Source organism: Belliella kenyensis (assembly GCF_022549675.1).
GTDB classification, from domain to species: domain Bacteria; phylum Bacteroidota; class Bacteroidia; order Cytophagales; family Cyclobacteriaceae; genus Belliella; species Belliella kenyensis.
The window spans coordinates 1-43,047 of record NZ_JAKZGR010000023.1 but is presented as its reverse complement, the minus strand read 5'-3'; the positions used below and the strand labels follow the sequence as shown (position 1 = coordinate 43,047).

General features: G+C 37.2%; 28 protein-coding genes. 1 reads left to right on the top strand and 27 read right to left on the bottom strand.

What is annotated here, in order from left to right:
- Positions 1–164 precede the first annotated feature (164 nt).
- The gene (locus tag MM214_RS17915) at positions 165–710 is read right to left on the bottom strand and encodes an REP-associated tyrosine transposase (RefSeq protein ID WP_241297550.1); all 546 of its coding nucleotides are present in this window, start codon (positions 708–710) and stop codon (positions 165–167) included.
- A gap of 447 nt (positions 711–1,157) precedes the next feature.
- Positions 1,158–1,844 (bottom strand): hypothetical protein, encoded by a 687-nt coding sequence (locus tag MM214_RS17910; RefSeq protein WP_241297549.1) that lies wholly within the window; start codon positions 1,842–1,844, stop codon positions 1,158–1,160.
- Between the two features lie 335 nt (positions 1,845–2,179).
- On the opposite strand from MM214_RS17910, the gene MM214_RS17905 reads away from it, so the two are divergent.
- A complete protein-coding gene (locus tag MM214_RS17905) occupies positions 2,180–2,743 on the top strand; it encodes a DUF502 domain-containing protein (RefSeq protein ID WP_241297548.1) in 564 nt (187 codons plus the stop codon).
- A gap of 269 nt (positions 2,744–3,012) precedes the next feature.
- On the opposite strand, the gene trxA is transcribed toward MM214_RS17905, so the two are convergent.
- The 25 genes from trxA to MM214_RS17780 form a co-directional block, all read right to left on the bottom strand.
- On the bottom strand, positions 3,013–3,333 hold the full coding sequence (gene trxA / locus MM214_RS17900) for a thioredoxin (protein ID WP_241297547.1): 321 nt from the start codon (positions 3,331–3,333) through the stop codon (positions 3,013–3,015).
- A 164-nt stretch (positions 3,334–3,497) separates the two neighbouring features.
- A complete protein-coding gene (locus MM214_RS17895; protein ID WP_241297546.1) occupies positions 3,498–4,160 on the bottom strand; it encodes a porin family protein in 663 nt (220 codons plus the stop codon).
- Between the two features lie 199 nt (positions 4,161–4,359).
- The gene (gene dnaE, locus MM214_RS17890; protein WP_241297545.1) at positions 4,360–8,646 is read right to left on the bottom strand and encodes a DNA polymerase III subunit alpha; all 4,287 of its coding nucleotides are present in this window, start codon (positions 8,644–8,646) and stop codon (positions 4,360–4,362) included.
- Between the two features lie 189 nt (positions 8,647–8,835).
- On the bottom strand, positions 8,836–9,468 hold the full coding sequence (gene rsmG, locus MM214_RS17885; protein WP_241297544.1) for a 16S rRNA (guanine(527)-N(7))-methyltransferase RsmG: 633 nt from the start codon (positions 9,466–9,468) through the stop codon (positions 8,836–8,838).
- A 448-nt stretch (positions 9,469–9,916) separates the two neighbouring features.
- On the bottom strand, positions 9,917–11,023 hold the full coding sequence (locus MM214_RS17880) for a Fic family protein (protein WP_241297543.1): 1,107 nt from the start codon (positions 11,021–11,023) through the stop codon (positions 9,917–9,919).
- Between the two features lie 278 nt (positions 11,024–11,301).
- Positions 11,302–11,526, bottom strand: a complete 225-nt coding sequence (locus tag MM214_RS17875; protein ID WP_241297542.1) for a cyclase family protein — start codon at positions 11,524–11,526, stop codon at positions 11,302–11,304.
- A 58-nt stretch (positions 11,527–11,584) separates the two neighbouring features.
- Positions 11,585–12,925: a vanadium-dependent haloperoxidase gene (locus MM214_RS17870; protein ID WP_241297541.1), complete on the bottom strand. Its 1,341-nt coding sequence runs from the start codon at positions 12,923–12,925 to the stop codon at positions 11,585–11,587.
- Positions 12,926–12,964: 39 nt separating this feature from the next.
- The gene (locus tag MM214_RS17865) at positions 12,965–16,273 is read right to left on the bottom strand and encodes a VCBS repeat-containing protein (protein WP_241297540.1); all 3,309 of its coding nucleotides are present in this window, start codon (positions 16,271–16,273) and stop codon (positions 12,965–12,967) included.
- Positions 16,273–19,593: a VCBS repeat-containing protein gene (locus MM214_RS17860; RefSeq protein WP_241297539.1), complete on the bottom strand. Its 3,321-nt coding sequence runs from the start codon at positions 19,591–19,593 to the stop codon at positions 16,273–16,275. The genes MM214_RS17865 and MM214_RS17860 overlap by 1 nt, the downstream gene beginning before the upstream one ends.
- On the bottom strand, positions 19,590–20,171 hold the full coding sequence (locus MM214_RS17855) for a hypothetical protein (protein WP_241297538.1): 582 nt from the start codon (positions 20,169–20,171) through the stop codon (positions 19,590–19,592). Before MM214_RS17855 ends, MM214_RS17860 begins: the two co-directional genes overlap by 4 nt.
- On the bottom strand, positions 20,168–23,392 hold the full coding sequence (locus MM214_RS17850; RefSeq protein WP_241297537.1) for a VCBS repeat-containing protein: 3,225 nt from the start codon (positions 23,390–23,392) through the stop codon (positions 20,168–20,170). The genes MM214_RS17855 and MM214_RS17850 overlap by 4 nt, the downstream gene beginning before the upstream one ends.
- Positions 23,393–23,586: 194 nt before the next feature.
- The gene (locus tag MM214_RS17845) at positions 23,587–25,086 is read right to left on the bottom strand and encodes a RagB/SusD family nutrient uptake outer membrane protein (RefSeq protein ID WP_241297536.1); all 1,500 of its coding nucleotides are present in this window, start codon (positions 25,084–25,086) and stop codon (positions 23,587–23,589) included.
- Between the two features lie 18 nt (positions 25,087–25,104).
- A complete protein-coding gene (locus tag MM214_RS17840) occupies positions 25,105–28,110 on the bottom strand; it encodes a SusC/RagA family TonB-linked outer membrane protein (RefSeq protein ID WP_241297535.1) in 3,006 nt (1,001 codons plus the stop codon).
- A gap of 821 nt (positions 28,111–28,931) precedes the next feature.
- On the bottom strand, positions 28,932–30,365 hold the full coding sequence (locus MM214_RS17835) for a helix-turn-helix transcriptional regulator (RefSeq protein WP_241297534.1): 1,434 nt from the start codon (positions 30,363–30,365) through the stop codon (positions 28,932–28,934).
- A gap of 40 nt (positions 30,366–30,405) precedes the next feature.
- Positions 30,406–30,729, bottom strand: coding sequence for a hypothetical protein (locus MM214_RS17830; RefSeq protein WP_241297533.1), 324 nt, complete (start codon positions 30,727–30,729; stop codon positions 30,406–30,408).
- 114 nt (positions 30,730–30,843) lie between these two features.
- Positions 30,844–31,260, bottom strand: a complete 417-nt coding sequence (locus MM214_RS17825) for a helix-turn-helix transcriptional regulator (RefSeq protein ID WP_241297532.1) — start codon at positions 31,258–31,260, stop codon at positions 30,844–30,846.
- Between the two features lie 401 nt (positions 31,261–31,661).
- The gene (locus MM214_RS17820; RefSeq protein WP_241297531.1) at positions 31,662–33,104 is read right to left on the bottom strand and encodes a tetratricopeptide repeat protein; all 1,443 of its coding nucleotides are present in this window, start codon (positions 33,102–33,104) and stop codon (positions 31,662–31,664) included.
- Between the two features lie 329 nt (positions 33,105–33,433).
- The gene (locus tag MM214_RS17815; protein WP_241297530.1) at positions 33,434–34,303 is read right to left on the bottom strand and encodes a hypothetical protein; all 870 of its coding nucleotides are present in this window, start codon (positions 34,301–34,303) and stop codon (positions 33,434–33,436) included.
- A gap of 9 nt (positions 34,304–34,312) precedes the next feature.
- Complete coding sequence (locus MM214_RS17810) at positions 34,313–35,161, bottom strand: hypothetical protein (protein WP_241297529.1); 849 nt, start codon at positions 35,159–35,161, stop codon at positions 34,313–34,315.
- A 36-nt stretch (positions 35,162–35,197) separates the two neighbouring features.
- Complete coding sequence (locus tag MM214_RS17805; RefSeq protein ID WP_241297528.1) at positions 35,198–36,040, bottom strand: hypothetical protein; 843 nt, start codon at positions 36,038–36,040, stop codon at positions 35,198–35,200.
- The gene (locus MM214_RS17800) at positions 36,033–37,817 is read right to left on the bottom strand and encodes a hypothetical protein (protein ID WP_241297527.1); all 1,785 of its coding nucleotides are present in this window, start codon (positions 37,815–37,817) and stop codon (positions 36,033–36,035) included. The genes MM214_RS17805 and MM214_RS17800 overlap by 8 nt, the downstream gene beginning before the upstream one ends.
- A 347-nt stretch (positions 37,818–38,164) precedes the next feature.
- Positions 38,165–39,052, bottom strand: a complete 888-nt coding sequence (locus MM214_RS17795; RefSeq protein ID WP_241297526.1) for a hypothetical protein — start codon at positions 39,050–39,052, stop codon at positions 38,165–38,167.
- A complete protein-coding gene (locus tag MM214_RS17790; protein WP_241297525.1) occupies positions 39,049–39,927 on the bottom strand; it encodes a hypothetical protein in 879 nt (292 codons plus the stop codon). Before MM214_RS17790 ends, MM214_RS17795 begins: the two co-directional genes overlap by 4 nt.
- A gap of 43 nt (positions 39,928–39,970) precedes the next feature.
- Entirely contained in the window at positions 39,971–40,651 is a 681-nt protein-coding gene (locus tag MM214_RS17785; protein ID WP_241297524.1) for a hypothetical protein, read from the bottom strand.
- Positions 40,652–40,999: 348 nt separating this feature from the next.
- The coding region (locus MM214_RS17780; RefSeq protein ID WP_241297523.1) for a collagen-like domain-containing protein at positions 41,000–43,047 on the bottom strand (2,048 nt) is incomplete at its 5' end.

The window sequence follows — 43,047 nt, the reverse complement described above, 5'->3', positions numbered from 1 at the left end:
GTCTGATTCAGTCAAAATCAATTTCTCCGACTTCGTGAACATGGAGCAAAAACAACGAAGTGCTAAAAATTACCCAGTTCATACTCTATCAAGCCTATTCTATAATAGAAATTAGCCAAACTTAAGGAAGCGTAGATGCAATCTACGCTTAGGGGCATTCTAAATCACCAATAATCCAATTCAATCAAACCCTTTAATCCTGAATAATCCCTTGCACTCGAATACAAATAATCCTCGGGGTTTTCAACTATGGCAGCTCTAACAGGATTTTCATGAATGTACTTCATTCTACTTTCTATCATGCCAACATTATACATTTCAACAGCATGGTTTTCATGAGTCCAGAACTGAATATCATTATTTCTCTTATTATATTTCCCGTGATATTCAAAAATCATACGAAGCCACTCCTTCCTCCTTTCATCAGGGTTCTCTGAAATCATTTTTAACAATTTCTTACTTGTGAACTTTTTGAAATCCCTAACCCAATCTGACAACCTCCCATCTTTTTGCTGAACCAATAAATGAATATGATTGCTCATAATTACATAGCCAAACAGGTACAATCCTTTTGATTTTCTACAATACGCTAAATTTTCTAAAATAAAATCCCTATACCGCTTTCTGGTAAAAACATCTGCCCATCCTACGACTTGGAATGTCAAAAAATAAGGCATTTCCTGATCTCTAATTTGAAAAGCATTACCCATGATTAAATATAATTCTCTTGGATTGGAATTGCAAATTCCATTGATAAGAAAGCGTAGATGCAATCTACGCTTAGGCACTCAATCTTTGCTTAGGAGGCACCCCGTTTTTGTAAACAACTTAAAACAATCACTAACCGACTAAGTGTAGTTTGCAACTATACCTTTAATATCTTGATTTTATGAATTTTCGTACATCATTGCGGAATTGTAAATTCCAAGGATAGGGAAGCGTAGATGCAATCTACGCTTAGGGAACACCCCATTGTTGAGAAAACCTGAAATACAACCACTAGCCGGCTGGGTGTAGTTTGTAACTACAACTCAAATATCTTGACTAGGTGGACTCTCGTTGTTGAATGTGGGATTACAAATCCCTTGGAAATGAAAACGTAGATGCAAGCTGCGCTTAGGGAACATCTAAAAACAACTTCTAAACTCAAAAATTCATCAGTGTCCTAATTTCTCCCAAAACTTTCTTCTCTTGATGTACTTTTTCTTTGGACAGCTACAATCTGCAATGGTGAATTTTGTAGCTTTTTTAGTTCCTGACCGCAGAGTTTTCATAACTGTACTAAAATTATAATCATCTCCGTCCTCAGTAATAAATCCAGAATCTGAATTCATGAAATTTACTTTGTAAACAATATCCCCAGAAGAAATCTCTATGAGCTCATACTGTAGTATTGATTGATTTTCTCCCGGTTTATTAGGGATTGGATGGATTTCTCTTGGAAAGGGATATTTCATTGCATTAGGATCAATAGCGTCATACATAAAACCTTCCGAATCCCTCGCACTGATTACAGAAGGCTTAAGAATATACTTGATTCCCAACTTGAGTACTAATTGCTCTCTGTCTTCTTGACTTTCTATACCTTTGATATTATACTTGATAAATTCATAATCTAACTCATACCTATCAAATACATTAGAAAAACCTTCATTCTCAAAAACCGATTTCACTATACCCCATAGCTCATCATTTTGCATGGATGAAAGCAAAGGACTTGATACGTCATCAATAATAATACCATCATCATTCCCCAAACAGACTTTACAATATTGACTTACTGTAGTCTTTGTAGATTGGCAGGAGGTGAGATAAATCAACACAAACACTAGAGAAATAGTCATTCTATTCATAAGTTTCGGACATAACCTAAAGGATAACTTGATGTAACAATCTATTTAATACTATCTATTTTTAAGGTTTCATGAATCCCAAGATTTAGGCAAAAATAAAAAGGTTATACCCAATGTATGCATCAAAGTAAAAAAGAAAGCCAAACAATTAAGAAATCATTAGCAAACAACATTACTGATTTTCAATAATACTAAATTATGAAAACATAGCAAACACCACTGACTCTATAGATCGTTTTTAGGCAAAGATTCATTCACGATTTCCAAAAAGCCATAATGAATCAAGTTTATTGCCTAAATTTGAGGACATTTAAACAATACCCCACATGGCTTTTACCTATAAAAGAGTGATTACTTTCTTTTTGAGAGGCTTACTGTTTGTCGTACCTATTGGCTTGACGATTTATTTGATCATCTTGACATTGAACTTTCTAGATGGAATCATTCCAATTCCAGTCCCAGGATTGGGAATTGTTATTATGCTTACTTTTATCACTTTTGTAGGCTACTTGGCTAGTCTTTTCATTACCAAACCGCTGTTTGAAATGTGCGAGCGGTGGATATTCAAAATCCCTTTGGTAAATATCGTCTACACGAGTATCAAGGATTTGATGTCTGCTTTTGTTGGGGATAAGAAAAAGTTCAATACCCCTGTGGTCGTAAAGTTGTCAGAAGGCATGTCTAGGATGGGCTTCATTACACAGGATGATTTGAGTGTTTTGGGTGAAGATGAGCTTGTTGCAATCTATTTTCCACATAGTTATAATTTCTCAGGAAACTTATACTTAGTACCTAGACAGAATGTGCGGATTCTCCAAAATGTAAGTAGCTCTGACATCATGAAATTTATCGTTTCTGGTGGTGTTTCAAATTTGAACAAGACGCTTTAAGATGCGGATAAAAATCTCCTTTGACAGCCAAGCAAACTGCTTAAAAAAGTTGATTTTGAGAATAAGATATTAATTGATATTTGATATTAGTGGATACTGACTTTAAAGAAATTTTTTATTTTACAATAAGCTCCTTTTGATGTTAAACCAATTCATTACAAAAATCATTAATGAAGTCGGCTTCGAAGTAGGTATACAAAAAAATAAGCCCTAAGAGGGCTTATTTTTTTTTATGATGCATTCGTCATGCAAGCTTCAAAATCATTATTTTACAATTGAGCATCAAGCTTTTGAGCCAATACTGATTTTGCAGTAGTTCCAACTTGCTTGTCTACGATTTGACCATCTTTGAAGAACAATAGTGTAGGGATACTTCTGATACCGAATTGAGCTGCAACAGCTGGATTCGCATCTACATCTACCTTACCAACTACCGCTTTGCCTTCATAATCTCCCGCTAGCTCTTCGACTACTGGGCCGATCATTTTACAAGGTCCACACCATTCAGCCCAAAAATCCACTAGGATAGGCTGCTCTGATTTCATGATTTCTTCAAAATTTGAATCAGTAATTTCAATTGCTTTTGCCATTTTATATATCTGTTTATAAGTTTTCGATTTTCGAATATAATACTAAATTCAATTCAGCTCCAATAAGTTCAATTGAGAGATGTTTTTGATTTTAGCTTAATGATTGTAGATAATATATTGAGAAAATTTAATTTCAAAGACATATTTCCAACGATAGTTGTTTTTCAGAGAGCAAATTTTAGTCCTGTTATGAAATTTATCCCTATATGTCTAATATTATTATTTGCAAAATAAGAAGAATTCGTGATTGACGTGAAACTATGTTGATATGAAAGAGAAGTGAATAGTGAAGTTCGCATACTAATTTTATACCCCCCGCCCATCTCCGCCAATCCTGCAAAATCAAACTTTGAGACAGTATCAGTCACATCCAATGTTTTATTTTCGACAAACTCACCTTCCTCAAAGTATATTGGTACCGTGTGCTTAGCATCTAAAAGCAAAGATGGAACTATACCAATATTCGCAAAACCATAAAGAACAGTTCCTATATTAAATCCAACCTTTATGGGCACTGATACATAATCATACTCAAATATTGAGGTATAACTATCCCCTGTAAGATTCGCTTGGCTGTCGGTAAAAGGAGTTTCGATTGTAAAACCTCGTTGATTGTAAATCAAATCTGCCCCAAATGATAAATATTTATTTGATAAATATTCATATGTCAACCCAGCTGTCAGGCCTAATCTAGCATTAGAGTCACTAAAAATATTGGTTGACGCTATATTAGTTGAGCTAACACCTCCCTTTACCCCAATGTAGTGATTTTGCCCAGAAACCTTAAACGCCACTATGACAAAGATGAATAAGAATATGTTTTTCATAGTTTAGACGATCTATTGTGCTCAAGGTACATGCGCTATTTTAAGATAAGACTCAATCTACTTTTAGCGGATGTCAATCACACTACTCTTACATCTCACTTCAATCCAAAATCGATAAACTGATAGTCAATTCTCAAAATCTATACTTTTACTCATTTCATTTTTTCTCCCGTACCCTTTTTACTTTATCATCTTTTTATCAGATGATCTGATAGACTACTTCTGGCAGGGTTCCTAGTTCTTGGATCATTTCATTGGAAGGGTCTACTTTGAATCTTTTTGACATCAGGTCAAGGGTGATGTTCTCTTTGGTGTCAATTACATTGATATAGAGCTTTGCGTCGCCTTTATACTTATCGGTAATTTTCTCCAATTTCTCCATCAAATCCAAGGTCAAATCATCTAAGTCTATGTTAATCCTCAATCCTTTGACCATCCTTCCTCTGACCTCATTGAGTAAAGACATGCTATTGATCTTAAATTCAAACTCCCCCTCTTTCCATTTGTTTGGATGAACTGATCCATTGATATAAAGAAACCACCCTGTCATAAAGTACTCTTTGAACTTGATATAGTCTTCTCCAAAGATGAAGAATGTATGCCCTCCATGGTAATCTTCTATCGTAAGCGTCCCAAAAGGCTTACCAGTCTTTGTCGTCCTATGAGCAAAAGAAGTCACCATACCAGCGGCTTTGATATCACCTTTTGTTCTTAACAAATCCATGTTATTGAAATCAGTCATGGGGGTATTGGTAAATGATTCTATCTCTACCCTAAATTGATCCAACGGATGACCAGAGATATAGAGTCCCACCACTTCTTTTTCAATGTTCAATGCTTGAAGCTGACTAAATGGCTCTATATCAGCAACTGTAGGCAACGGCACTTCCATCCCTCCACTTCCACCAAACAAGCTTACTTGAGAGCTATCAGCTTCTTGTTGCACTTTTTGTGCATATTTCACAGCTTTTTCAAGCAAATTTATATCTCCATCTGCTGCTTCCAGATATTGCCTCCTGTGGTGTTGAGGGAAGCAATCAAAGCCTCCGGCCATGGCTAAAGATTCTAGCGTTTTCTTATTGAGTGCTTTTGCTCCTACTCGCTTACAAAATTCAAAGATATTTGGAAACTTGCCTTTTTTCTCTCGCTCTTCCACTATGGCATCTACTGCTGCCCCTCCCACTCCTTTGATAGCAACCATCCCAAAGCGAATCTGCCCCTCTTTGTTTACTGTAAAGCTGTTTTTAGATTCATTGACATCTGGTCCAAGTACTGGTATCCCCATACGCTTACACTCTTCCATGAAAAAGGTCACCTGAGTGATATCGTTCATGTTATTGCTCAATACAGAAGCCATGTACTCAGCTGGATAATGAGCCTTCAAGTAGGCAGTCTGGTAGGCAATCCAAGCATAACATGTAGAGTGGGATTTGTTGAAAGCATAAGAGGCAAATGCTTCCCAGTCTTTCCAAATCTTTTCTAATTTTTTTGCATCATGACCTTTGGATACCGCTTGCTCGACAAACTTCGGCTTCATTTTATCCAGGACATCCCGTTGCTTCTTACCCATGGCTTTTCTCAATACATCAGCCTCACCTTTGGTGAATCCTGCCAACTTTTGAGACAAGAGCATCACCTGCTCCTGATATACTGTAATCCCATAAGTTTCCTCCAGATACTCTTGCATGTCATCTAGATCGTAGGTGATCGGTTCAAGACCATGCTTTCTTTTGATAAAAGAAGGTATATATTCCAATGGACCTGGTCTATACAAGGCGTTCATAGCTATCAAATCCGCAAAAACCGTAGGTTTCAATTCCCGCATATACTTTTGCATACCGGGGGATTCGTACTGAAATATGCCGACTGTCTCCCCTCGCTGAAAAAGCTCATAAGTCTTCACATCATCGATTGGGAAATTATCGGGATCTAGCGTTATATCATGTCGCTCTTTTACAATTTTGACAGCATCTTTGATCAAAGTAAGTGTCTTCAATCCCAAAAAGTCCATCTTCAATAGTCCGGCACTTTCTACCACAGAGTTGTCAAACTGTGTGCAGACCATGTCTGAATCTTTGGCTAGCGCTACTGGAACAAAATTGGTAATATCATCAGGAGTAATGATCACACCACAGGCGTGAATCCCAGTATTCCGTACAGATCCTTCAAGTACTTTGGCTTGGTTGATTGTCTTGGAGGATTCATCATTTCCTCTAGAAATCCTAATCAATTCATCTGCTTTACCCAAGTCTTCCCCATTTCCTTTCAGCTTAGCAGAAAGTTTAGCCCTATCTTTTGAGAGTTCGAACAGTGCCTTCAATTTTATATCAGGTACCAACTTTGCCAACCTATCTGCATCCGAAAGTGGTAGATTGAGAACCCTAGCGGTATCCCTAATAGCTGACTTTGCAGCCATAGTACCGTAGGTAATGATTTGTGCTACTTGATTGGATCCATACTTGTTGATCACATAGTCTATCACACGCTGCCTCCCCTCATCATCAAAGTCAATATCAATATCGGGTAAGGAAACCCTATCAGGGTTCAAAAACCTCTCAAAAAGTAGGTCATATGCTATAGGATCCACATTGGTAATACCCGTACAATAAGCTACCGCTGAGCCAGCTGCCGATCCTCGCCCAGGCCCAACTGATACGCCCAAGTCTCTAGCTGCTGCAATAAAATCCTGTACGATCAGGAAGTATCCTGGGTATCCTGTCATTTCGATTGTCTTCAATTCAAAATCCAATCGATCCTTGATCTCATCTGTAATTACTGGGTATCTTTTCTTAGCTCCTTCATAAGTCAAATGCTTAAGGAAAGCGTTTTCACCTCTTTTTCCTCCATCTTGATCATCTTGAGGATCTCGAAATTCTTCCGGAATATCAAATTTGGGTAGCAAGACTTCCCTAGCCAGCTTATAACTTTCTATTTTCTCAACTATCTCATGCGTACAAGAAATCGCCTCAGGAAGATCTGCAAAAAGCTTCTTCATCTCCTCTGGAGACTTGATGTAAAACTCTTCATTTGGAAAACCATACCTATACTCTCTACCACGCTTTCCAATATACTTTTTAGGCTTCTCAACCAGCTCACCATCTTTTACACATAGCAAAATATCATGGGCTTTGGCATCATTTTTTGTATTATAATAAGTATTGTTTGCAGCGAAATACTTCACCCCATACTTTCTTGCAAATTGAAGCAAGACTTCATTCACTTTTTCTTCTTCGGGGATCCCATGCCTATTGAGCTCGACGTAGAAATCCTCTCCAAACTGTTCCTTCCACCACACGAAAGCCTCCTCTGCCTGTGTTTCCCCCACATTCAGAATCAAAAATGGGATCTCCCCCCAAAGCCCACCAGTAGTTGCTATGATGTCTGATTTATACTGTACGAGGATCTCTTTATCAATCCTTGGCACGTAATAAAACCCTTCAATATTGGCATAGGAAGCCAACTTTGCGAGGTTATGATATCCCGCTTTGTTTTTTGCGAGTAAAACCGTCTGATATCCATCATCTTTTTGAGATTTGTTTTTCCTATCTCTTGTCAGATAGAACTCACATCCTACGATAGGCTTTATTTCTTTGGCTAATGCTTCTCTTACAAAATGAAATGCTGCCATCATGTTGCCATGATCTGTCATGGCGATTGCAGGCATATTGAGCTCTTTGGCTCGAGCTACTAGCGCAGGTATTTCTGATGTCGCTTGTAGAATGGAGTATTGAGTATGCACATGGAGGTGAGCAAATGGTACATCAACCAAATCGGAAATATCTGCTCGACCAGCTGCCCTAAGTACATCTTTTGCTGCTTGCTTAGTTTCATCTTTTGCTGCAGCAAAGTTTGCTTCCTCAAGCTTGGGGGCTTCATATATCACATCCTGAATGCTAAGTCCTTCGGCAGGAGGTTGTACCCCAGCAGTGATCAGCCCAAAGAAACATTTGGCTGTAGCATCCACATCATAGGCCGCGTCGTGGGCATCATCAAATCCAAGACCAAAAAGCTTTTTGTGCAACTCAGTGAGTGTGGGCCATTTAAATTTACCACCTCTCCCACCGGGGATCGCACAAAAATCTGTCGAAATATCCTTGGTATCGAGTGGTTTCTTCTCTGGCAAGTGCATGGGAACTTCCTTTCGTAGAAATTCAGAACCCATCACATTGATATCAAATCCGATATTGTGACCAACCACGTAATCTGCTTTGGCTACATCCTTGTCAAAAATCGCTAAAATTTCTGCCAAATCATGTCCTTCTTTCAAAGCACGATCTGTAGAAATCCCGTGAACCTTCTCCGCATTGTAAGGGATAGTAAAGCCTTCAGGTTTGATGATATAGTTTTTATTAGAAATCAGCTTCCCCTTGGCATCATGAAGCTGCCAGGCAACCTGAACTAATCTTGGCCAGTTATCATCTGCTGCCATTGGCGCATCATAACTCCTTGGTAATCCAGTGGTCTCGGTATCAAAAATGATATACATACAAACGCTTTAATTTTGGGAAATCTAAGTTAACAAACATCTGCTCAAGTGGGCAAAGTATTGGAGAAATTTGTATGAGAAAGAAATAGGAAAAAATTAGAAAGTTTTAAGATTACAAGATTGAAAGATTAGAAATCTTTCAATCTTGTAATTTGAATAATAGAACTTGAAATCCTGAAAATAAGTGTATCATCTCTTTCCTTCCCAAGGAACGTAAACCACTTTTTTGGTATCAAAAAATTCGCCTTTAAAGTAATCCTCTAAATGGTAAGTGACATATCCAACATTTCTCTCTTCCATCTCTTCATCGACATCTCCACCTTTGAGCAAAAGAATTCCGTTTGGAAACTCATTAAAATCCTCCTTTTTGAATTTCCCTTTGACCCAAGGGAAAAAGTTGGTAAACCTTGTCACCGCACGACTAACTACAAAATCATACTTCCTGACCAAGCTTTCAGCCCTGGCTTGCTGGGCTTCCACATTTGAAAGTTTGAGTTGCTTTGCCACGTCTTTGACTACGGTGATTTTTTTACCTATTGAATCCACCAAATGAAAATGCGTATCGGGAAAAAGAATAGCAAGCGGGATACCAGGAAAACCTCCTCCTGTACCGATATCCAATACTTTGGTGCCTGGCTGAAACTGCATCACTTTGGCAATACCCAATGAATGAAGGACATGCCTTTCATAAAATTGATCCATGTCTTTTCTACTGATCACATTGATCTTTTCATTCCAGTCAATATAAAGGTCTTTAAGTTTTGCAAACTGCTCTTTTTGCTTTTCAGTCAGGTTGGGAAAGTGCTCAAGTATCAAGTCCATGTATAATCAAATCTAATGTTTCACAAAAATAGGGTGAATATTAGAATATCTCTCCCTAGAACCGACATGTTTTATAGAATATACTTGTCGAACATGAAACATAGAACATTTCTTATTCATTTTTTCAAAAGTGAAAAATATGGATATACGGAACTTTGCCAATAACCTTACAAAATTCCGATTTATCTAACTTCCGATATAAATTGATATTGGATACTTATGGATATTGACCATTAACAACCTGTTGAGCCAATGAATTGACGTTACTGGTAAAAAAGCGTATAATCAGATTAAAAATAAATAACAATGCTATTAGCTCCAACAAGCTGCTCTCCAATCTAAATCGGATCACTATTTGAATAATACAATGTTGAATTAAAGCTGTAAATTCCTTGAAGGGTTACATCCCATTTTATAAATAAATCCAATCATCAACCATTTCGAATGATCAATCCAGATTGATCTCAGTCAATTCATAATTGGCGTTTCTTCCTTTATCACTCGTTTGCTGCAAAATTTTCTTATCTACTAAATCTTTGATATCCCTCAAGGCAGTATCTGTGGATACCTTATTTATTTTTGCCCATTTTGAAGTCTTTAATTTTCCTTCAAAACCATCAAATAGCTTGTTAAGCACTAGTCGTTGACGCTCATTGACAGGAGTGTTTTCATGCAACTTCCAAAAAGCTGCCTTCTTCATGATATTAGTAGTTGTTTCTTCAGTGGCGTGTATTGCGTTTTTCAGACAATGCAAAAACCAATCTAACCACTCTGTAATGTCACTTGAACTATGCTGAACTTTTTGCAAAACCTCATAATACCGATTTCTCTCTTTCAATATCTGATTTGACATACTATAAAATCGTTCAGCACTTCCTTCTGCTCTCGCTAATAATAAATCTGATATAGCTCTTGCAATTCTACCATTTCCATCGTCAAAAGGATGAATAATGATAAACCATAAGTGTGCTATTGAAGCCTTTAGCACTGGGTCAAGCATATGATTATTATTAATCCAATCTAGTAGCTTGTCCATTTCAGTTTTCACAAGACTGGCCTTTACTGCTTCAAAGTGCACCTTCTCCTTACCCTTCGCTCCTGACACTATCTGCATCTCTCCTGTCCTGTACTGACCTACTTCTATTTGGTAAGGCCCACTGAAACCTGTAGGAAAAAGAGCTGCATGCCAACCAAATAACCGACTCTCTGTCAATGGTGAGTCATATCGTTGTGTTGCATCAAGCATCATCTCCACAACTCCTTCGATATGCCTGTTACTTGGCACAAGTCCAGCAGTATTAATCCCTAACCGTCTTGCTACTGAAGAACGCACTTGCTCATAGTTGAGTATTTCTCCTTCTATTTCTGAAGATTTTACTACGTCTAAGGTCAAGTTAGCTAGATTAGTCTCTTCTTTTGTCGAAAAGCCAATCGAATTCATCTTTCCGATGATTTTCCCTTGTAATAAACGGGCCTCTCCAAAGACTTGATTTATAGCCTTATCATCCCATGAGAAGTTTGTCCAGTCTTTATATTCATAAATGTATTTTACCATTTTTTCATATTAGGTGCGGTGAATATACAAATTAATCACCGCAAATTTGCGGTGATTAAAAGATATTTTCACCGCAAAAAAGCCTTCTATGTTTTGCTGAATATAATAATCACCCTAAAATCGAAACCTTACAACAACAAAAATCTATTCAAAAATAGCCACTGCGCGAACTGGGGAACCCGTGCCTCCTCTAATCTTTAAAGGCAAAGCTATAAAACGGAAACGACCTCTCTGTATGAGTTTGTGAAGATTGATCATGTTTTCGTAATGGGTAAACCCTAGCTCTCCACATATTTGATCCCCATGTGACTTAGCGCGTCAACATGAGTACCTGTATGTTCGCCAAATTCAAGCTTCTTCACGCTTGGCGTAGAAGTCTTTGGATTCGGTATTCCTTCCCATTGCTCATGCGTTGCGTATACACTGATATGAACCTTTGGTAGCCCGTTGAAAACAGGCATTCCAGAATATATCTCTTGACTTAGGTCTATAATTTCACCCATCAAATACACTTAATAAGGTCTTTGAAAAATTGAAGATTCAACTATCAAATTGATTAATTTATTTCACCGCTATTTTTTCTTTTCTACTTTGTACTTTCTGCACCAAGTATTCCCCTAACTTTTTGCCTTTGGTAGAGCCATGAACTATGGCTGGCATATAATGTATTCCTCCATATAGCCGACTGATAGCTGCCTCATCTGCCGCCAACCGGAATGATTCAAACTCCCTGATAGGCAATCCAAATGCAACTTCTGTAGAATCTACAAAATGGAAACCATCTCCAAGTAGCCATGTCAAGGTCTCTGCTGCCGCATTGCTCACCACACTATGTCCCGAGGTGTATTCAGGAAATGGAGGTGTCTGTAATACTGGCAACCACTCTTCATCTATGTACTTGTTGATATAGGTCTCTGGCCGGATCAAAACAGACCTGTACTTTTCGTCCCAACATGCAATGAATCCATCAAATAAAGCAATACTTGTCATCGCCAAAGTTTCTGCGGCTGCACGCCAGTCTTGTTTTGCAGTCTTTGAAGCGATAGCGGCAATTCCCATCCAGTGACCTCCTGGTGTGATCTTTTTCTCGGCGAACATCACGTGACCTTTTACATTCACTTTGTAAGGATTGCAATCCCAGAAGTAGGCAATATCACTTTGCTCTTTGGTAAGGTTTCTTACCGTAGAAAAAACTTCCTCCGCTTCTCTATAGAAGTCAGAACCTACCTCTGTGCTAAAGGTAGTCGGTGGCAAAGACTTAAACTGATCTGGTCGTTCCATTACAAATGGCCTGATTTTGTTCCAGTGTGGCTCGAGACCCTCCATGTACATGGGAGGAGTAGGTTGCCAAGCATTGGGATTATCCGTCAAGCTGTATTTTTCAAAAGACCTGCTTTGGGCATAATTATCCGTTTTAGAATAGGCAATTACATGATCCGCCACCTGCTCACCTAAAATGAGTGAAGCTTCAAACACACGATCAGGTAGTCCATTAATTTTGAGAGACTTATAAAACGATTCTTTATGCTCATTCATGAGTTCTTCTGAAAAAATGAGCAATGTTCCAACTTTGTAATAAGCCGCAAGTGCAGCGAGAGGAAAATATACATCTTCAGGTATATCAAAGTCTGCCTTTTCAAAACCATTCAACTGTCCCATCAAAGACTGGTAATCATCACCTGCCAAGACCGCTACTTCATAAGCTGCAATAGACGGATAGGCATAAATCCGACTAGCTACAGGAGGGGAAAAAATATCATGAATAATGATCTCCGTAAGCTGATCTTGTGCAGCAAATTGATAGCTACCGTCTTGTATAAGGTTAGAATAGTCTTTTTCTTGACAGGAGTAGAAGACTATCACCAAGGCAAGCAAAGCGGTTATATTTCGGAATTGTAACATGTATTTGAAAATCAATAATAAGTAAATTTAAACATTCCTTTACCTTTTGGCAAATCGATCTTTTAGCTTTTCTAAGCTAATGATAACAGGTGAATCATTGTTCCTTAGACCAATCAAATGTGGGCTTTGATTGATATTCACTTGTGCCAATACCCTAAATTGTCCTGAAATCTCAGGAATAAGCTGACTTTGTATCCATTTCCCTTCCTTATTCATTTGAAAAAAAGCCATAGACAAGGCACTTGATTTACCTAGGTCATTTCTGTAATTATCAAACCCACCCACTACTACCAAATTCAGATATTCTGCTTCTTTCCAACTGTACACTGATTGTACTGGCCCAAATTGGCCTTCCAAAGGTAACGAAACAAACTCACCATCTGCAACGAAGTATAATCCAGACGCCATATTGGTCACTTGAAACTTCCGAGCTGCTCCTATCTTATCTTTGCCAAACACATCCTCTGGCTTCTGAATTTTTGAATATTCTAGATAACTTGCATGCTTTTTTTTCACGGCTGGAACCTGTTTGATCAAATCATCTCTTGACCCAAAAGGAACAAGTAAATCTTTCATGTAGTGAAAAACCAATGGATCCTCTTGACCATTTTCATCAAAATCATGGTGATATAACCACAATGGCTTTTCTTTACTTGCCTTCCATTTTGAATTCAATCCCATATTGCCTAGAAAAATAACTGGCTGATTTTTCCAATCCCCCAATTCATCCGCTACCAAATACATTCCAGTTGGTATATTATGCTGGGCTATTTGGAATGTCAAGTCCTCGGACTGTTTCCAAATCTGCACATCAGACCACTCACCTGCCAAAATTAGGCACTTTTGATCATCAGCACCCAACTCTTGCCAATGTGCAGATTGAATCATTCCAAAATCAGGATTGTCACCGAAAAACTTTTCTGTTTGATCTGTAAAATTCCCATTGCCGTCATTGATCAGCAAATAGCTCTTAGGCTTTGCTCCATAATTCCCTGTTAGGACAGCGCTTGCTACAAAAATGTCAGGCGCTCCATCATTATTCACATCATGTATGGCTATAGAAGAGGTGTTTTCGCCAATTGGGGGTAGAGAATTTGGAGAAAAACTAAAATTCCCATTCCCATCATTGAAAAACACCCGATCAGTATTGTACAAATGCCCTTGTGGGTGCTCATATCCTCCACTTCCTACATATAGGTCCAAAAATCCATTGCCATTTAGGTCTATCAATTGGGCAACTAAATCTTCTCCTGGTGTCATTTGATCAAAAGTAGGATTGTTTTTTTCAACAAAATCCCCAGATTTGGTTTGAAGAAACAACTTACTAGCTTGTCCTTTGGCTCCTCCAAGGTAGATATCCTCAAGGCCGTCTCCGTTGACATCGCCTACAGCCAGGGCAGGGCCTTCTGTAGAGTACTTTCTGGGCAGAAGATATTCCCTACGCATATCATCAAACTCCGTATTCTCCTCATGAATCCATGGAAAAGTTGAAAATAAATCCTCTGTTTTTTTTGACTCATTCTCTTTAAGGGGACTTAAGGGTCGTCCTTTTCCCTTTTGGAGTATTAGACTTTGATTAATTGCTATATCATCAAATCGCTCTACCTCATCGTAATTCCAATGGATTTGAACTTGTTTGATCACATTTGATTTACCAAGTCCAAAATGGGCAGTGTAAGTACTCGATGATTGAAATCCTCTTGAAGGGCTTATCAACTGGTATTGCTCTCCTTGATTTGTTTCCACCATTACTTTCGCTCCAATACCAAAGACATTAAAACCATCCTGCTGCAAGGCAATCGCTATGTAATTGGCGCTATCGATCTTTGCTGTATTGTTTCTATAGATAAATGCCTCTTGATCAATGTTGTTGATCACCAAGTCTAAATCTCCGTCATTGTCCAAGTCCCCATAGGCTGAGCCCGAGGAATAAGAGAGTTGATCTAAACCCCAAGATTCAGCCATTTGAACAAATTCCAGTCCACCAGTTTGTCGGAAAGTATAATTGGCCAGCTTCATACTGGGTAGCATTTTGATGAGCTTTTCATACAACTCACGCTCAGTGAGAGAAGCATCTGCTGCCTGACTATATTGCACAAAATCCAAATCATTTGGTCTCTTTACGATTCCATTGGTAACATGGATATCTTTCAACCCATCATTATCCATATCAAAAATCAAGGGAGACCAGCTCCAATCTGTGGCAAAAGTTTGAGTAAGCAAACCAACTTCAGCAAACCTTTTCCCCTTTACGTTCAATTGAAGGTGATTTCTCACATATTGATCCCCATAGCCAAATTTCTTTTTCACCTCATATACTTCTTGCTTATCCTCTCCTATTGATTTCATCCAAATCTCTGGATTTTCAGGAAGCATATCAGTTGTAAAGATCTCTGGAAAACCATCATTATTTAGGTCATTTAGATCGTTGCCCATGCTGTATCTGCTTGTATGGCTTATCATTTCTTTCAAAGATTCCTTGAAAGTTCCATCTCCTTGATTCAAATACAAGTAGTCATCTTCCGTAAAATCATTGGACACATAGATATCTAGCCAGCCATTGCCATTGACGTCTCCTATACCCACGCCTAAACCAAAACCTAGGCTACTTGAAAGAATCCCTGCCTCTTCGGTCACATCTAGCATCTTTTCAGAGCCTTGGGCTACTTGACTTTGGAAAAGTTTGTCCCCACCTCTTAAGTCTCGATCACCAAACTTGGTGTCTGCATGAGAAAATACTTCAGGTTTCTTTATAGAATGATTGAGTAAGTATAAATCCAGGTCTCCATCTTGGTCATAGTCAAAAAAAACGGCGTGGGTAGAAAAGCCTTCAAAATCCAAACCATATACCGCCGCTTCTTCTTTGAAGGTCAAATCACCTTGATTGATATATAATTTATTTTTACCCCTAATACCTTTGTATCCTCCTACTTGACATACATAGATATCCAAAAGCCCATCCCCATTGACATCTGCCATGGTCACCCCTGTAGACCATCCACCACCTCCATCAACATTTGCTTGACTGGTGATATCTTCAAATTGAAAATCTCCTTTGTTGAGATAAAGCTTGTTTTCTCCCTGATTCGAAGTGAAATAAATATCTAATAAGCCGTCATTATTGACATCTCCCAAAGCAACTCCGCCGCCATTGTAGAAGTACAGGTACTCTAGGATATTCATCTGCTCATCCGAAACCAATTCATTGCTAAAAGTGACACCTGTATGAGAAGAGGGAAGCAAAGTAAATCTTTTATTTTCAATTGGTTTTTCACAAGACAATAAGAATAAGCCTATCACAAGGATAAAAGAATGGCAATAATTATGTCGTAAGCTTTTACTTTTCATCAAAACTTCCACCATTCAGCTTTATCATTATTTTTCACTACCAACAGTTTTCTGCTTTCACCCTCACCAAACACATAAAAGTCCCTTACTTGACCATGAATCTGAAGTCCATGGCTATGGTTTTCAGCATATCTAAATGTACCGTCACCTAGACCAAACAACACTTCACCATAGCTAGCATCATATTGACCAGCTTCTGGCTTTGCACCATAGAGATTACCTCCTAGGATCAAGTCCAAGTTACCATCTTCATCTATATCCAAGATCTCAATGGCAAAAACCCAAGATCGTTGGGCCATTCTTGGAAGAGGATTTATGTCAAATTCCCCATTTCCCCTATTGATCATCACAGCTGAAGGCGCATAATTAAACTCCTGAACTACAGCATTAGATAAAGCCTTGCTGTCAAATATATCTTCAAGTGATTCTTTGTTGTAGTTACTATACTTCAGGTACTTCTTTTTGATACTTGGGATTTGTTTCTCTAGTTCATGCTTCAGCGTAAAAGGAACATGCTTCCCTTCTTGTAGCTGGGTGAAGATTTGCTCCACGGTCCCATTTTGATCAAAATCGTTTACAAACATTTTGATTGGAGATTCTAAGCTTGGCCTAAACCTTGAGTTCAACCCATGATTTCCAAGTACAAAATCAGGCATTCCGTCATTGTTAAAGTCACCCACAGCAATTTTTCTAAACCAACCTTTGTATCCGTCAAACATAGAAGATTCATGCTTTTCAAACTTCCCCCCTACGTCCTTCAAAATAGTAGGAGCCATCCACTCCCCTACCAAAATCAACTCCTCTTTCCCATCTTGGTCAACATCAACAACAGCCGCATCAGTCACAAGCCCAATCTCTTTCAATACTGGAGCATATTGACTTGTCTGATCTATGAATTTTCCATTCCCATCATTGACCAAGATGTAAGAACTTGGATTGACTCCATAGACAAAGGGCACTAATCGACCACCTACAAACAAATCCATTGCACCATCACCATTGATATCTATTGGCTTCACTACAGAAGAACTATGCCTCATGGATTCCAACCCACTTGTTTTGGATTTGACAAATTTTCCCTTACCATCATTGATATACAATCGATCTGCCAAATCCATGGAGCTGAAGGATGCTTCGTTGCTACCAGATGCTACATAGAGGTCTAAGTATCCATTGCCATTGGCATCAAAGAAAATGGCATCTGTATCTTCTGCATTTCTATCTTCTTCAAATGCTTCCGTATCTAACTTTCTGAACTTTCCTTGAGCATTTTGAATAAAAAGCTGTCCTTCGAAGCCTTTGGCACCTCCGATAAAAACATCTTCAAGACCATCTCCATTGAAGTCGCCTACTGCAAAGGCAGGTCCTTCTGTAGAATGCATGTGATACGTGAGCCTATCTCTATCAAAATCAACAAATTGATTTTCGGTATGTTCAAAATCTAACCATTGATCAGCTTGCAGCTTTTCAAAGATGTGAGCACTCGAATTTGTGAAAAAATCAAAATCAGTGAGCATCTTTGCTTCTTCCCATTTCAAATCGAGAAGTTGATCAGCTGAAATATCTTCCAATAGGGTGACTTTCCCATCAGGCCAACGAACCTGAACTTGATCCAGTTTATTTATTTTCCCAAATCCAAAGGTCAATTTTGGATCTACAGAAGATTGAAAGCCTCTATTGGGCATCATTTCTTGATAAAAGACCTGATTTCCAGAAGTTAACCTTACTTGCGCGCCTATGGCATGGGTGTTTGAACCTTTGCCATTGAGTTGAATCTGTAAGTAGTGATGATCTGGGTAAAAAGAACTGCTCTTGTTTTTATAAATTAGTGCTGGAGCATTTACATTGTTGATTACCAAATCCAAAGTCCCATCATTATCAAGATCGCCATAGGCCGAACCGTTGGAGTGAATCGGATCACCCATTCCCCATTCATGAATCACATTGGTGAAATTCAAATCCCCATGATTCTTGAATGCATAGTTAGATACTGGAGTCACAGGAATCGGGTCTACTAGAGCTTTGTAATTGACACCCTGTTGGGATATGATCTTGCGCTTGGTATCTTCATTATCAATGAAATTCAAATAATCTAAGTCTGTGATGTCTTGATAGATTCCATTGGCCACAAATACATCTTTGTTGCCGTCATTGTCCATATCAAAAAACAATGCCGCCCAACTCCAATCAGTTGCTTCCATGTTGGTCATTCTGCCCAATTCAGAAAATGTCCCATCCCCGTTGTTGACATGAAGCATATTCCTATTGAATTGATTATAATATCCATGTTTGATATTAAACTGGAACTTATCCCAACCCTCGAAAGTAGTCACTTGCTTTAGCCGCTGCATGGACTCTGGAAGCATATCAGTCACAAAAATGTCCAATCTACCATTATTGTTTACATCTGCAATATCCGCTCCCATTGAGGCTGCAGAAATGGATTTCATATAGTATTCTAAACTCTCCGTAAATGTTCCATCTTGATTATTTATGTACAAATAATCCTTTTCAAAAAAATCGTTTGAAATAAAAATATCCATCCAACCATCTTGATTTATATCTCCAATGGTGATCCCAAGGCCAAAACCAATCAAACTTCCATAGATCCCAGCCTCTTCTGAGACATCCACAAATTTACCATTGTCATTTCTGAAAAGTTTATCTCCGCCTACTTTGTCTCTTCTAGGTCTTTCATTTTGCATTTTGTTGAAGCTTCCTATCGCAGTATAGCTGTTGTTGAGCAAATACATGTCAAGATCACCGTCATTATCAAAGTCAAAAAACACTGCATGGGTAGAATACCCTTGGTCAGCTAGACCGTAGACCTCAGCCATTTCTGAAAAAGTACCATCTCCATTATTGATAAAAAGTTCATTTTGCTTGTTATCCCCCTTCAGATCTCCAGAATTGCATACATAAATATCAAGCAAGCCATCTCCATTGACATCCGCCATGGCCACTCCAGTACTCCAAGCACGTGTACCTGCTACACCTGCCTCTTGTGTCACATCTTTGAACACAAAATCGCCTTCATTCAAGTATAATTTGTTCTCTCCTTGGTTGGAGGTAAAATAAATGTCCAAAAGGCCATCACCGTTCACGTCTCCAAGCGCCACTCCCCCACCATTATAAAAATTCCTGTAGGTAAAAATATTGAAGGCCTCATCAAATGCCAGGTCATTTCTAAAATCCACCATTGAATGAGAAGCAGGTATAGACTCAAATAGTGTGTCTTGCTGCTTGGATGCCTTTTGACAGGCAAAAAACATACTCGTATATAGACTTATTACAGTCAGTTTCTCTAACCACTTGATCATGAAGCAATGTCTTTAATGTCTTTGACCCTCATATCCAAAATATCTACACTTACGGCACTTAGGCTTTTGATATGCACCCTCACAAGTCTATTACCATCTATCTTCACCATCGCAGAAGCTCCTTTTGCATCCTCCACTTTGAAAAAGCCTTCCCCATACAACTGCTCAAAATAGGCTACCACATCATCTCTTAAGTTTTCAGAACTATATTCAGGATTTGTAGGAAACCAGTCCCTATACTGAAATTCTACAGGCATAAAAAATATTCTTCCTTCTTCAAATTTTGGGTAAAAAAACATACTCGCCATCTTTCCAGAGGGGAGTTCTAGTTTATATTGTATTTTTAAAACATGTGGGCCTTGCATTAGGACACCTTCTTTATTCATTTCCCAACATGCTCCAAAAAACTCTTTTCTCTCCATTCCAAAGGTAAGTCCGAGAAAAATATCATTAAATATTTGTCCAGAAGCTAACTCTTTTTGCTTGACTTTTTCATACTGTGTTTTTCGTTCACACGATGTGAAAATTGAAATCCCCAGAAGAAAAATCACTATTACATAATTTCCTAATTTCATCATTTTATTTTCAACTTTTCAAAGGTAAGTATCTCCTGATTGTTTCTAACAAATAGATATTTTTTCCCTGTTTTTGATTCGATTGAATGAATGCTTCTCACTTCTCCTGCTACATAGATCCCTGATTTGTTGGCCTTTTCCAGAGCTAGACTATCTCCCGATTGTTTCAATAGCCAACCATAGCTTCCCATGTTCATACCCAACTCAGGCTTCACTTTTGACTGGTTTCCTGCCAAAATAATCTCCCAATTTTGAGACTCATTTTTTTCTGCTTTTATCGCATGTACTGGGCTATATTGAACCTCCATAGGAAGCTCCTTTTTCTCAAAAGATTTACCATTTTTATTTAAAAACATTTGAGTGGCTAAAGTATGAACTTCAAGAATAAGGCTTCTTTCTAATATATCTTTAGCAAATAAATCATTCATGGTTTTGTCTTTATAATCTTCATAATTTAGCAATTTTTTCCTAAGACTAGGGAGTTGCTTTATAAGTGGATTTTTGAGCACCAAAGGATAGGCATTCACTCCCTCATATTGTGTTAGTATCTGCTCTACACTTCCGTTTTGATCAAAATCATTCACGTACAATCTCATGGGACTTGATTTGCTAGCCAACAGGCGGGTATTCAATCCTTCATTTCCCACTATAAAATCTGGAAATCCATCATTATCGAAATCTAGGACTGAAATGGTGTTCCATAAACCATTTGTATTTTCCAAACCAAAGCTTTCCGATACATCAACATACTTGCCTGATGCGTTTTTAAAAACCTTGATAGGCATCCATTCACCGACAATTATTATCTCCAAGTCACCATCTCCATCCAAGTCAACAACCGCAGCATCTCTAGTCATACCAAGTTTTAGCAAGCCAGCCGCCTTTTCACTGGTAACATCTTGGAACTTTCCTTTACCGTCATTTTCTAATAACCTTACATCCAATGGGACCCCATAAGCATAAGGTAAAGAGCGCCCACCAACGATCAAATCTAAATGCCCATCTTCATTATAATCAAATGCCTTGACAAAAGAAGTGCTTTCGTTTCTTTTTGGTAAATGATTGGAAGCTTTTAGAAATTTACCTTTTTGATCATTCAAATATAAGCGGTCTTGATAATAATCGCTGTTAAGATTATACTCTATACTCCCTGATGCTAAGTAAAGGTCTAAAAAACCATCTCCATTGGCATCAAACAACAATGCTTCCACATCTTCTGCTTGTGCATCTTCTATAAACTCCTGAACCAACTCAAACTCCCCATTTTTTCTTTGAATCCAAACTGTTGTGGCTTGTCCTTTAGCTCCAGGCAACACAAGATCATCTAATCCATCCGCATTCAAATCACCAACAGCGATTCGAGGACCCTCATTGCTGATCATGTGAAATCTCAATCGTTCCTTATCAAAATCCACAAATTCGCTTTCCTTATGTCTCCACGGAATCTGCTGTGGCGACAGTTGGAATAACGCTTGATTTTCATGTCTAGCCTGAACAATACCACCCACAATTACCCCATCTCCTGGTCTCAATTTTACCAATTGATTTACTTCAATATTTTGAAAAATCTCCTTATTTCCATGTGGCCAATCTATAACCAAAGAGTCAATTTGAGGATATTTCCCAAAGCCAAACTGCATGCGGTGATCGACGGAAGACATATACCCCTTTACTGGAAAATGCTCGCCATAGTATGATTTTTCGCCAGCAAAAATAGTTACTTTAGTCCCAAAGTAACTTCCAAGGTCGAGTTGTAGAAAGTTATTTTCAAAAACTTTGTCTGAGTTATTTCTAAAAATAGACACCTCCCCATTAAGATTATTGATCACCAAATCTAAATCTCCATCATTATCAAGGTCAGCATAGGCAGCCCCTGTAGAAAAAGTAAGCTGATCCATACCCATACGATCCGCAATATTTTCAAAGTGAAAACCACCTTTATTTTTGAACAAAAAATTTCTTTGTGGGACTGAGGGGAATTGATCTATCATCTTGGTGAGTAGTACAGAATCCTTTTTATATTGAGATATAAGGTTTTGATTATTGACATAGAAGTCAACATAATCAAAATCTGTGAGATCCTTTACAATGCCATTTGCCACAAAAATATCCCTCAATCCATCATTATCTACATCAAAAATCAAAGCTCCCCAACTCCAATCAGTGGCATGCACTCCAGCAAGCCTTGCTACCTCGGCAAAATGAACCTCTTGAGTGTAAGGCTTGAATCCTAAATTTCTTTGAAGGGTATTTCTTGTAAATTGGTGAAAATATCCTGCTTTTACATTTGCCTGATATTTATCCCACTCCTCAAAAGGTGTTTTTGTTTTGACCCTTTGCAAATCAGACGGCAACATTTCAGTTACAAATATATCAGGCCAACCATCATTATCCAGATCTGCAATATCCGCACCCATGGATCCCATACTGATCTCGGTCATCATATCTTCGAGGCGCTCATCAAAAGTGCCATCACCATTATTGATATAAAGATAATCTTTCTCAAAAAAATCATTGGATACGTACAAGTCAGGCCAACCATCTTTGTTGATATCTGCTACAGTGACACCCAAGCCATATCCAATTGCACTTCCATATATTCCAGCCTCTTCACTTACATCTTTGAATATCTGACCGTCATTTCTGTATAGCTTATTACCTCCAAATGGATCACGAACTTCTCTTTGCCCTTCCCTAAGATCATTGATACCAACCGATCTTGGAGAATTGCTCAATAAATACATATCCAAGTCTCCATCTCCATCATAATCAAAAAAAACTGCATGCTGAGAAAGCCCTACATCCGCAAGACCATATGCTCCAGCCATTTCAGTAAAAGTTAAATCACCATTATTGATAAAGAGTTCATTGTGTCTTTTTCCTTCAATGCTCCTATCACTTTCTAAGGGACCAGATTTACAAATAAATATATCAATAAAACCATCCCCATTAACATCCGCCATACTTACTCCTGTAGACCAGATGCCATTTCCTGCCAATCCAGCTTGCACTGTAATATCTTCAAATTGGAAGTCTCCCTTGTTAAGGTAAAGTTTATTTTCAACTTGATTACCCGTAAGTAAAATATCTACCAATCCATCATTATTGATATCACCTATAGCTACACCACCACCATTGTAAAAATTCCTAAATGTATAAGGGTTTAACTTCTCTGTATACTCTAAATGATTGATGAAACTTATGCCAGTATGTGATTTATCCATCAAGTCAAAAAGTTTTGTATCCTTTGATGACGAATCACAAGACACAGACCATAAAGTCAAGAAAATCAATTGAATCAGATACTTATTAGTTTTGGTCAACATGATAAGGAAATCACTTAATAACACTTGGCATAAATTAAAAAGAAGTGTGCAAATGCACACTTCTTTCAAAAAATTAGGATCAATTTATTTTATTAATAACCAGGGTTTTGTCTTAAACTAGTATTCGCTTGAATTTTATTCAAAGGAACAGGAAAAACTTGTCTCGTCGCTGGAGAAGTTGGCTTTTCCCACCAAGGAGATCCAAATCTTCCAAATCTAATCAAGTCAGACCTTCTCCATCCTTCAACAAATAACTCTCTACCTCTCTCTTCCAACAAGTTATCCAAAGTTAGCGTTGTGTATGGATCTACTCCAGCTCTTTGTCTTACCATATTTACATATTGTAATCCTCCCGCAGCATCTCCTTGTCTCAAAAGCACCTCAGCTTTCAATAAGATAACATCTGCATATCTAAACACTGGAAAGTCATTGTTCAAGTTAGGTTGAGCACCAATCGCTATTTCAAATTTATTGACTCTCGCACCAGCTTGACGATATGCATTAGGCTGTAACTGATTGATTTGAGGTGTAAAATTGACTTCAGGCCCATCAGGATCGCCATCAAAACCAACATCATCTCTTAAACGTGTCACTCCATCCAAAGCAAATTGAGGACCCACCAAGAAATTATTCTTTCGAAGATCGTCATCACTATAGCTATTATAAAACTCTTCCAAAGCAGCATAGCCATTCCATGGCTGATCTACAAGATCAAAAGTCTTTTGTGATTCATAATGTAATGCCATATGATGAATATTAAATCCACCAGCATTATTCGCATCATAAGGTAAAGTGAAAATGTTTTCTACGGAGTTTGCATTTGCACTCGCAAAATTGGCAAAATAGTTAGTTGATAAGCTATATGGTCCTTGGTTAATTATTACATCCAGAACATTATTGGCTTCTGTCCATTTTGGCTGACCAATATAAACTTCGGCATTCATATATAGCTTAGCCAAAATCATGTGTGCAGACCAATAGTTAAAATTGGTTCTTCTGTTGTCTCTCGTAAGAATGTCCAAGTTTTCAAGAACACTTGACTCAATGAAATTGAAAAGTTCTTCTCTTGAAGAGCTGGGTGGGTTTGCAGATGTAGTAGTTTCTATAATCAAAGGAACCCCACCCCCGAAATTATCCAATAACACTAAGTAGCAAAAAGCTCTAAGAACTTTCATTTCTCCAGCCAACTCTTCAATGCCACCAAATTGTTGTATTAAAGCATTGGCTTCTGCAATTACTCTGAAGGGAATATCCCAAACTCCATTAAGCTCACCATCATCTACATTCCAAGTATGTCTGTGTGCCCTAACCCAAGTACCCCCATCGTTCCAGTCTCCCCCTTTCACAGGAATTGCAATTTCATCAGAAGTGATTTCTTGATAACTATATAAGCCACCATGACCTCCCCAGCTTCCATCTCCCATCAATCGGCTATAAGCTGACTGCTTAAGAACCTCTGCCAATTCAGGTGGTGCTTCATTGATCAATCTTTCCTGAGTCACACCTGTCAGTACTTCTTGTTCTAGCTCACACGACACCATGGTCGCTGCGACTAGTCCTCCTACACAAATTGTTTTTATAGATCGTAACATAGTATAATTCAGTTTATGTTATTTAAAGGTTATTGTCAATCCCGTAGTCCAAATTCTAGGGATAAAATATGTACTTCTTCTTTCGATACCTGGTGCTAATTGATCAAAACCATTATCTACTGGATCTCCCCACCTAACTTCAGGATCTACACCTGTGAAACTTGAAATCGTAAATAAATTTTGAACCCCGGCATAAAATCTAAAATTAGAAATAGCTGATGATTTTGTTGGAATATTATACCCAAACTGTAAGTTATCTAATCTTATGAAATCTCCTCTTTCTATATATAGATCAGAGATTTGACTTGGTGTACTGGTGATTCTTGGGCTGGATGGAGTATTTTTGGTAACTACAGAGTTCCAAGTTGCATTGCCGTCTCCTTCGTAGAACAGCCTAAATGAATTCAGCATTTGATGCCCCCAAGATCCTCTTAAAAGGAAGTTTAGATCGAAGTTCTTATAGTTAAATTGATTAGTGAAACCGAAATCTCCTGTAGGAAGTGCATTCCCCAATCTCTCAAACTCATCAGGCGAAGTCGTGCTAAGCACTACTGTTCCATTCTCTAAGATCCCTTCTACTCTAGGGCCGTATATATCACCTACCAACTGACCCTCAATATTTCTAATAACTTGAGCATTATTCACACCTGGTGCTCCAGGTACACCTCTTCTAATTTCAGGCAATGTCAAACCACCTGCACCTATATCTTGAATTCTTGCTCTTTTGTAAATGGTAAAAATAGCTGTAGGGGTCCAAGTAACTCCACCTCCCAATTTAATATCATTTGCTGACATCAAGAATTCAAAACCAGCACTATTTAAACCTGCAATGTTTGCCCAAATAGTATTAGCAGTGTAAGGGAAAAATTGTCCAGGTTGATCTGCTCTAGGATTGAAAGGATTTGGCTGACCAACATTCACTCCTACCTCAAATAGCAAATCTTGAATATTTCTAATATAATAATCCATGCTACCCGTGATCTTACCATTGAATAATGCGTAATCCCAACCTAAAGTCAATTCTCTAGTAGTTTCCCATTTTAAAAATTGGTTAGGATTATTCAACTGTCTCGGTGCAACGTTGGCTGAATTCAATTCAGTAGGATCTAAAAGAATTCTATTACCATTTCCATAAATACCAAGCGCTAAAGTTGGTGAAGGAGGTAATTGTCCAACAATACCAAATGAACCTCTCAACTTAAATTGATTGAATGGCCCCATGTCGAAAATCTGAGTCAAATCAGAACCTGCTGAAAACGCTGGGAAATAACCAGTCTGATTTTCAGGACCAAAACCCGAATACGTTTCTGCTCTTAGTGTAGCTGAAAAGAAATACGTGTTTCTGAAATTAAAATTTGCACGTGTAAATACAGAATTTAATATTGACTTGGTAGCATTGCTGTATAAGTTGGTGTTATCACCGAAACGAATTCCTCCTGCTCCAAGATTATTCCATGATTGGTCATATAAAAACTGTCTTGCTTGTGCTCCAAATGCTCGGTCTTCATAAAGTTGAGTTTCCGCCCCACCTAGCAAGGACATATTCATTCCATCAAATATTTCCTTTTCGTATCTTAGGTTACCAGAGATAATTGTGTTTGTCCGATCATAAGTATTTTGTTGAGCAATACCTTTGTTTGCACCTCCACCTCCTGGAGCCCCATCTCTTCGTGTTGAGTATTGACCATTTAATGTGTTCAATACATCTTGTGAAAACTGCGCCGAAACAATCAAATCATCAGTAATGTCATACTCTGCTCTGTAAGAATAAATCGCATTTCTAACTTTTGTTTGATTTGTTCTTTCATTTATCAATGAAACTGGGTTGTTGTTATCAAACCCAGCTGGTCTAAAATAACCAGCGAAACTCAAATCTGGATCGTTACTATAAACTGGCATAGTTGGGTTCAAAATAGTAGCATATAGTAATGCATCACCAGGAACATCATTCGCCTCTGTATTAGTGAAAGCCAGACTGAGATTCATTCTCAACCTGTTGTTTAATGCACCATGGTTAAGATTCAATCTAGTATTTAATGTTTCTCTTCCTGAGTTTTTAACTACACCTTGGTTATTTCTATAGTTTACTGAGGCAAAATAATTGGTATTTTCATACCCACCAGATACAGAAGCATTTGTGGTCGCATTGAGAGCAGTTCTAAGAATCTCATCTCTCCAATTAGTGTTGCTACCAAAGTCAGAAGTCGATGGTCTTCTAGCTCTAAACTCATCTGGTGATAACACAGGTATAAGTCCTGTTGCTTGTTCTGCAGTACCAAAGGTATTTATTGTTACATTGGCAAAACCTTTTTTACTACTTCCTTGCTTGGTAGTGATCAAAATCACACCTGCAGCTCCTCTGGTTCCATAGATAGCGGCCGCAGACGCATCCTTGAGTACATCTATAGTCTCGATATCATTTGGATCTACTGCATCAATTGAAGCACCAATCACACCATCCAAAACTATAAGAGGAGATGAGTTAGCTCCAAATGAAGAAATACCTCTTAACCTAACTGTTGGTTGAGCGTTTGGTGAACCACCTGGTGTAGATATGTTCAAACCAGCAACCTTCCCAGTTAATAATGACTGAGGATTGGTAAAGTTACCTTTGTTGAACCCCTCAGTTCCAATACTTGCAACCGCACTAGTAATTTCCTTTTTATCTTGAGTACCATACCCAATTACGACCGCTTCTTGAAGAGATTGAATGTCTTCATCTAGCTCCACGTTAATTGTACTTTGATTCCCTATAGTAACTTCTTGTGCAGTAAAGCCTACAAAAGAAAATACCAAAACTTGATCTCCTCCTTGTAAAGAGATTCTATACTTCCCGTCTAAGTCTGTAGTAACACCTCTTGTGGTACCTTTGACTAGAACAGTAACACCTGGAAGTGGCTCACCCATGGTCTTGTCCATGACTGTACCTGAGACTTCGCGGCTCTGAGCATTTACATTGAATACTGCTGACATTAGCAGTACAATCAACATGAACACTTTCACTTGCTGTAAATTTTTTCTCATAGGGTTTGTTGTTTTGAAAAAAACGGTTTTTCGGTTTAATAGTTAATTTCAAATCTAAGTTGTTTCAATAATTTTAATTTTGCAATTCTTAACATTTGCAAAACATGAGATTCACAAATGAAGCTGTTAACAGAACACACCTATTTTTTATGATTCGGTAAAGATCCTACTAGATCATTATCATATTCACAACCGAAAACGATTGATATTTTTGAATAGTTAAAATTTTTAGGTTTTATTAAAAATGTGAAAAAAACATACACTTTTCTTCTTTCCTTGACATAATAAATTAACAATTACTCAAAAAGCGTCTAAACAATAAATCCATCACTTAAAATAAAAAAGCAACCTTTCAAACAAAACATACTCAATGATTCAATTCCAAAATTGTAGACATGAGTGATTTGAGAAAAATATTGAAGATCTACCGCTGTGCTAGAGAACTTGATATTAACCAATTGAGGGTATCGTTGATATTAGTGTCTTATGGACATTGATTTTTGATGAATAGCAACTGAAGGATTGTTGGTAATTACAATGAAGGTCAGCACGAAGAAAAAATATAGCTTTCTTCAATTAATCAGTCTCCTTCGTTATTTACTTGAAGTATAAGCGAATAGGATTTGTAGATCAATAATAGTGTATGAAAAATATGGATATACGGAACTTTGCCAATAACATTACAAAATCCCGATTTACCTAACTTCCGATATAAATTGATATTGGATACTTATGGATATTGACCATTAACAACCTGTATACCAAGGAATTGAAGTCATTATCAAAAAAGCGTATAATCAGTATGAAAAATTTAAAATTCATCAATTGTCCTTCAAATTTTTCAACCAAGCAGTCAAATCTGCATTAGTTTCAATATCAAGTTTTTTCCTAAGCCGATATTTCTTCATCTGCACAGTTTTGCTTTGAACAAATGTGAAGTTTGCAATATCCTTTGTGGTGAAGTTGAGGTATAAAAATGCACAGAGCTTATATTCTTCCTGAGTTAGATCTGCATCTAGAGATTCAAGCGCTTTCCAAAATTCTGAATGGACTTCTTTAAACTTTGCTAAAAAAGCTGGGTCATTGATCTTTGCTGCTTCTAATACATCATTGAATGAATCAAGAACTTTTCTTTCTAAATTTTCTTTCTCTTCTTCTAATATCCGGACTTCTGAATTGATCTTATGAACACGCTTTTTGACCTTTCTTAATCGCATATAGATGAGGGCTGAAGCAAAAATCACGAATACGATCAATAGCACAACATAGACCTGACTTTTAGTAGCATTATTATCGATGACAGCTTCCTCATATTGGTCGATCATCATAAAATTGGATTTCCCAATGAAATGATTGTTTTTCAGTTTGATCAAATCAGAAAGCACTTTAAGCTCTTGATTTTGATCTTGAATTTCCTTGTAGTATAAAGCTAAAAGATTGAGTATTTCTACTTTCAAATACACTCTATTGAGATTTTCTGAAATGACATATGCATCCTTTAAGAAAATAAAAGCTTTATCTCTATTTCCCTCTCTCAAATGATATTTACCAGCAGCCAGTGTTAGCCAAAATTTTGTACTAATGGGTTGATTCTGCACTTGTAGTTGAGTTTCTAGCTTATTATAGTAGAAAGCAACCGAATCTTTACTTCCTTGGGTATTTTGATAATATTCCAAGTAAACAGGAAGTTCTTTTGTGGGTTCTCCGTAAGCTGATGCCTTATAGCAATATAAAATGGCTTTAGTCAAATCATTCTGTTTGGCATGATATATTGCTTGAGAACTATACAATTGACCAAGCTGATTGGATTTTATTTGGCTATTTGTGTCTTGAATTGCATACTCTATTGCCCGTAGATTACTAAGAATTGCTAAATCAATCAATCCCAATTGATTATACAGTCTTGCGGCACTTTGATATAATCGGGACTTAAGAAATAATTGGTCCGTATTCCTTAATTCATTTTCGACTTCATGGATCAGTTGTGTCGACACCTCATAATTTTCGATAATCCTAAGCAGATTGACGATTTCAATTTTCCCAAAAATCACGTCATTTTTGGATAAGTTATTGGATGGAGCAAATTCTATAAAAGTCTCCATCCATTTCAATCCCCTCTCATAATTACCTGTTCTTTTGAACTCTTCCAAAGATTCAAGCATAAAAGCTTGACGCTCTGTAAAAGCACTAGACTTATTTGCACATGAAAATATTTGCAAAACGGCAAAAATGATAACATTAAAATACTTCTGCATCAATACTAGTCGCCTTCTCTATAAATCAAAAAACACCAAATCAACTAATCAATATATAACTAAAATGGTTTCTCCTTAATCCAATTCCATCCATGATCATATTGGGTTCATATTGATCGTAAACTCTAACTATGCCCTTATTAGAAAAGTTTTCTTCAATTACTCGAACTATAGCATTAAAGTTTTTTATATCGCCAATAAAAAACACATCAGGTTCTCCATTGAGCTCTTCCAATTTATTCTCTAATCTCAACCCAGAAGCATTTACTCCCAAACAATTAAATCTTTTACTTGAAAGCGCATGCTTTATTTTTTTCACTCTTGATTTGTCTTTATCTAAAATCAAATAATTTATCTTATTCATAATGTCGTCATTCAAAAACTTAAACCTAATGATAATACACGCTATATTAACTACTTATATAAGTAAGTCATAAAATCATGTTATAATATGTAATTAAGAGGAGTACCCCTACCCTTATTCTTTAACCATTCTGATTAAAAACATATTTAAATCAACATTAGATGTTATACCTAGTCTTTTCCTGATCCGATACTTTCTTGACTCAACAGCTCGAATACTACTTTTAGTAAAAACAGCAATATCCTTGGTAGAAAAATCTAACCTCATCAAACAACAAGCTTTCAAATCCATCATATTGATGTCTTTTAAGACCAATTCGATATGCGCAACAAACCTTGGATAACGCTTTTCAAATTCAACTATAAAAAGGTCATTTATCCCTCCATTCCTAAACTCATCTATCCATGCTGTGTCTGCTAGTGATTCTTGTAATAATGATCTTCGGAGAGCTAAGGTATCCTCTGCTTCTATCCCAATTCCCATTTGCACTTTGACTCCTTGCTGTTGATTTGTGTTGTAGACCTGTCCCATAATATTTTTTTTAAGTGTGTTCCCTAATACTTTAAAACGTCACATTTAACGTGCTGTAAAGTAAGTCAAAAAAGCACCTTAGGCGGAAATTTAAGGGTTCTACAAAAGTACTACACGCTGATAAAAAAAATAAAAAGACGTCATACGTTGATTTTAGGCACATTTGCGAACTACATGCGTACTACATTGAAAAATGAAAAAAAACGCAATTTTAAAATCAATACCCAGTAGAAAATTGATGCAATTAAGGCCTAAATTAATACAAACTAAAACATAATTTATTCAAAAACTAAATTGCACACCAAAAAGTGATGAAGTATTAGGGTAAAATCATATTAATGAAAAATTCAAACAGCTACAAGTGATTGATCTTCCCCTTTAGAATCAATCGTCAAATTTTTTTATAAATTTTTGACCCAATCATACAAATCTGTGTTTGGATTTACCCCCAGTTTTTTTCTTAACCTATACTTTTTCATTTGTATAGTTTTATGTTGGACAAAAGTATAAGATGATATCTCTTTTGAAGAGAAATTTAAGTAAAGCATGGCACAAAGTTTCAATTCATCAATTGATAACTTAGGCTCAATGTCTTCCAACTTTTCCCATAATTCTTCATATATCTCTTGAAACTTTGCTAAAAATGAGGGATCATTATTTTGAGCAGAAAGAAGCAAGTCATTGAGACCATCAGCAACCCTTCTTTCAAGTTGACTTTTCTCATCTGCTATATTCTTGACATCTTCCTCTAAATTTCTAAGCTTTTGTTTTCCTTTATTTTTTACTATAAAAATATAAATGATCATCATTCCACTGACTAAAGAAATGAATATTATCCAAAATCGGTAAATAGAGTTATCCTCAACTGGTATTTTAGCTAAATACACCTTAAGCCTACTTGCGGTTTCGTTAGTCAACTTAAAACTATTAATACTCAGTTTCCTATAGCGAAGGTCATTGATTTTTTCTAAATAATTAAAGACTCCTTTCTCATCTCCAACCCTCTTGTAATAATCCAAAAATAAATTGTAAGACGTTTCATAAATTGGAAATCTATCTAGAGTTGTGGCTAATTGTTCTGCTAATTCTGCATGATTTTTTGCGGATTCAAAATTCCCTCTATCCAAATCATATCTCCCCGCAGCGACCATCAACCAAAACCTAGTATTTACTGGATCTTTGTCTAAAGATATCCTCTCAATCGTTTTATTGTAAAAAAAATCAGCTGAATCCCTATTTGGTTTATACAGCGTAAAATGGGTAAGTAAATATCCTAACTCGTAATAATTATTTTCATTTAACCCAAACACCTTTGAAGAATAAAAATAAGCAGAGTCATACATACCTAATTTTTCAAAGAATTTGGATCTTGTAAAATTGTAATAATTTATTCTAATCTGCTTAGTAGGACTATCAGGTTCAAGTTCCACATAATCAATTGCATTTTTATTATGGAGCAAAACAAGTTCTGAAAGGCCTAACTGATTGTACAATTGTGCAAATTCTTGGTTTAGCCTACCCTTAAGTAATGGTTCATCCAAATCGAGAAGGTCATTCTCTATTCTGTTTAGGAGATATAAGCACTCTTCAAATTGTCCGATGATCCATAAAAGATTTCCTAACTCGATTTTTGAATAATATTCCGTTTGAAAACTTCTTGATTGATCACTCTCCAAAAAATCCAGGATAAATAAAATGGCCTCATTATATTTCCCCTCTCTTTTAAATTTATTTATTTTATTTTGAATGTCATCAGAATCAATAGACTCCCCAAAAGATTCCAAATGGAGCAGATTTAAAAATCCAAAAATTATAATTATCGATATATTTTTTATTGAAAACATTCTTGATATTCGAGACAAATCGTCTGTATAAACTGAGTTTGGATGACAAATTAATTACCTTTTCCAAACTTTCAAGAAGAAAAATTGTTTTCGTAAGAAAAAAATAAAAAAATGATTGCTTGAAATAAAATTTTATAAGCAAACTAAAATTGTGTTTTTAAATATTCAGGCATTAAATACACCCTGATGACTCCTTATCTATAGCACATTATTAAGGCAATCACCTATAAATTTTACGAAACACTAATAAAAGTGTAAACCACATGATCATTGATTAGTAAAAAGTGATAAAGTACAAAAATAGTCACTACTTCCAATTTAGTTTTTGACTAGTCTGTAAGATAGGTAATTCTCAATGATCTAGTAGGAGTATTATTAGCGGTAGTAGGTTCAATACCTGCATTTGATCCATGATTTGTATCTCCTGAAACAGCTTTGGTGAATGACATTCTAATGCGATCTCCGGCCTGTAGCAATGTCAAATCAAAGGGAATTGTTATACTATGTGGCGTATTAGTGGCACGCCTTTCCATGGTGTACATGGTGCTTGCAATATTAGTCCATGTACTTCCACTATTAGTAGACCGCTGCAAATTCAACCTAACGCCTGTCTTTGAACTTGTGCTACTAATTTTAGGGTTATGATTGATAAAACCAGTGAAATCGTAATAGCCCGTGGTCTTGATCTCAAATTCAGTGTCATTTAACCTCTCCACATAACCCGGATTGGTAATTAACACATCACCAGTGGCCCATGGTATGGGAACAACTGAGGACATTGAATTGAAGTTTGAGAGATTTGTACTTGATAGCAAAAAAGTAGAAGTAGCACTTAAATAATAATCTAAGGGTGACAGGTATGCAATAAGCTCTTGAAGGGTAACATACTTCTCCCAACTACTTCCATTCCATACATACAACCTATTGGCTGTGACTCCGTTGACTCCTGTCGTATTTTGCGTATTGTAAACCCATAGACCTGTTACTGGACTAGCGATAGGACTGCCTTGGGTAATGCTAGATAATGAAACTCTAGGAAATAGAAATCCACGCTTCTGACCAACTGGCAATGAATTGACATTCATATGCATAATAGCTGATGGATGGGGACTTGTAGTAGAAACCCCAGTCTGCGACATCAATTCCGAATAAGTTCCGAAAAATATCAAGATACTGGCAATTAAATTAAATTTCCTCATAACAATTTATTATTGACCTAATTTAGAAATCTTCAAGACTTTACTAAAATTCAAACCTGTAGGAACCGTGATTGCTACATTACTGTCAGAACCAGACCCATGGTCAGCTCCAGTAGTTTTTAAAACTGTACATCGAATTCTGTCCCCTTGATTCAAAGACAAAACCATTGGTGAATTGATAACAGTTCTTGAAAAGTTTCCCATTGGCTCACCAAACACACCCGTAGACTGTAATCTTGTTTGCCAAGTAGTACCTCCATTGGTCGATACTTGAATTCTAAAAATTATATTGGTGAGCGAACTAGATCCTGTTCTTGGATTATAATTAATATAACCTGAAACCTCATAATCTCCCGTACTATTAATAAGAAACTGATTATTGTTCAACGTTACATGATTACCGTTATTAACAATCACATTAGCTTGTGAGTATGTTACCACTACATCCTGACCATTATTCAAAGTATTTAAATTAGTCCCTGAAAAAGTTTGGGCAGCCGTCTCTTTCACAAAGAATACTTGAGGCAATAATAAATCCTTAACTTCTAAAGTATTAATAACTTTCTGCCAACGAGACCCATCCCAATAATAATAATTATTGGCTTGCACAGCATTAGAACCAGCGCCTGCATTTTGAGTATTATATACCATCAAACCAGCTACAGGATTCGGAATAGTAGATACATCCACTGCACTCGTTAGATTAACTTGAGGGAAAAGAACTCCTCCATTTCTAGATTCGGAACTAACTTCCAAAACTGTAGAAGGATGAGGTGTAACAGTGCCAATTCCAGTCTGACCAAAAACATTTCCAAAAAAAATTAAACTAACAATTAGAACTAAGCCTTTTTTTTCCATTTTAATTTAAATTTTGAATGAATAAAATGAGATGAATTAAAATGCAAATTCGATCAGTTGTAACCTAAGAGATTTTGAAATCGGGGAACTATCTGGAGCTCTTATTTCACCTGTACCTTGCACAGAACTATCAGTGGTGAATGGATTCTGAGTAAATAAACGAATGAATTCTCCCGCTTCCAACCTTACTGCCGTCAAAGGAATTATCAATGTTTTTAAATCACTTGCACTTCCTGCGCCCCAAGCACCTCTAACACTATCTATATCTTGCCAAGAGCTAGATGTTGCACTTGGAGCCTTTTGAATCTTTAAATTTTGAAGTGCTCGATTTGAGGATGAACCATTAGGGTCATAATTAATAAAAGCCGACACCTCATAAAGTCCTGAAACATTAATCCTTATAGATCCATTACTTTGAAGCGTAGCAATATTGCTTTGATTCAATACCACATCACTCGTTTGAAAGGTTACTTGAAATTCATTGGAATTTGAACTTGGTGAATTTTGGGATGCTGAAGACCTCAAATAAAAAATTCGTGGTCTAATCAGCTCTTCAATGACTAGATTACCTGGTAATCCCTGCCATGCAGTCCCATCCCAGAAATAGTACCGACCAGCCACAACTTCATTTGGGGAACTACCGGCATTTGCGGTATTAAACACTACCAGTCCATTGGCTGGACTGGGGATAGTGGCTTGATCCGTCCTACTTGTCAGTGCAATACTGGGACCTTTGAAGCCCCTGTCTGAAGCATTTAATTCTACGACAGAAGTCGGGTTGGGTGAGGTAGTTCCTATGCCCGTTTGGGCAAAGGAAACGATCCCAAAAGCCAGCAAAAGAAAAGCAAACAAAAATGTTTTTTTGATTAGCTTAATCATAATTATGATACTTTTGATCCAATAAAATTCTTTCTAATTTTTCAATTCGCTCTTGCAAAGAGATCATCTCAGCTTTGTTCTTTGTCATCTCAGCATCCAAAGCTTTCATTTTTCTTTCTTGCTCGATGGAATAAAGAAAAAGTTCTTCTATTTTCTCCAAAAGCTGTATAGAGAGTTCAGTTTGGTTGATAATGTACTCACCTTTTTCATTTTTTTGCAGTTCATCAATTTTCGCTATACCTGGAAGATGTCTATTTTGATTGATAAATTCCTCTATTTCCCCCAGTGATTTGAAGCTATAGTCCTTATTTAAAGAGGAATTTCCTTCAAAATAATCTTCGAATACATAATCAGCATACACTGAGCTAGTAGTCAGTATGGAGCCATTTACGGCTAATAAGATGGCAGGATTGGTATTTCCTAACATATTATTTGTCCCAATACCAACTCTACCCGTAGGAGAAATCTCCAGTCGTGTGATGTCGTTTGTTGTAAAACCTACCGGAGTCAGGGATGTAGTACCAATCAACATCCCTGTAGAAGTTCCCTCAGAGACGATTTGACTTGCTGCGTTTGCATCTTGATAAATACTAATAATGGCATCACCAGACTGCAAAATCAAGTCTGATCTCCCTCCAGCAACATAGGTTATATTTCTTAAAGTGGCATCTGTACTTGTTTGATCAATAGAAAAAAATCTAGAACTGGTTCCATTACCAGAATTAAACCTTAGCTGATTGTTGTTCATGGTGACAGTTCTATCGGAAGTCAAGGTTCCGTTGGCATTGTAGAGATTAACGAAATTTGGTGCGCTTAGGGTTTTGAGTACTCCATCTGAATCAGCCACTACAAATCTATCCGTAGTTTGATTACCAGCATTAGAGAAGATGGATCTAACCCTAGCGTTTCCATTAACGTCTAGTCGCTCAGAAGGCGCACTGATAGACATCCCTACATTCCCATTGTTAAGAATAGTCAAACGTTCCTCAATATTAGTAGTACCTACTGCTGTCGTCCAAAAAGTAATTTTAGAAGGTAAGCTCGTTGCAGAGGGTGTGCCATCAATATGCATTCTCATCCTAGCAGCTGGAACGAAGCTTGTACCATTGAAAATATTCCCATTCGTCGAACTCATCAAAGAATTGGCAGGTGGAATAGTGGGATTTTCAGGTGTACCACCCGCTCTATTTCCATTCCATCCAAACGATCCCGTATTATCTAAAAATGTATAAACTGCAAAGGTTGTATTGACGGCATTAAAACCACCAAAATACTGCAAATCAGTTTTATTTGCAAACTGTTCATAATAACTAGGCACACTTGATACTATCAGGTTATTGTTGGGGCTTTTACTTACCATAGCTTTGATTTGATTATTGCTTCTCAAAGCAAGACTTTGATTATCAGTAGTACCCACAAAATTGGACACCGAGGAGGTACCCTCATTTCCTTCAATCATCCAGGAGTTAGGTAATTGATCAATTAACCTAACCCATCTATTAGCAGAAGCACTCCAATAATAATATCCTGGAGAAACGTCATTTACTGTTGCTGTATTGAAGACCGTAAGGGCATTTGCAGGAGAAGTGACGGGAGCAGCCACCGTTGTACTGCTTAATGCCACTCTTGGTATAAGCATTCCTCGATTTGCTGATTCGATTTCTAGCATGGCACTACCATTTATACTGGTAGGATTATCACCCACTTTGGTTTGTGCATTCGCTTGCCAAGCAAAAAACATGGAGGCAGCAACTGCCAATAGTATTTTTGATTTCATATAAATATAATTAAATGATGTTTTAAAGATTGAGTTATATAATAGATATCAATTAATGATCCTGCTGTTATAAATCTAGGATATTGATTAGAATGGTAATTTCAAAACCACTTTTTTAGCATTATTCATATCAAAATTAATTCAACAATAGGAGTGGTTTAAAATTCAATGTTTAATTTTAATATTGATATTTTATTCAACTCAGAAACAGAAATATTACCCTAATCCAGTACCCGATTTTAATTTAAATTTAAAGGATTTCAAGTTCAACATATTTGACCTAAACACAATAACCAATCATTGTCAGTGATTGATCAAACATTCTACTATTTAATTTCAGCATTTAATCAGTCTTCAATTATTAAACTAATCCTAAGAGACTTGGTGATTTGCCCTGTATTTGCAACGATACCCGCATTTGCTCCATGATCCAATCTATTTAATCCAGTATTTCTTGTAGCTCTAAATCTTAATTTTTCACCCGCAGCAAAAGATACAGTAGTTGAAGAGTAAGGGATAGATGAAAAGGTATTACCAACTCCTCTTCCCAATGCATAGATTGTAGCATTTATTGTTTCCCAAGAACCGCCTGTAAACTTTTGAAGTACAAATACAACATCCGTTTGATTTGATGTTTGAGTATTTGTTGAACTAGTTTCAGGTCTTTGAGGATGACAGTTAAAAAAACCTGAAATATCATAAATACCTGTTTTCATAACAGTAAATGAGGTATTATCAGAATCTAAAGAAATGATATCACTGTTAGAGAAAATAACCTCACTAGCCTGCCAAGTTATATCTACTAAATTACCTGCATTGAAAGTATTAAGCGGAGAAAATTGCTGCCCCGTGGTAGATTGTATAGAGTAATTTTTAGTCTCAATAAAACCAGAAATTTCTTCTCTAGCAAAATATCTTTCCCAAAGTTGAGATGAAGTATTCCAAGTGTACACTTTGTTGGCTTGCACAGCATAGGCTCCAACAGTATTTGAGGTATTATAAATCAAAAGACCATTAATAGGACTCTGAATAGTGATAACATCATCAGTTCCAGTCAAAGCAACTCTTGGAAGTAAAAACCCTTTTTTTGAACCTACTGCCAAAGATGAGACATCCATTTCCAAAATCGCTGATGGATTGGGATTAACCGTACCTAAACCTGTCTGAGCATAGGAACTTGAAATTACTAAATATAATATTGAAATGGTTATCAAGAATAGTCTACTTTTCATCATTCAATTTTTAATATTCTTATATTCCTTGTAACAAATGTACCTTCACCGACATTGATAGAAACTATTGAACCTGAATTTCCATGAGTACCCCCATAATTATTTGGTCTTGCAATGACTATCCTCAACAAATCATTTTGTTCCAAATCCTTTAAAATAACTGGTGGTAAAACAACATTTCTAAAAAAACTACCCGTCAATAGGCTCCATGTACTTCTTGAGGTTGCAATAGTCTGCCATGTCGATCCTGAGTTTTTAGATAATTGCACACGAAATTCTAAAGCTGTTCTTGCATTGTTATAATTTGTTGATCCAGATTCATCGTTGTAACCATTTATCACCCTTGGATTATAATTGATAAAAGCTGAAAGTTCATAGACACCTGAACTATTTACCCTAAAAGTATTATTGTTGTTGAGTGTTAAATTATTGAAATTATTCACAAGGACAGAATTTGTCGGAAATGGCACTACTATACCAGTGCCATTGTTTAGATTAGTTAAATTAGTTCCAGTTATATCAAAAGCAGTTTCAATACCTTCACATTGGGCAAAAAAAACAGGTGGTAAAAGCAATCTTTTGGTCAATTGTCGGTCAGCGATATCTACCCATCTTGTCCCATCCCAAAAATAAATCCTATTTGCTTCGATAAAGTCTTCTCCTGAACCTGCATCAACCAAGTTGTATACCAAAAGTCCAATTGATGGATTTGGAATAGTTGAAGCATCTAATCTACTGGATAAAGCTAATCTAGGAAGTAGTACTCCTCCCATTTGATTGTCTGAGCTAACTTCTAGAACAGTTGAGCTATGAGGCTCTACTGTTCCCATACCGGTAATTTGAGCTTTGAGACTTGCTGTGACAAGTAGTAAAGGCATCAAGAATATAATTAACAAATATCTCTCTTTCATCTTGTTTGCTTTAAAATCCGATTAAATAGAGCCTCAAAGACTTTGAAACGGGGTTATTGACAGAGGTAGAGACTACTGAAGGATTTCCATGACTAGACCTTGTTCCAGAGGTAATTTTATTTGCAATTGTAAATCTAATTTGATCGCCAGCATTAAGCCTCACCACAGTCACAGGGATTTGAGCTGTCTGTAAATAATGTGTGGTATTTCTTCCCCATGATGTTCTGCCGCCAGCGATAAGCTGCCAATTGCCTGAACCTCCATCTCTCTTTTCAATGTATGTATTGAGCAAAGCTCTTCTTTCATCAGCTGTTTGAGATGGGTTATATTGTACAAATGCTGTCACTTCATATAACCCAGATTCAAGTATAGTGATTGTCTCATTATTAGTTAGAGTGGCAATATTTCCTGCATTAATTATCTGGGGGTTGGGGAATGATATAGCTCTATGTTCACCGTTATTGATATTACCAATTGTTTGAGTGTCGTTACTGTTTAAAACGAACACACCTGGAACACTTATATCTTCAAAAATCCGTGTAGTTGGAATATGATACCATTCTGTTCCATTCCAGTAGTAATACGAATTGGCATACACTTCATCAGGTGAAACTCCACTATTTTGGGTATTAAAAACTAATAAACCTGTTGCCGGATTTGGAATTGTCGATTGATCAAATCTATTAATCAAAGGTACATTTGGGCCCTTAAACCCCTTATTTAGCGAATTCAAATCTAAAATTGCAGATGGGTCAGGGGTGATTGTTCCAATTCCAGTTTGTGAGTACACAGAACAACTAAAAAGTAAAAATAGATTAAAAAGAAAAAGAAACCTCAAATTTCTTTTTCTCAAAGTACTTTGCTCAATCAGATTAATCTTGTTCATTTCCTCCTTAATAAATTACAACTCTAAAACCATTAGTCTTCCTCAGGAACTTCATTTTTAAATAACTTTCATAAGTTATTTAATTCAAATTTGATATAAGTAAAAGCTGCTGGTGAAATACCAGCAGCTTTTGAATTATGACAGCTTCCCTATTTAATAATACTCAACTATGATGTAGTAAGTACCAGCTGGATGTAATACTGTTAATGAACCAGCAGTACCTAATACCAACTCCCTAGTATTTGAATCATAGCTAATGATATTTGTGCTAATTGAATTGGTTGCTTGATTGATAAATCTTACGCTAAGCAAGGTAGCTCCTGTTGGCACTTCAGTAGGTAAGGTCACCACATTTGAACTTCCACTAAACGTGGTAGTTCCTACAATTTCATAAACTGTCTGTCTACCTATCCACTTTTTCAAAGTATTCTGAGGCTCTGCCGTGCTATACACTTGATTTACTCTTCTGATTGTACCGTCAGCTTCTACAACCATAATACCATCAACATCGTCAAGGTCACTATCAGTTAATTCTACCAAACCTTCAAGTGCTAAAGTGTTATTTACATCTGTAGTGATGGTTGTTGGTTCGATTAATGGGCTAGTACCTAATCTTACTTCTCCTGTAGCAGTAATATACAGACCATTATCGGCTTCAACTTCTGTAACTAATGGTGAAAGGTTAACTGTTACGGTATTTCCATTCTCTATAGTCAGTGTCAGGATATTGGTAATAGGATCCAAACTGAAATCAGTGATTTCTTGCTCATCTGTATTCAAAGATGTATTTGTAATTATATAAGGACTAGCAATTGTACCATCACCTGCTACTGATATCCCTATTCCTGATTGAGTTACGCCTCCTTGACCATCTTGACCATTAACACCATCTTCGCCTCTCTCGCCTCTAGCTGGTAAACCTGTATCGACTCCGTTAATCTCCCAGTTTCCTTCCGCATTAATTACAGGTGTAGCTCCATCTTCGCCATCTTCGCCTCTCTCGCCTCTGGCTGGTAAACCTGTATCAACTCCGTTAATCTCCCAGTTTCCTTCCGCATTAATTACAGGTGTAGCTCCATCTTCGCCATCTTCGCCTCTCTCGCCTCTGGCTGGTAAACCTGTATCAACTCCATTAATCTCCCAGTTTCCTTCTGTATTAATTACAGGAGTGAAACCATCTTCACCTCTCTCTCCTCTGGCTGGTAAACCTGTATCAACTCCGTTAATCTCCCAGTTTCCTTCTGTATTAATTACAGGAGTGAAACCATCTTCGCCTCTCTCGCCTCGGGCTGGTAAACCTGTATCGACTCCGTTAATCTCCCAGTTTCCTTCTGCATTAATTACAGGAGTGAAACCATCTTCGCCATTTTCACCTCTCTCGCCTCTGGCTGGTAAACCTGTATCAACTCCATTAATCTCCCAATTTCCTTCTGCATTAATTACAGGAGTGAAACCATCTACGCCATCTTCGCCTCTTTCACCTCTGGCTGGTAAACCTGTATCAACTCCATTAATCTCCCAATTTCCTTCCGCATTGATTACAGGAGTGAATCCATCTACGCCATTTTCACCATCTTCACCTCTCTCGCCTCTGGCTGGTAAACCAGTATCAACTCCATTAATCTCCCAATTTCCTTCCGCATTGATTACAGGAGTGAATCCATCTACGCCATCTTCGCCTCTCTCGCCTCTAGCTGGTAAACCTGTATCAACTCCATTAATCTCCCAGTTTCCTTCCGCATTAATTACAGGAGTGAATCCATCTACGCCATTTTCACCATCTTCACCTCTCTCGCCTCGGGCTGGTAAACCTGTATCAACTCCATTAATCTCCCAATTTCCTTCTGCATTAATTACAGGAGTGAATCCATCTACGCCATTTTCACCTCTCTCGCCTCTGGCTGGTAAACCTGTATCAACTCCATTAATCTCCCAGTTTCCTTCTGCATTAATTACAGGAGTGAATCCATCTACGCCATCTTCGCCTCTCTCGCCTCGGGCTGGTAAACCTGTATCAACTCCGTTAATCTCCCAGTTTCCTTCTGAATTAATTACAGGAGTGAAACCATCTTCACCTCTCTCTCCTCTGGCTGGTAAACCTGTATCAACTCCGTTAATCTCCCAGTTTCCTTCTGAATTGATCACTGGGGTGAAACCATCTTCACCTTTTTCACCATCTTCGCCTCTCTCTCCTCTGGCTG

Bases quoted from the DNA above. Each gene is read 5' to 3' on its own strand.
- MM214_RS17905 (WP_241297548.1), top strand. From the start codon at position 2,180: ATGGCTTTTACCTATAAAAGAGTGATTACTTTCTTTTTGAGAGGCTTA.
- MM214_RS17915 (WP_241297550.1), bottom strand. From the start codon at position 710: ATGGGTAATGCTTTTCAAATTAGAGATCAGGAAATGCCTTATTTTTTG.
- MM214_RS17795 (WP_241297526.1), bottom strand. From the start codon at position 39,052: ATGATGAAAAGTAGACTATTCTTGATAACCATTTCAATATTATATTTA.
- MM214_RS17815 (WP_241297530.1), bottom strand. From the start codon at position 34,303: ATGAGGAAATTTAATTTAATTGCCAGTATCTTGATATTTTTCGGAACT.
- MM214_RS17910 (WP_241297549.1), bottom strand. From the start codon at position 1,844: ATGACTATTTCTCTAGTGTTTGTGTTGATTTATCTCACCTCCTGCCAA.
- MM214_RS17810 (WP_241297529.1), bottom strand. From the start codon at position 35,161: ATGGAAAAAAAAGGCTTAGTTCTAATTGTTAGTTTAATTTTTTTTGGA.
- dnaE (WP_241297545.1), bottom strand. From the start codon at position 8,646: ATGTATATCATTTTTGATACCGAGACCACTGGATTACCAAGGAGTTAT.
- MM214_RS17790 (WP_241297525.1), bottom strand. From the start codon at position 39,927: ATGCCTTTACTACTTGTCACAGCAAGTCTCAAAGCTCAAATTACCGGT.
- MM214_RS17805 (WP_241297528.1), bottom strand. From the start codon at position 36,040: ATGATTAAGCTAATCAAAAAAACATTTTTGTTTGCTTTTCTTTTGCTG.
- trxA (WP_241297547.1), bottom strand. From the start codon at position 3,333: ATGGCAAAAGCAATTGAAATTACTGATTCAAATTTTGAAGAAATCATG.
- MM214_RS17825 (WP_241297532.1), bottom strand. From the start codon at position 31,260: ATGGGACAGGTCTACAACACAAATCAACAGCAAGGAGTCAAAGTGCAA.
- MM214_RS17820 (WP_241297531.1), bottom strand. From the start codon at position 33,104: ATGTTTTCAATAAAAAATATATCGATAATTATAATTTTTGGATTTTTA.
- MM214_RS17835 (WP_241297534.1), bottom strand. From the start codon at position 30,365: ATGCAGAAGTATTTTAATGTTATCATTTTTGCCGTTTTGCAAATATTT.
- MM214_RS17880 (WP_241297543.1), bottom strand. From the start codon at position 11,023: ATGGTAAAATACATTTATGAATATAAAGACTGGACAAACTTCTCATGG.
- MM214_RS17895 (WP_241297546.1), bottom strand. From the start codon at position 4,160: ATGAAAAACATATTCTTATTCATCTTTGTCATAGTGGCGTTTAAGGTT.
- MM214_RS17860 (WP_241297539.1), bottom strand. From the start codon at position 19,593: ATGATCAAGTGGTTAGAGAAACTGACTGTAATAAGTCTATATACGAGT.
- MM214_RS17875 (WP_241297542.1), bottom strand. From the start codon at position 11,526: ATGGGTGAAATTATAGACCTAAGTCAAGAGATATATTCTGGAATGCCT.
- MM214_RS17870 (WP_241297541.1), bottom strand. From the start codon at position 12,925: ATGTTACAATTCCGAAATATAACCGCTTTGCTTGCCTTGGTGATAGTC.
- MM214_RS17845 (WP_241297536.1), bottom strand. From the start codon at position 25,086: ATGTTACGATCTATAAAAACAATTTGTGTAGGAGGACTAGTCGCAGCG.
- MM214_RS17855 (WP_241297538.1), bottom strand. From the start codon at position 20,171: ATGATGAAATTAGGAAATTATGTAATAGTGATTTTTCTTCTGGGGATT.
- MM214_RS17865 (WP_241297540.1), bottom strand. From the start codon at position 16,273: ATGAAAAGTAAAAGCTTACGACATAATTATTGCCATTCTTTTATCCTT.
- MM214_RS17840 (WP_241297535.1), bottom strand. From the start codon at position 28,110: ATGAGAAAAAATTTACAGCAAGTGAAAGTGTTCATGTTGATTGTACTG.
- rsmG (WP_241297544.1), bottom strand. From the start codon at position 9,468: ATGGACTTGATACTTGAGCACTTTCCCAACCTGACTGAAAAGCAAAAA.
- MM214_RS17800 (WP_241297527.1), bottom strand. From the start codon at position 37,817: ATGAAATCAAAAATACTATTGGCAGTTGCTGCCTCCATGTTTTTTGCT.
- MM214_RS17850 (WP_241297537.1), bottom strand. From the start codon at position 23,392: ATGGATAAATCACATACTGGCATAAGTTTCATCAATCATTTAGAGTAT.
- MM214_RS17830 (WP_241297533.1), bottom strand. From the start codon at position 30,729: ATGAATAAGATAAATTATTTGATTTTAGATAAAGACAAATCAAGAGTG.